This is a genomic window from Atopostipes suicloacalis DSM 15692, from assembly GCF_900129085.1.
Classification (GTDB): domain Bacteria; phylum Bacillota; class Bacilli; order Lactobacillales; family Carnobacteriaceae_A; genus Atopostipes; species Atopostipes suicloacalis.
Genome location: NZ_FQUF01000003.1, coordinates 57,672 through 115,342 on the forward strand (window position 1 = coordinate 57,672; position 57,671 = coordinate 115,342).

The window sequence follows — 57,671 nt, forward strand, 5'->3', positions numbered from 1 at the left end:
ATCCTTATTGATTTATCGAGCACCCGTTCTTATTTTCCCTAAAGAATAAAAATAGAGCGGACAAAATAATCTTTGTCCGCTCTTTTTATTTAGGCTATTTTCTTTTTTCTTCAATAAATTCTTTGATCCGCTGAACCCCTTCGGCAAAGGTGGCTTCATCAACCGCATATGAAAAGCGTAAGCAATCAGAGATTCCAAAGCTTGAACCAACTACCGTAACTACATGCGCTTCTTCAATTAAAGCGAGGTTAAAGTCTTCGACAGAATCATATCCGGTCATTTTTGCGGCTTCTGTAACATCTGGGAATAAATAAAAAGCACCACTTGGTTTATTCGCCAACTTAAAGCCAGGAATAGACACAATTAAATCGTAAGCTTTATTTAATCGCTGTTCAAAAGATTGCCGCATTTTTTCGACTTCATCTGTTTCTTCATTATAAGCAGCAATTACCGCATGTTGACTAATTCCTGTAGGGTTCCCATTAGCTTGTGACGCGTATTTGGACACGGCTGCTATAATTTCTTTGTTTCCTAAAGCATAACCGATTCGCCAGCCAGTCATCGCATAGGTTTTAGAAGCACCATTTACGATGATAGTTTGGTTGCGGACGTCGTCTGTTGTTCGCACAAAAGATACAGGCTCTTGTCCGTTATAAATTAAACGACTATAAATCTCATCCGCTACAATCACCACGTCTTTTTCAACCGCCCATTCTCCAATGGCCTGAATCTCTTCTTGAGAATACACGACTCCTGAAGGGTTTGAAGGTGAATTTAATAATAAAGCGACTGTTTGATCTGTATAAGCTTTCTCTAAATCTTCTACAGTGATCTTGTAGGAATCTTCATAGGGACCTTGGACAAAGACAGGCTTCCCTTCCGCCATCTTGACATGTTCAGAAAAGCTCACCCAATAAGGCACTGGTATAATCACTTCATCGCCTGGATCAACTAAGACTTGGAATAAAGTAAACAATACATTTTTTGCACCCGTTCCTACAAAAACTTGGTCCAAATCATACCGGACATCTGCATCGCGTTTGTAGGAATCGGCAATGGCTTGTCGTAATTCTGGAATACCATTGACTGGGGTGTAGCGATCTCCCGTGTGTTCTTTGACGGTTTTGATGGCGGCTTGGGCGATATATTCGGGGGTATCAAAGTCGGATTCCCCCACCGTGAGTGAAATGACATCGATCCCTTGAGCTTTTAAATCATTTGCTTTCTGAGAGGCTGCTAGAGTTGCGGATGGTGCGACATTTTGAATCCTTTTCGATAATTTCATTAAAATTCACTCCAATTGATTATTCTCTGTTTAATTAGTTATCTGTTATTCTACCATTAAAATTGGATTAGAGTAAATAAAATCTAAAATTATTATTTATTTGGTTGCCCCTTCTGTAACTCCTTCGATAATGTATTTTTGTAAAAACATATACAATAGAATAATCGGAATAATCGCTAGCAACAAGCCCGCTAGAGCAAGTTCCCATTGAATCGTGTATTCGCCGAAGAAATAATACATTTGTAGAGGCAAAGTATACATGCCTTCTTGGTTCACGACTAATGAAGGTAAGAGATAATCATTCCAAATTCGGATCCCCGTTAAAATAATTACGGTAACGGTTGTTGACTTCAAGATTGGGAAAATAACTCGCCAAAAAATTTGAAAAATATTGGCTCCATCCATATAAGCCGCTTCATCCAGAGAAATCGGAATGGATTTCATAGCGCCGTAAAAGAGAAAAATCGACATACAGGACTGAAAGCCCAAATTCATGAAGATCAAGCCGGTTCGATTTAATAAATTCACTCTTCCGAATAATGACACCAATGGGATCATTATAGATTGAAAAGGAACTAGCATTAAGACTGCGCATAAAAAGTAGATCACCGTACTCCATTTTGATTTCATACGGGCTAAGGCGTACGCAGCCATAGCTGAGAAAATAACAATTAAAAAGACACTGACCACCATAACCAACACAGAGTTGATAAAACTTTGGGTGAAGTTCATACTTTCATAGGCTTCTGGAAAGTTTTGTGCAGTTGGTTCAGTTGGAAACGATAAGGGATTGGTAAAGATTTCTGAGCGAGTTTTTAAAGAACCAAATAACACAATCACAAATGGATAAATCCAAACTAGAGAAATCACTATCCCTAATAGAATGATGAAGGTCTTATGTAGTTTTTTAAACTCATGATAGATCCACCTCTCTTTGTCGAGTAAAGTAAACTTGTGCAATCGAAATGAGCACAATAACTACTAAAAATACGACACCTTTTGCTTGGGCATAGCCTTGTTTATATTGAAGGAAGGCGGTGTTATAGATATTCATCGCCACCATCTCTGAAGAACGGAAAGGCCCGCCACTGGTTAGCGCAAGGTTTAAATCATATACTTTAAACGCATTGGCCAAAGTTAAAAATAAACTCACGGTAAAGGCCGGAGCTAACAAGGGCATTTTAATATGGGTAAAGGTTTGTAAGGCACTAGCTCCATCTAGTTGCGCTGCTTCTATTAATTCAGTAGGAATTTTACTTAGAAAAGCAATATATATTAACATAATATACCCACTCATCTGCCATAGAAAAACAATAACCATTCCCCAATAAGCAGTGCTTGGATCGGAAAGCCAGCCATTGAAAAAATCAATATTTGTGATTTCTGCAATGCCGACAAAGGCTCGGTTAAATATAAATTGCCAGATAAACCCTAAAATTAAACCACCAATTAAATTGGGAGTGAACAAAAGCGTCCTAAAAAATGTGGTCACCCTCCCTATTTTTTGAGTGACTAATACGGCAAAACCTAGCCCAATTACATTGACACCAATTACTGCAACAACAGCAAATTTCAGTGTAAACCACATACTTTCAATAAATTGACTATCTGAAAACAATTGGCGATAGTTCTCTAAACCAATAAAATCCATATTAAATCCATCTGAATTAGTAAATGAGGTATAAATTCCATAAAGCAAAGGAATTAAAATAACTGTAATCACTGCAACTAATGATGGAATTAAAAACAGCCAATAAGATATATTTCCTTTTTTGGTATTCAAGAGTATCCCTCCTAGAGATTGTCTGTTATCAAACAATATGTTTGTTTATTGTTCTCGCATTTCTTGAAATCCTTCTGACGTGTTTTTTTCAAATTCTTCCCAAGTACTATAGCCATCTAAATACCGTTGAAATTCTGGAAACAAAACTAACTGGAACCAGCCATCTGGGTATTGGTTATGGGCCATCGCACTCGTATTTTCATCTAGCATCTCTTGGTAAATAATTTGTGAGACAGAATCCGTAATATCTTCCACATCGTACCCTTCTTGGGGTGGAATCATTTGCATTTCATGAACCAACGTTTCTTGTCCTTCATCGGATAGATACATCCAATCCACAAAATCCTTTGCAGCTTCCTTGACGTCATCATCAATATCACTATTTATCCCAATATACCAAGGAGCTCCTGCAACAATTTTTGCGGTCTCATTATTTTCCCCAAATACAGGGAGAATGCCTAACTTTTCTTCAACAAAATCAGAATCTATTCCATTTAATGTAGGAACAATCCAATTTCCTTGATGAACCATTGCTACTTGACTATTAATGAAAAGTTCTTCAACCGATTGGCTATAATTGACCCCTAAAATAGGTTGAATATTATATTCGTTAAATAGATCCATATAAGCTTTCATTTGATCGCCATATTTCCAATTTAATTCGGTCGCCTCATAAGCTTCCAAAATACTATGATCAAACTCTGGGGAAGTAAAGTGAGCGGAAAATTGGTTCGAACTATAGTCCTCTGCCCCACTAAATGCAAATACCTCCTCAATCCCAAGATCTTCTTTTTGCTGGTCTAGTTTTTCAACAGCTTCTACAAAATCATCAAACGTTTCAATACTCTCTGGATCAATGCCTGCTTCTTTGAAAATTTCTTTGTTATACATCCAGCCAAATCCTTCAACGTTCATCGGTATCGCTAAAAGAGAGTCATCAATCAACGCCCCCTCGAGCAAGTCTTCCATGATGGTATTGGTAACTTCTAAATCACTGACTTCTAACAATGTGTCTTGGTAACGGTCAATCTCAGACGTCCCGCCTAACATCATAATCTCCGGTGGATTTCCGGAAGTAAATTTTGCTTGTAAACCAGCTGCCCCTTCCCCACTTCCAATCGTAGTGACGGTAATCTTAACATCATCGTGTGCTTCACTGTATGTATTCGCTAATTCTTTCAACTGACGCGATATTTCAGGTTTCTGATTAAAAAATTCTATCTCTTTTACTCCCTTACCAGAGTCCGTTGATTTTTGGTCTGAACAACCGACGAGCAAAATAAATAATAAAGGAGCAAGTAAAAGATATTTTAATCTATTTCTCCACTTTTTTTTCATATTTATTCTCCTTTTCTGTCTCTATTTTGATTAACTGTTCCTAAAGTGATTTAAAATCTGATTCGTATTACGAGTATACAATAGCAGAATTTATTTTTGTATTTAGACACTTTATAATTAATGGAAGTTTTTGTGAATTTTCTTTTAGAAAATTAAACACATCTCTATACAAAGCGACAGACAAGTGCTTTATTTAGAACTTTATTTCTCGAAAAATTATTGCTAATTTGTTTATTAAATGATATCGTAAATAACCGATATATCTTTTAAATACATTTAAATATCATTAGAAACAGGAGAACTATACATTGAAGGCAGAAAAAATTTTATTTGATGCATATAATCCATATATCGTCAATCTTGCAGAGTTTGAAATTAAAAATATCCAAACAAACAGTCGTCTCATCGAAGCAGGTGATTTATTTGTTGCGATAAAAGGCCATACAGTAGATGGCCATCAATTTATTGAACAAGCTATCCAACAAGGCGCTCATTTGGTTCTTGCGAATAAATCCTTTCAAAAAATAACCGACTCAAAAAGTCTTCTGCAAGGAAAAATCCTTTTTGTAGACAATACATATCACTATTTATCGACTGTGATGAATCGATTTTTGGATTACCCTAGTCAAAAAATGAACATATTTGGAATCACTGGTACAAATGGAAAGACAAGTACCGCCAATATTTTGATACAGATTCTCACAAAAACGAGCCAAAAATCAGCAGTTCTTGGAACTACAGGAATCCGAACACAAAATTATTCAGCTCCCTTGAATAACACCACCCCGGATCCTTTAATTTTACAAAATGTCTTTCACCAAATGGTCGAATTAGAGGTGAAAAATATGATCATGGAAGTGTCATCCATTGGTTTATCAGAAAACCGCACAAAAGAAACAGATTTTTCTGTGGCTATTTTTACCAACTTTTCACAAGATCATTTAGATTTTCATGGTTCCATGGAAAACTATTTAGAAGCTAAAGGAAAATTTTTCAAAGAATTAGAACCCTATAATAGTCGGGGATTAGAGAATTTTGCGATTATAAATCGTGATGATGATGCCGCGGACTATTTTATTGAACAGTCAAAAGCAGCCGTCTTAACTTATGGGTTGGATTCTTCAGCAGATTACTATGCGAGTGACTGTGCATATTCTGAATTTGATACAAAATTTACGCTGCATCATAACCAAAAAACTTATTCTGTCCAGAGCTCATTAATTGGAGAATTTAATGTTTATAATACATTAGCAGCAATAGCGGCTGCTCACTCTCAAGGCATTGCTTTACCAAAGATTATTGCAGAATTAAAGAATTTGTCCTCCGCCGATGGTCGTTTAGAAGTTGTGTCTGATACTACAAAAGATGAAATCACAGCGATTGTCGATTTTGCGCACACACCAGATAGTTTAGAAAAAGCTTTGCAGACTTTAGCCCATATTAACCATCGTCGAATTATCAGCGTGTTTGGTTGTGGTGGCGATCGAGATGCTTCTAAGCGACCAATTATGGCAAAAATTGGGGTGACGAATAGTGATCATGTCATTTTTACTTCAGATAATCCACGAACAGAAAATCCAGAACGTATCTTAGAAGAAATGACCAATGAATTAACAGAAGAGAATTATTGTCAAATCGTTAGTCGAAAAGAAGCCATTCAGCATGCAATAAACCTTGCAGAAAAAGACGATATTGTTTTGATCGCCGGAAAAGGCCATGAAGATTATCAAATAATTGGAACAGAAAAATATCCTTTTGATGACAGTAAATGTGTAAAAGAAGCTCTTGAAATTAAAAACAAACATTCAAAAATAGATTTGAATTCATAAAATAAAAAAAGAGTTTAGAAGGTTATGATATGATCCCTCTAAACTCTTTTGCTTTATTTATATTTCTTCTTCTACCGTTTCAAAGTCGAAATAATCAATACTTATCTCTTCATCCCGTGTTTGAGTAATTTTTTCTAAAACCTCTATTTTTGATGAATCAATGGTTAAATATAATGGCATAGAAGTATAGGGTCTTAATACTCCAAATTCTTCTTGGCTTAGATGAAATTTTTCTTGCTCAAAAATTGACCCACCATCTGTTGATTTGAAAGACACCACCATATCCATATTCGTATATGACTGTTCGGTTTTATTTGTCACCATGAATATGGGCTGGATACTCTTTTCTGTTTGATAATATAAGCCCGTATATTGAATCGTGACATCATCTTCTGTTCCAATTTCAGAATAATCGGTTGTTTCTATAATTCCTGCTAATTCCGCTAATGTTTCGTCACTTTCAATAGATAACCCGGCATCTAAATCGGATTTTTGAGGAACGAAAGTGATGGTTTGGTCTTCGCCGTTTTGATTAGAATCATTGGCTTCCCTTGTGTTTGTTTTATTCACTTGCTCGTTCGCTTCTTCGGAAGGTGACTGCTCTGTTGGGGATTCATTCGCTCCCATATCACTTCCACATGCAGATAATAATAAAAGCACGCTCAAACTCATGACTATTTTTTTCATTCTGTGCACCGACTTTCACTTGTATTCAAAATATTATAGCTGTATTCACTATACTATAAGCTAGAAAGTCAGACAAAGATTAGGGGTTCAGTTGATAAGACGTTTATCATTAATCTATCAGACATAAAAAGCTGTTTTTGTCCGATAGCGGCCGATTTACTGATTTATTTAGGTCTTTTTTTTATTGGAGCACTTAAAAGTCGTGTTTCATCAAAAAAAGATGCTGATGAACCCAAATAGATTCATCAACACCTTGAAATTTCGAAAACTCGGTTTATTAAATTTTTATTTATTGAACTAATCCTAGATATGGCGCTATACCGATAATAATCCCGGATATCGCGAGCAAGGTTACCATAATGGGCACCATAAATTTCAAGTACCGGTCATAAGGAACATTTACCAATTCGATAGATCCCATTAGCGTAGCGGTTGGATAGATGGAGGACACGAAGTTAACTCCGGCCACAAAAGCACTAATTAAAATGATTTGTCCGCCAGCACTTCCTAAACTACTTCCAATGAACAGCGCAGAAGCCACTGCACCTAGAATCGGCATGGTAATTCCTGCAACTCCACTTGTCGATTGTAAAAAGATACCAATCAAAACATACGCACCCATCGCAATGACCCCAAAAATCCAAATCGGCACATTGGATAATGCATTAGAAATCCAATAAATAAAGGTAATGGACATCCCTTCTGAAGCATCCCCCATGATAATCGCAATTCCTCGGGAAATAGCCAGAATTAAAACTACTCCTAGTAAGTCTTTCACACCATCCGTAAAGACATCAATAAATTCTGTTTCTTTCATTTTATTAATAAACAACAAAATGAGTGAACCGGCAAAGAATAAAAATGCAAACTCGTCGAAATACCAAGTACCAAATGGTGAGATATGAGAAGCTCCCAAAATAGTTCCAAGAATAGGAATTTTAGCTAGACCATAAATCGGCGCATTGACAATGTCGGCTCCTCTTTGACCTAATAATTCTTCCCATGGAATAAACCCAACAATCATCAAGAGGATAATCACCATAAAAACAGTCACTGAAGCTTTTCGTCGACCCGTAAATTCAGGCAATGAACTTTCTTCATCTACTAAATTATCAATGCCATCTGAACCGTGCACCACCGATTTTGTTTGATCTTTTTTCACTCTGTTGGCATAGCGAATTAAATAAGCAGTTCCCACCACATATAAAACACCAAAAATCACAAAGCGTAGAATAATTCCGGAACCAATGGATAACTCAGGGTTCCCAATCGCAGAGACCGCAGCCCCGGTCGCAAAGGGGTTGACTAAACTCGACATATTTCCTACACTCGCTCCGATAAACAAGACACCTAAACCAACCATGACATCATAGCCTGCTAAAACAAAAGTCGGAACAATCACCACAACAAAGGCGACGATTTCTTCCCAAAAACCAAAGGAAGTACCCAATACGGCAAAAGCCAAAGTCATTACTGCAATCAAAACTCCGCCTTTGAATTTAGTTAAAAGCGCCCCAATTCCTGCTTCAAGAGCACCTGTGTGGTTCAAGACCGCTAAAAATCCACCGGCCATCAAAATCCCTATCCCTACATCTGCCGCTGTTTGGAAGCCTTGAATCGGTGCTAATACAATATCCCATAAGCCAAAAGGTTGCAACCCTTGTCCTTGAAGAATCTCGCCCTCGCCAGAAAATATTGCATCAAAAACAATCTCACCCGTTTCCGGATTGACCACAGACTGCGGAATAAAATAAGACAAAGCGGCGGTCAAAATCAATGCAATCGTAACAATCGTATACGCAGTCGGCATTTTAAATTTTTTCATCATACCCTATCCTCTACCACTAAATTCATAAACGCTTCAATATAAACTTCCATCGCCACCTTCATATCCTCAATCACGATATTTTCATTTGGCTGATGTTCCGTTTCTTCTTTCCCTGGCAATAAAGCACCAAAAGCCACAATGTTTTCCATCGCTCTCGCATATGTCGCTCCCCCACTTAATCGAGGTTTTGACTCCATATCTCCAGTAATATCTTGATAAGCCTTCATCAAACTTTTCACCAATTCTGAGTCGCGTTCGAGATAAACCGAAGGAAGATAATCATAATCCTCCACCTTCACTTGATGCTTCGATCCAACTTCTTTCAACCCTTCGTCAATGAATTCTTTTGAATAGCTTACAGGGAAACGCATATCAATTCCTACTTTTTGAGAGTCTTCGGTAAATTCAACATTTCCAACCGTTAACATGAGTTTGCCAGAAACGTCATCTTCGACCACACCGTAGATGCCTTCGCCGTTTGGATTGGCCAACACATCAACAATGAAGTCAACCATTGTATTTCTTTTACCAGCTTTATGAAGGGCTTCTGCCGCATAGATAATCGCATTTTCACCTTGGTCCGCTGCCATCGCATGAACGGCTTTTCCATAAACGATTAAATCATCCGCTTCGCGCTTGTAGTTATAACCCAATTCTTTTAGGGCATTTTCTACTTCTTCGTCATAATCGACACGTGCTTGTTCAGGCACCGCGTTTAGTGGACCTCCACCTTCTAGGCGAATAGACGAGTCTTCATTTGTATGCAAGTAATACTCGATTAGACCTTTTTCTGCATAATTTAGTGGGAAAGATGAATCTGGTGTGAATCCCATATTTGGCAGCTCTTCATTTTTTGTATAAGCTTCCATACAACGCCATAAAGATTCTTCATCTGCACCAAAGATAAAACGAACGCGCTGATTCAATTGATAGCCTTCATCTAAAATAGCTTTCAAAGCATACATTGAAGCAAGCAAGGGTCCCTTATCGTCTGTAGTCCCACGACCATATAGCTTCCCATCTTTTTCAGTTAATTCAAATGGATCGCTATCCCAATTATTTAAGTCTCCAACAGGCACCACATCCACATGCCCTAGAACACCAAACAATTCTTCGCCTTCACCAATCTCAGCATAACCATAATAGCCTTCTGGATCGATCATTGTTTCAAAGCCTAAATTTCCCGCAAGCTCTACAACTTTCTCCAAAGCTTTTTGAACTGATTGACCAAATGGTGCTTGACCCTTTTCATCTAGCACACTATCAATAGCAACTAATGCTCTTAAATCTTCTTGATATTCTGGAAATAAATCATTAATTATTCTTTTTGTTTCCATTATTTTTGACACTCCTTCAATAATTTTTGTATCGCTTTTCCTAGTTATTACGAACCGCAGTGAAACACGACTTCTCGTCATGCAAGGATTCCTCTCAGCCTTCGTAACAACAAGCTTGAAGCCTACAATTATCAATCATACTTTAACCCGAATGAGTTTATTTTACAATAATGATGTGAAATAATTAGGACTAAAAATAGAAAAATTCATATAAAATTCATTTTATAAAATAAGCCATAAGTGAAAATCAAAAACAGCAGATTGAATGAAACATAATCTACTGTTTTTATTAATTTTAAAATTTCAACTGCTATTTTTTATATTTGCTTGTTTTCTTTCGTTTCTTTACAAGTAAGCTCCAAAATACTTTCCAAGCTTAATGTTGCTTAATTATGAATTATAAGGCTACAAACATTTGAAAAAGAAGTAAGGGTAAAAAGTATAGTAAATAAACAGTTACTGTTAGAAAAGCCTGCTTCTCTTCAAAAAATTTGTTGCGGTAAAACATGGAAAGAAGTAAGTAACCAATCACGAGATATTTTAGCGACGACTGAATGATAAAAATAGAATTCCAGAAAAAATTAGGCGTCCTAAATATAATATCTGGAATAAACAAGAAAATAAATAAGAAAAGTAAACTGGATAAATTGGGTTTGTATTTCTCTTTAGTCACATACTCTCTACATTCTTGAGTATTATTAGACGTGCTATCTTCTAAACTAATCATAGCACAAGTAATTATTGATTTACTAATTGTCTCTTTTTAGATATTTCTTTTTCCTGGAATCCTAAAAAACTAACCAAATCACTAGGAGAATTACACTAAAGAGTCCGCTAATCCCTAAAAATATTCTCCAAAGATAATTTGGTGCATAACGTTCAACATAGGCAAGTTTAGGCTGCTTAGGATTATAATAAACCATCATCTCGGTACCGAGCGGAAAATTGTCATGCATTAAAGTATTTAAAGAGACCATTGCATTTCCTCTCAAGAGCAGCTTGGTATCTAATAGATTATCTTTAGCCGATACTTTAGGAGATGAAAAAAGCGTAGAAAAATGACTCACATAAGAATAATATAAAGCTTTTTTATAAGCTATACCATCGACTATATATTCAACTACTGGCGATCGGGAGCTTTGCCAAGAATATTGGACAACCTCCCCTTTTGTTTTTTCAGTACTATAATTTTTAATCTTTTGATCTCGACGATAGAGAAAATAAGCAACGATCAAAAAAATAAAAATAACTGAACCAAAAATAAGTGTTAACAACATACGAACATCCATTAAAATCCTCCTTCAATAAAAGAACAAAAACCGTTCCTTTTAAAATAATAAATAAAAATCAATAAATGTAGACTCTTCTGAAATTTCAAGCTCTTGAATAATGATTTGAAGAGGATATCCATCAATTTCTTCTGTAAACGTTAAATCTTCAATAGCTAAACGCCCTTCTTCTAAATCTTCGATAGCCTGTGAGAAATCATAAGTTAGCATCTCTTCTAGAATATCAGAGTCCATATAGATTTCAAAACCATCTTCTAAATCGACTTGATATTGAAAAGTCACCCCGTCTTTTTCAATCTCCCCTTCTTCTTTGGTTAAACCACTAAAAGCCCTCACCTCGATGAGTTGACTAAAACCCTCTAAATCAAGATTTAAGCGATCCGATTCAAGACGAGTCTGTCTCATTTTTTCTTCTTCTATTTCTTCCTCTGGCAGTTCTTCTTCCCAGAAATCTTCAGGATGTATCGGAGAAGCTGCATCAAAATCGAAATATTCCATCGGTCGAACATAATCTCGTTTAGGTAACCAAGAAAGTTGATTCAAAGCTTGAATTCCATCTAAGTAGTCCAGTGAACTTTCCAATTTATCTTCATCTCGACTACTGATCAATTTTTCCCCTTCACTCTTGCCTGTCTCTCGATTGACCTCATAGCGATCTAAAATGTCTTCTATTCGATTAACTTGTGCTTTTACCGAAACAGACATCGCATCAAAAGGTGGAACAAAAGCAATAAAACCAGTGATTAAAGCAAGAATTGGAATAATTTTCAAACTTCTATTCTTCATTAAATAATAAAGACTACCAATAATCGAAGCTAACCCCAGCAATAAAATCAAATAACGCCCATGAGTCATGCCCAACTTTTGAATTTGATTGATAGTCGCTATCATTTGGAGGAAAACAACAAATATCAACGCAAAAGGAAAGACAGATTTAAACAAACCAACAAAATTACTTTCAACAGAATCCGCCAATAACAATAAAACCCAGCCATAAATAATATAATTTAAAAGAAGTCCTTCAATTAAACTATCCGTAAAAAAGCCACTCCCAAAATTTAATAGAATATATAAAATAAGAATTCCACTATATACTTCCATTAAAGGTATAAAGATAAAAGAAACTAATCGACTGAGAAACTTCGATGGTTTTATCAAACCCTCAATCTCCTCTATCGCTTCTTCATCTGTTGAATGAATAAGATAGTACTTCGGCAGCATGCTCAAGAAAATCATTGGTCCTACAAAATTAAAAATAACAATAAAACTGTTCCCCCACCAGGAACTCCCTACTGAAAAAAGTAAAGCTTCTATAAGGAAAATTAATCCACTGATACCTATAAATAAAACAAGTGAGAAAAATTGCGAAGTATATAAAGCTCTAAAACTAACCATAAAACTATCGGAAAATTTCATTCGATCTTGACGAATAGTCGGTATCCAGATTAAAAGGACACTTAAGAAAAAATAAACAATCATTCCCTGAATGCCTGGAATGGAGTAAAAAAACCAAAATTCATCATCGACTAAAGAAAGGCTGGAGTGCATATACCAACCATAGAGAAGGATTAAAACAATCGCTACCCCCTTTAACAGCCAACGTTTCGATGATTGATTCAAATAAAAATGCTCATAGATCATTTGGCTAACTACAGATAAAAGAATACCCACAATAAAAATCGAAGTCATATAACTATCTGAAAGAAAAAATTCATCTAGTTTTATCTGCCTCACCGTCATCATAAGGGCTAATACAACAGCAATTAATCTCTTAAACCAAAAATAAAATCATCAAAATTTAATTTTTTCATTTATTAATCCCTTTCTATTCATTGATTTTCTAACTTTTTCATTGATCACATGTCCATCTTTTATAATAACCGCATTCGACAAGGTTGTTTGATTTTTGATATTATCTTCTATTAGATAATCAATATATCGAACGACCTCTTTACTGATTGATTCACTAGCTGAATGAAAGAAAATTGATGGTGTATGGTCAACCACATAGTGAAGCACGCCATCTAGTTTATAGATAGGATCTTCAAGTCCAGTAGGTCGACTGCTTTCAATCGCTCCAGCTGTATCTGCACTAACATCAATAATCATTGCATTATTTTTCATTCTTTTTAAATCTTTTCGATAAATTAAATGGTCTTCGCGAGACTTATTCCATAAGACACCGTTAACAACCACATCAAATTGATCAATTTCTTCTGATAAGTATTTGACTCTTTCTCGATTATAAATACTCACTTCTGCGCCAAGAGAAATTAATATTTCATACGCTCCCATCGAAACATTTCCTCGACCGATTAAAGCAACTTTTAAACGTTTAGGGAACTTTCCAAATAAAGTAAATGCATGCAAAACAGCAGCTTGCCCTGCAATGTGATTATTCTCCCAAAAAACATGTCGATTCGCTTCATACAGATCTTCCCAAGCAATGACTGTCAATTTATTTTGACACAATCGATCAACAAGTTCTTCATTACCTTCTGCATGAATCCAGCCAAAAACAGCTTGTTGAGGAGTCAATTGCTCGAGATAAGAAGCATTTCCTACCTTTAAATCACAAATAATATCTTGTTTGAGCGCTTCTTCATGCGAACAAATTTGAACACCCATTTCTTCATATTCTATATCATTTATACCAAGAACCTCACCGTATCCGGCTTCAACATAAACTTTTGAATGATGCTTAATATCTTTTATATCTTCCGGTAAAAGTCCACGCCTTTTCTCACTTACTAAGTCACTAATGACGAACCCTACTGTTTTCATTTACATTCTCCTCACATTATATCTAGCTAAAATCTTTTTGAATAATGGATTGAACGGCTGTTTGTGCAGTTTCAGATAGAATATCAATTGAATTATTTCCAAATTGAATACCGGCAATGAGCGGTCCGTGTACTTTGAATTGATGTAAAACTCCATATCGCTGGCTGATAGCACTCAAATTGGGCATAGTCACTTGCACCCCTCCAAAAACTTCAGGTTGCAACACTCGCTCACTGAGTAATTGGGCCAAAAGCGGCATCCGCCCTATCTTCCAATCAACGTTTTTAATACTACCAGTCGCATTGATTAGATACTCAACTTCTTTTTTTACATTTTTTTCTAAAAGAACTTCAAAATGATTTTCCCGTTTAATGACATCATGAACTTTACCATAAACAGAAATAGCTTCTTTTTTCCATTCTTCGACTAATATTTCCCCAGATTCTTTAGGAAAGGAACTTCGTACTTTATCCCATATTTCTCCATAGTCTTCTATAAATCGATTTTTATCTTTCTCCGTCAATGCTCCCCACATCTCTGTCAAAAAAGGATCCAATCCTAGAATTAAAGTCTGTACAACTCCGAGTATATAGGGATCCATAATATCTCTTTGAACTTTTTCTATTGAACCAAAATCTTGAAACCACCAATCATGCTCTAGTTGAATACCTCGATGATTGATTTCTTTAATCATCCAATTTAAATAAGTAGTTAATGAAATCCAACCATCATTTTTTTCCTTAGTCTTTTTTATATTTTCTTCTGTAAAATATTTATAAGTATAGGGAATCGTTTCTCCACGAGCCGTTTTAAATCGACCCGACTGGGAATAAAAAGATAAACTTAAATCAGGTCTTTCTTCTCTGGCATATCGAAGAATATCAATACTAGTGAGCCCAGTTCCTAAAACTCCAAGACTTACACCAAAAGGAATCGATTGAAGCTTTTCTTTTAGTGGAAAAGGATTCGCTATAAAATGAGGATGATGAACTAAATTATAATCATCTTCATAAGGAGCATTCCCCACACAAAGATGAACATAATCAAAGTCTTCTGTTAATGAAGTGGAACAAACTCGAAAACAATGACCATCAAGTGGTCTTATGGTCTCTACCTTTTCTTTAATGACTCGCGCTTTAGATTGCTCTAACCAGCTTTTCATTCGATCGTTTAAATAATTTCCAAAAACGGCTCGTGGATAATAACCCTTCCTTGGATCTTTTTCACCTTTTTCTTTTAACCAATGAACAAAATCATCTTTTTCTTCTGGAATAATAGTCGCTAAGTCTGCTGGCTGATTCATTATGATCAGATCATCCTCTTTTTGATAAGGAAAACCTCTCCCGAAAGTTTTTTCATCGCCAAAAACGGTGATGTCTACTGCTCGGCCTTTTTCTTTTTCTCTTGTCCATTCTCTAAGAACGCTCACTCCAGTAACACCCATACCAACAATAGCTACTTTTTTTCTCTTCTTTTCATTTGATATCATCGTCAAACTCATCCTCTAACTTAGCGATCACGGCCAAAAGAACGACTGAAAGACATTCCAGATTGAACCATCCGCTGAACTTTTCCTAATCGTTGATCTTCATAGTCACTTAAAGCTTCAATCGCTTTATTTCCTTCTATTCCCGATCTTACGCATTCTACTAAAACCACTGCATCAATTAATGAATCATTAAAGCCACTAGCCGTAATCGGAGCAGGGACATGAGCAGCATCGCCAATTAAAGCTATACGCCCTTTGATTAATCGTTCGGGGTAATATTCTTTAATCGGTGTTCCCAGAAAATTACGAGACTCAAGCGCATATTGTGTCGCCGTTTTCCAAGGTTCTGGCCAATTCCTTTTCGCTTTACGGATAATATTTCCTAAATCTTCATTCGTTAAATCTTCTCCTTGAATCGTATACTGCACCACACCATCTTTTACTGCGCCTAATCTATGCAATAACTCCGTTTGACTATTATCATACCAAATACAGCCTACTCGAGTAACCCCCTCTTTATCCTTCATCACCACCCCCAAATAAAAAAACATCGGCAGAATTCATCATTTTAACATCGCCATTGGTTACTTCAGGCCGCTTATCTAAGGGTAAATCTTCGGCAGGAGTAGATGCCATCCAGACTAAATAACCTGCAAAATCAGCATCTATTTTTTCAGGGGCAACTTCTTCGCGGACGAGACTTCGATGCCCATCTGCTCCGATTAAAAGATCGCTGTGGAATCTCTCTCCTTCACTCGTTTCCGCCCAGGCGCTTTCAGTCGATTGTCCCACTTCTACAACTCGCTGGTTAAAGAGGAGATGGATATTAGGTTCCTTATGCGCCGCATTTCGTAATCGTGCTTCAATGGATGACCATAACTCCACAGTAGCCTTCCCGCCAGAAGCAAGTTGACGTAATCTTTTTTCAGTTTTAGATTGATAAAAGCGAGAGCCATCCACTTGGAGACCTACGCCCTCTCGTGAACCCTCTGCCGTTTTCTCAAGTAAAATGACTTCAATATCTTCTTCAGCCAAAGCAATTGCAGTCATCAAACCTGAAAGAGAACCTCCAACTACCAGAGCCTTTCTCTTATTTTTACTATTAAAATATTGCAAATCAAGTCCTCCTTTTACCTTTACTCTTCATTCTAAACCATTTAAAAACAAAGAATAAATAAAATGCTTTCTTTGAATGTCATGTACGACTATAATACCAAGAGAGAAAATCCTTATACAACAAGGTTTATTTATTAAAAATAAAAGCTCCATACTCGGAATATTTTCCAAAAAAATAGCTTCTCTACTAAAAAAATATTTGTCTCACAGAAAATTGAAAATCAATATTGAGACCGATGTATGACTAAGCATTTTCTCTTATAATATAAATAACTATCGTATAGAAAGGACTGATCTTTTTGAAATTATTAGGAAATATTATATGGTTTGTTTTAGGAGGATTTATTAGTTGGGTTTCATGGATTGTGATAGGGATTCTTTGGTCGATTACTATCATAGGGATTCCAATTGGTAGACAATGTTTTAAATTTGCAAAAATGTCTGCTGCTCCCTTTGGTAAAAATATACAATTTAGTGATCGTGGTTCTTCGCTTATTTTGAATATTTTATGGCTATTTTTTGGTGGGTTCGTGATGGTTACTGAAGAAATAACTCTAGGTGTCATTTTCTGTTTAACTATTGTAGGAATTCCATTCGGGCTCCAACACTTTAAACATGCTAAACTAGCCCTCCTTCCATTTGGAGCAACTATTTATAGAATCTAATCATGTGAATCGGATAAGCACGTTAAAAGTTTGCTGTATATATTTTATCCATCTTTATAACCGAAAATAACGCAAAAAAGACTAACAGAAAAATCAAAAATTCTGTTAGTCTTTTATTTTAAAGTATTTTTTCTATTCAGCTCTCTCACTTAATGACCCTTCATTTCTTGCTCTGCAAGGAGTGGTACTAAGTTATCGAAAATATGAGTATTCCCATCTGTAATGGAGTATCCGCCATAATAGTCGCTATTTTTATCTGTGATTTGAAATTCCTTCATTCGGTCATAAAGGGTTTGCGCTAAAACTTCTTCATCCACTTCTAAAGCATATAAAATAAGGAATCCATAAATCGCAGGAGATTCATAGTCGACAGTCGGTTCTTTTGTTTTGCGGTCATACATGCCATGGACGAGGTCGCGCTTAGTCATTTCATCTTTTATAAATTTTAGGAACTCTTCGGAGCGGTTCCCAACTTGCGCATAATGATAAGCAAGAATCGCTTGATCCACAAGGTTCACGTTATCGCTAAAAGTATATTCGTCTTCTTCAACATTGTAAGAAAAGGGGTAAAATCCATTATCTAGAGGGGCTTTTGTTAACACTTGGGACGTCTCAGCCACTATTCCATCGTCTAACAGCCCTCGATCGACTAACGCATCCATGCCTTGAATATCTATATAAGATAAACTGATATCCGAACTGGCCTTGACATATTTTTTATCATAAAAATTCGTGTAAATGTCGTCTGTCACATTATGATTATTTAAATAGTCACTGATTAAAACAGCTGTCTGCATATATTGATTCGCATCCCATTTTTCATCTGCTAACGCAAGTGCATATAAAATACGAATATCATCAATGAGTGCATTCGCTGAAACATCACTTGTGCCATCTTCCTTCAACTTCCAGTTTATAAAACCATCCGCTTCTAAAAAATAACCGGTTAATTGATTGTAAACCCCGTCAAATAAATTCTGGTCGTTTTTATCTAAAGCATAATACATTAAAAGCCCCAGTGTTTCAGCTAATGCTTCTCTTCCCTTGACAAGGTCTTCATCTTCTTCACCATTATTTTTAATATACGTGGCAACTGTTCCGTTATCATTTACTAACCAACGATAGATAAAGTCTTCAGTTATTTCCGACTCCATTTCCTCTCGCCTTTCATTTAGGGGTTTAGATTCTTCTCTGCTCATCCAGCCATAAGCCACTCCTAACCCAATTGAAAGGAGAATAACTACAAAGACGATTATTTTCATGGGCCTTCCTCTTCTACCCTTCACACCAATGCAGCCTTTTCTTCTAAGAAGATTTTCTTAATATAGTTTACAATTTGCTCAGCAGAGTTCCCTTGCCCAAACGGATTCCTGATGGCGGCCATTTCATCATAAGCGAGGGAATTAGTAATGAGGTGTTGTGCTTCTTTAAAAATCAATTCTTCCGAATTCCCGACAAGTTTCAGCGTTCCAGCGGCTACTCCTTCTGGTCGTTCTGTTGTATCTCGGGTCACAAGTACAGGCTTCCCAAGGCCTGGCGCTTCCTCTTGAATACCTCCAGAATCTGTAATGACTAGATAAGCTTTATCCATAGCCTGAATAAATTGAGCATATTCTAAAGGTTCGATTAAATGAATATTTTTATTTTTACCAATTTCATCCAGTGAAATTTTTCGAACTTTTGGATTTTTATGAATCGGGAAAATAACTTGAACATTACTATGAGCAGTAGTCAGTCGATGAATCGCTCGGAAGACAGATTCCATCGTTCCTAAATTTTCTCTTCGATGCGAAGTCAGCAGAATCGTCTTTTTCCCATTATTAAAAATCGTTTCAAGTTCGGGTGGGAAAAAGGACTCCCGTTGACTAATCTGTAGTAATACATCAATTACTGTATTCCCCACAACAGCAATGGTCTCTTCTTTTATATTCTCTCGTAACAAATTATCTCTATTTGTATCCGTCGGCGCAAAATGATAAGACGCAATTCGCCCAACCATTTGTCGATTGATTTCTTCTGGAAACGGCGAGTGAATATTATGGGTTCTTAGACCTGCTTCAACATGGGCTACTGGAACTTGGTTTAGATAAGCACTATACGCGCCTACAAAAGTTGTTGTTGTATCTCCATGAACTAACACTAAATCCGGTTGTTCTTGTTGAATAATTTGGCTAATTTTTTGGATTAATCTCCCCGTTAACTCTTCCAGGGTTTGATTAGCTTGCATAATGTCTAAGTCATAATCAGGAACAATCGCAAAAAGTTCTAGTACTTGATCCAGCATTTCTCGATGTTGCGCTGTATTTACTACAATATTGGATATAGCCGGTTCTTTATTCAATGCTTGAACGACCGGTACCATTTTTATTCCTTCGGGCCTTGTTCCAAAAATTGTCATTGTTTTCAACATATAACTCACCTCTCTGAAGTGCTTTTGGTTTTACCTTTAACAATGGTTTGTTTCATTGGTTGGGAATCAAATCGCTCGGTTTTATACCATTTCACTTCTTGATTAAATAAAACTCGCTTCGCTTCTCGGAAAGATGCACTCAATACCAAGACAACCCACATCTGCGAATACACAAAATACATCAGGACAACGACTAAAGCATTTATTAAGTTCAATTGTCCTTTTTCGAGACTCAATGCGAGCCAGACTTCCACTAAGAATAGTAAGAAACCGGTCACGAGAAGAACAATCGAAACATTTCCAATTAAGAGTTCCAAATCAAAGATTAAATTTAAGATAAAGATTAAATGAGAGATTAATATCCCTCCAAAAAAGAATAAATAGGTAAATAGAAAGTAAAACAAATCCAATCGAACTTTATTGTTCAGCTTTCTAAATTGAAAAAGAAACTTAAAAATTACATATTGGTTACCTTGTGCCCATCTCATGCGTTGCTTCCACCAAACGCTTAAGGTTTCTGGTTCCTGTTCCCATGTAATAGCTGCGGGGAAAAAACGAATGTGATACCCTGCATTATAGACACGGAAGCTAAGCTCGGTGTCCTCAGAGATAGCTTGCTCATCCCATCCGCCTAACTCTTCAATCACTGAACGACGGATTGCAAAATTCGTTCCTGGGATTGTCGTCATTTTGAACCAGTGCCAGCGCCCTGCTTGAGCGAGCCATTGGAAGGTCAAGGTTTCAATATTAATAAAACGGGTCAATAAATTTTCTTTTGCATTCAATACTCTAAATTTACCCACAACCGCTGCTGCTTTTTTATCATTGTTCAGTCCAATAACTAAATTGAAAATCGCTTCTGGTTCTGGTGTATTATCTGCATCGTAAACGACAATAACTTCTCCAGTTGAATGTTTTAAGCCTTGATTTAAAGCTCCAGACTTTCCTTTTCCACCCGTTGGCGGTTTGGTGTGAATCGGTTTGATAAATGGATAACGTTTTGCATATTCATCGACGATAAATCCGGTCTGATCACTTGAGTTATCATTAATTGGAATAATTTCCAATTTATCTTTTGGATAGTTTAAATTGATCATTGCTTGAAGCGTGTTCTCAATTACCAATTGTTCATTGTGGGAAGGAATCAATATACTAACAGTCGGTAATTCTCCTTCACTCTCTGAAAAATTTTTAACATCTTCATCGTGTTTTAAAAATTCTAAATAACCACCTAGCATTAAGAAGATGTGATAAAACAACATGAACCAGAGGAGAAACAGCGCCAAATATAGGAAAAAATTAGCCATAATCTGCACAATCCTTTCTTGATAATCCTTTGTCTACTATTTGAGAGGTTTAGCTACATTTTTTTCTAAGCGTCTTCTTCTCACCACTAAATAAAATGTAAAACTAAGAAACATTAGAACAGCAGTTATTCCGAGTACAGCGATGACCCAAGTGATGATGATAACGATTTCAATCATATGGTAGTACACATAATTCTTTGAGGTTCTCATCAATCCTAAATTATTCACTTGAGCATTAATCTCACCATTTCCACTTTGGATGTTTACATGATCAACCACTACGGTATTTTTCATTTCTTTTAGATCGATCCACTCAATATTTTTAATTTTTTCCATTTCATCCAACACTTCTCGTAGCCCTTCAACTCCTAGATAAGGATGGTAAAAAGCTCCAATCATTCCACCTTTGAGCAACTGGTAATACTCAGCCGATTCCATCATATCTTTTACTGGTTCTTCGGCTTCGGGCTGAACGTAACCAATAGTCTCAGGTAGTAAAAGCATCCCATTTAACATGGTTGGTTGTGTTGCATAAGGTGTGGTATCCATAATCTCCCAATCTTCATCACTTAATTGGACTTGCCCAACATAAGTAGAGAAATAATCCGAAACGACTTGGTATCCATTTTGCGACATGGTGTAGTGAGGAGCTTCGAAAGCAAGAGGATAGAGCCCATAATTGGCTAATTCTTGCACCCCTTTTGTTAAGCGTTCTTCGATATATTTCCGCTCATATTCTTTGTTCTTTGTTTGATGAGCTTCATATTTTTCTGGGCTTTCAAAGTCGTCTTCTACAAGTTGTGTCACTTCATCTTCTGGACCATGATAAATGGGCATCTGATTCTCCACATCCCAAAATTCAAAGCCTTCTCCTGTTTCCGAATCTCGGAATTGATGGGTGTAACCGTGGAGGACAACACTTCCACCATTATTTTGCATATATTTAAGCACTTTGAGCACTTCTCTTTGGTCTTCAAAGTGATATCTTCTTCCGCTATCAGGATCTGTATATACGGGTATCACAGCAATCATATAAGGAGTATCCCGTTTCGCTAACTCCTCGGCTGCAGCCATTAAACGTTTTGGATCGCTTAGCGGATGAACATCTTCTAAACGAATATAAGCTGGCGTATTATCATTCGACTCAACATCAAAAAAGGTATTTAAGACTTGCGAGAAATAAATGGAATACGGCCGGTCAAAGGAATCTGCCGATAAATAATAATTTTTATCTTTTCGCATTATTAATGGAACTTTCCCTTCATCGCCATCCCCTTCTACGAGAACTTCTGTCCCTTCATCTAAAACTGTTTCAAAAACAATGCTTGGATTAATTTCTATTGATTTTTCTTGATCTCCAAGATAATCAATCGTTGTAATTGTAGTTTCTTCGCCCACTTGAAGGAAAGAATATTTGTCTCCTAATTGTTCAGTATTATAACTAATCGCCATTGTTGGACCCTCAAACGAAGAAACAAGCTCCGCAACCGATGGAGATAATTTTTCTTTTATATGCCCGTAATAAAAAAGATGCGTTTTGTCTTCTAAGTCCTCTTGTTCTAAATGATGGACATTGATATATTCAATATTATTTGAAAAATGTCCTACAGATAAATCAAGCATGCGTATATTTTCGTCTACTTCCCAATGTTCCGTTGAATAAACAACCAGTACATTTGTATCCAGATTGATTTTTACAATCTCTTCTTCCAGTGCATTGACTGTTCTTCCACCAAGCCCCAATAAAATTACCATCAAAAGAATTAAAACTGCTATAATCTTTTTCCTCATAGTAAGTCCCCTTTGCTTTTTTCCTTTTCCATCTTTTTCCATAACGACTGTGATGAGGGATACCTTCAGATAAGAAAAACATGCATGTACATAAAATTAATAGATTGATGTTCTTTCGTGGTTATTTTCTAATCATTTAAGCATATACGAGAGTGATTTTAAATCTCTTACGTGAATAAATATAAAGTTATGCATTTTTAATATCATACGTGCTTATAAAGCACATGTAAAGTAAAATATACTTTTTGTATAAAGTATTTATATTTTTTTGAAATATGTGCTATATTTAATGAGTAGAAATTGAAGGAAATGTGGGGATATTATGGGGTTTTCGAACCGTTTAGAGACATTAAGAAAAAGTATTAACTTATCGCAAGAAGAATTAGCTAAAATTTTAAATATTGATCGAACTTCAATCGTTCATTATGAAAATAGTAAGAGTGGAAGAATACCAAGACCTGATACTCTGGAAGAAATTGCGAATTTCTTTGGCGTGAGCATTGATTACCTATTGGATCGAACAGATAATAAAGAAGTTACTATTGAAGAAGAAGGTTTTATTTCAGATACAGATGATTTATCTCTAGCAGAATTGCAAAAAAAATACCAGATCACTGTGGATGGTGAGCCGGCATCGGATGAAGAATTAGAAGGAGCTATTGATTTTATTCGATCTCTACGTGAGAAGAATTCGTTTCCTCAGTGACGATTTCATTTATCAAGTCTAGTAATTCGTTCTGTTCTTTTTCTATCACTAATTTACACAACAGTTCTAATAAATCAATTGATTCCTTTTCCATTGCAGTCAGCTCCCTAGTAAAAAATATGTATGAGAGTCAGTAGATATGAATTAATTTCAATTATTAGATGTTAAAATCATTATATCGTATATTGATTTTAAATACAAAGAATAATTTTCATGTAGTGATATATATCGTGTACTATAGATACAAAAGGATAAAAAAGATGAAGAGTAAAAGATTAAAATAGACGATTTCCTGTGTTATGTAAGGAATATCGTCTTTTTGTTTTACAAGTCATAGGATATTGACTAACTTAATAGGTTACCCTAACAAGTGGAGATGTTTTTTATGCTTACTTGTGAGGATAGAGCGGTTATCCTTACAAGTGGGACTGTTTTTTATGCTTACTTGTGAGGATAGAGTAGTTATCCTTACAAGTGGAGCTCAGTTTTATGCTTACTTGTGAGGATAGAGTAGTTATCCTTACAAGTAGGACTGTTTTTTATGCTTACTTGTGAGGATAGAGAGGTTACCTTAACAAGTAGGGCTCAATTTTATACTCACTTGTTAGGTATTCCCGAGATATGTAAAGTTATTTTTAATACAATTAATAAAATTATTATTTTCATATCAAAAAAGCCCCACTCTAGAAGTTACACATTTCTAGAGTGAGGCTTTTCTACTTTAATCTTTTTCTTGCATGGTCTTACAATAGTAATAAAGCGCACCGGTCACTAAACAATCTTCAATCGCATTATGAGAACCTACATCAATACCTAGGTAATATTTTAAAGTCGGTAATTTATAATTCGGCAAACCCGCAATACTCGCGCGAGCTAATTTTACCGTATCAATCACTTTGAAACTTTCATGGTCAATTTCATGTCGCTTCAAATTTTCCAGTAAAAATTTCATATCAAAAGATGCATTATGTGCGACAATTGTTTCATCTTTTAAAAATTCGTTTAATTCGTGTAAGGACTGTTGAATGGGAGGCGCGCCCATGACCATTTCAGTAGATATACCGGTTAACTCTGTAATTTTCCATGGAATCGAATAAAAGGGTTCTACAAAACGTTCAAAACGGTCCACTTCATTTCCATTTCTAAATTTTACGGCACCTATTTGAATGATTTCATGATTTTCTGCACTAAAACCCGTCGTTTCAAAATCTAAAGTTGTAATGTCATTATCTAATGTTAAGGATTTTATAGGAATTCCTCCTCCTGTTGATTTTAAATACCACTCTATTTTATCATAAAATTCACTTATTGAATATCTTCCGTTGATATTCTTTACAGGCTTCAAAAGGTTTAAATTGTTATTCTACGCTTAGTCTGCTAGGCTTAGTTTGTATAATAACCAATAAGCACTCAATATGAGCTGTTTTGGTAAAAAAGAATGGAGGAACGAATTTGCGTTTAAAGAATCATAAAGTTATTTCGTTAGTTGATCATGATTTTGATGATTTAGAACTATGGTATCCTGTTATCCGCTTGCGCGAAGAAGGTGCTCAAGTTGATTTGGTAGGTCCAGAAACGAACGAAACGTATATTGGAAAAGATGGCGTCCCGGTTGAATCCGATTATGCTTACGGTGATGTTAACCCTGAGGAATATGATGCGGTGATTATTCCTGGTGGATGGGCGCCAGATAAAATTCGCCGTTATGATGAAGTGAAGAACATTGTCAAACATATGAATGACAACAACAAAACGATTGGACAAATCTGTCATGCCGGCTGGGTAACCATTTCTGCAGATATTTTAGAAGGAAAAACAGTAACCAGTACTCCAGGGATTAAAGATGATATGACCAACGCTGGAGCGACATGGGTAAACGAGCCCGTGGTAACAGATGGTCAGCTAGTTTCCAGCCGAAGACCACCTGATTTACCTGAATATTTACCAGAACTCATTAAAGTAATGGAAGAATATCATCGTTAAAATTTGAATGAGTCGGAAGATTAATACCCTACTATCAGAATACTAAATGATATGACCTCCAAAATGTTAGCTTTTAACTCTAACTTTCGGGGGTCATATTAATCTAATTTGAAATTGCTTAATCACTAAATAAATTAATCTTTCATTAACTGAAAAATATAATTTTTAAAAAACGAACTAATTAAATGACTAACTAGATAAATAAATTAATACAATCTTTAAACAAAAAAGACTAACTAAAAGTTTTAGTTAATCTTAAAGTAAATATCTTATATATTTTTACTGAGCATGATTTAAATTTAAAAAATATTTTAAATACCTTCGTTATTTCTCTCAAGAATTATACCCAAACATAACAACAAAAATGGCTGAGAAGAAGGATATTATAAGTAAAACAATGCCTAGTATGAGAGTTAGTATTTTTGCTAATTTATTTTCAGCGAGGATTTTCATTCCACTTACGATTAAAGCAATGCCTGCAAGAAATAAGAAAAAGAATAGGATAAGAAGGATATTCTTTATTGGAAAGTTTTCTATAGGAAACTGATTAATGAATTTCATGTTTTCACTCCATTTTTCAATTGATTGTAAAACTTTTTTGTAGTATTGGTTCCTGAAAGGACAACCATCGGCATGCCGCCTCCAGGGTTTACGCTTCCACCAGCAAAATATAAATTATCAAAAGCGGCACTTTTCTTAAATATTTTTAAACTTAAGCTTTATTATAACCTAATATAGCTCAAGACATAAATCTTTTATTCGAATAATACATTTCTTGAATTTCAAAGAGGGATAAGATTTTCTCAAGTCTATTTTTTAAAATTTCATAGAAATTTATAGCACTCTATCTATGATATACTTTAACAAATTATAATTTAAAGGATGCTATTATGAAAACTAAAAACCTATCATTTACTCGATTTTGTACATCAGGTGGAATCTTGATGCTGACAGTATTTTTTCTGTTTTTAAGTCGAACAACGGATTTATTGGTCTACTTCAAATCGACTCAAAAAATTCCAAATCTATTGTTTATTCTATTTGGAATTCTCTTTATGGGAATCGGCAGTTTCCTTGGATATAAAACAAAAAAGCAATTCAAAACAGATCAAGAAGTTGTAAGAGGAAGTCATTCATCTCGTGGTGTTTATAGCAATGTAAGAAATCCCATTTATTCATCTGTTTTTCTATTCTCAACAGGCGTTTTATTAACCACTCGCAATTTTTTGTCTTTATTTATTATTGGATTAAACTGGTTCATTTTTACGGCAGTGATCATTTTTATTGAAGAGCCGAGACTTATTGATAAATTAGATAGAGATTATATTGAATATACCATCCAAGTCAATCGCTTAATCCCCTGGTTTAGTCAACACTTTAAAACACGAGAATTCACTTCTAAAGATAAAATACTTTTAGAAAACGCTGAAAAGTTTTTTGATAAAGAAATTATTACACCAGTTATGGGAATTTATTTTCTTACGCTTCCTAAAATATTTTGGTTTCGAAAAGGAATTTGTTTTATAACCGATAAAGAGATTGGTTTTTACTCTTATGATGTTTTTCGGGGTCACTATGGTCAACTCATTCCTTTTGAAAAAATCTCATCTTTTGTTTATGGAAAAAGTAATGCTGGATATTCTCTCCGCTTTCACGCGAGTAATACGTCTATAAATTTATACTTTATCCAAAAAGGAGATTTCAAAAAATTTATAGAACATACAAAAGAACGAATTAATCTTTAAAAATGTTATGCAAAGACAGTTTAAAAAGAATTAGATGATGTTAATGCGTTCATTTAGAAAATACAATTCAATCTCTGTATTCTTTTTTATGTAAATTGCTCTTACTCATAAAGGGTTAATATACTCAGAATTCAAATTTTTTATAGACTAATAACTAAAGAAATAATTGAACCTTTAATATTCATTTGTTGGTAAAAAGCACAACACATTTAAATAAATATACAAATCAATCAAAAACAGTGAAAAGTTAAATATATATTATTTAAGCTTTATTATAATTATTAAAAATTGACAATATAGCAAATACGCTATATAATAATTTCAGAAGGAGTAGCAAGATGAGAAATCCAGAATTTGATTGGGATGACGAATTTGATATTTTTTTAGGTTCTTTAAACGATATTGAAGCTGCAAAACTTTTAGCGGTTATTGAAAAGATTGAACAATTTGGATTACAAATTGCTCAAAGACAAAAATGGATAAAAAAACTTGAAGATAATCTATATGAGATAAGAGTAAATGCTAGTGGGAATGCATTGAGAGGCTTATATTTTCAGATTAAGAATAATAATTATTTTATAACGCATGGATTTAAAAAGAAAACTAATAAAACACCTAAACGAGAAATTACTAAAGGGAAATCTATAAGAAATAGAATATTGAAAAATATATGAGGTGATTATGATGAGTAAAGTTCAAGAATATATTAAAAATCGATCAGAAAATAGCACAGAATTTACTCAACAAATAGAAATTGAGCGTAAAAGATTAGAACTTGCAATGAAATTAACTGAGCTTAGAAAAAGTACTGGATTAACACAAAAAGAGTTATCTGAAAAAATTGGAAAACCCCAATCAACAATCTCTCGTATTGAGACAGGTGAAATGAATCCAACTATTGAATTAGTTATCGAAATCGCAAACGGTATGGGGAAAAATTTCGTTCCCATTTTCGAATAAATATTACTAAAGTATAAAAAGAACTATTTAATGTAGGAAAACAGCCATTTAATATTGTCTGTTTTCCTACTTTTTTATTACTCTTCTTCTCACTTTTATTCATAATATCTATTATTCTACAAATAGCTATTATCATTGAATAGCTATTTGCATATTGATATAATGAATAAAATAAATGGGAGGAAAAACAAATGACACTCCATAAAGAATATACACGAAAAGCAAAAAAAACAGGGAATAGTATTCAAGCCACAATTCCCGCTGATATTGCTAAGCATCTAGACATTCAAGAAGGTGACCTTGTCCTTTATACGATTAATTCAGACGGAGAGGTTATGATTAAAAAGCAGAAAACGATCTCTGAACAAATGGGTGTAGATGAGGAATTTTTGAGTATTCTAGAAGAAGGTATGGCAGAATATAAAGAGGCACTAGAAGACTTGGTGGAACGATGATTCATTATCTTACTGAAAAAGAACTTGTTGCAATAAACTACACGCTTATTAAGCAAATTAGCCCCACTGAAGATTTTGGAGTGAAAGATCCTTCTGCATTGAAAGCAGTCGTTGCTCAGCCACGTCAAAACACCTTTGGAGCAGAGTTGTATCCAACGATTTATGACAAAGCAGCGATCTTATTCGAAATGATTATAAACAAACATTGTTTTTATAACGGCAACAAACGTACCGCTGTAATGGGCCTGTATGTCTTTTTACGAAAAAATAAGATTCAGTTGGTAGTTTCAAACAAAGAAATCGCAGATTATTCCGTCCATGTGGCTGTTCAAAAAGGTAAACATCGCCTCACAAATGAAGAAATTGCAAAGTGGATTGAAATAAATAGTCAAAAGATTAAATAAAACACAAGCTATTTTATATCAGCTTGTGTTTTTAAAATTTTTATTTTAAAAAAATGATAATTAATTATAAATCATCAATTTTCATTTTTTCGATTTCTTTTCTCATTTTCATTTTATTTTTCTCACTTAAGTAAATTCCACTCAATATTATTGTTGGGATATTGCTAATTAAAGTAAGATAGCCAATCTCTAAAAAATCATCCGTTGTCATTTTCTCTTTTGGTTGATGCACTACTTCCTCCGTTTCTTCAATAATTTCTCCTGTCTCTTCATTTACTGTAGTAACTTGCTCAGTTATCATACCTGTATCTGTAAAACTAGACCATCCAATAATCATCGACAATGAGAACAGAAAAGAAATGATCGGTAAAATTAATCCTAAGAATTTATTTTCGCTTCTTGATAATTTTAATTGAATAAATATAACAAGTGAAAGGATTAATAACATGAATAATGATGAAAATATTAAATTTATTGGTAAATTGCTCACTCAGCATCCGCTCCTTCTATATTTTTTCGATATTCACTAATCAAAACTTTTGCTGTATCAAAATCTATTTTTTCGTCTACTGCATATCGCTTAATTAATGAAATATATGAATCTTCTTCTATCCTATCTTCAATCTCAATTTTTTGAATCAATTTATCCAAACGAAGCCTCACTGTAGGATAAGTAACATCATACTCTTTAGCCATTTTCTTAAGAGAACCAGAATTTAGAATGAATTTTTTTATAAAGGCAATATCTTCATCTTCTAAATTTACCATCCAGTCTGGAACGATTTTAATACTCATATTATCCCCTCGTTTCTTTCATTAATTATTATATATTTTAACAATGTTAAAGTCAATATTTAATATTATTATATACTTTATAAATAAAAAATTAACAAAATAAAAAAACAAGAGATCACGGAAATTCGTAATCCCTTGTTTATTCTCTTTAGTTAATCATCCTTTTAGTGCACCCTAATGTAATCCATTTTATTATCAATCTCATTAATTGGAATTTCAAAAATTTGTTCGTTATAATCATCTCCACTAACAATGATAGTTAAAACAGAACTATTTTTTAGTTTATTTTCTGAAAAATAAATTGTAAAATATCCTTCTTCATCTACATCTGGTGTATTGATTTCTTCATTATTTGATGGATCATCCGCTGTTTTCAGTGATACTTTTCCAATCGTGTCATCAGGATTTATACGGCCTTCGTACTCTTTCGTATTTTCATGTAGACCTGGCAAGAGTAACTTGTCCAGCACTCTTTCATCTAGCTTATCTGGGTTTTGAGCTATTTCGCGGTAATGTTCGTCTTTTTCTTCCTGGCTCATCGATACAATTTCACTCACATGCGCATCTTGCTTTTCTGATCCAATATTTGTTTCTTCTACTTTCCCTGAAATACGATCTACTTTATATTGATATAGAATTGGATTTCCTTTTTTCTCATCTGCCTTAATTCCTGCATGAACTATTGCAATAAAAGCATCATCTTCTTCACGCATACTAATCACGTAATCATCTGCGTTATAATCTTCATTTTCGTTGATATATTCCCGTGCTTTTTCTTCTGCTTCATCTTCACTTAATTCAGTATCTTTTGATTCTTCATCTTCGGATTTCTCATCTTCTTTATTGTTTTCCTGCTCATCTTGCTTATCTGTAGATTCAGTGGTTTCTGTTTCTTCATCAGCTTCTTCGTGAGTGGTCTCTGTGTCATCACCACAAGCCGCTAACAAAGCAAGAGAAGCTGTACCTATTAAAAATAATTTTTTCATTAATAATCTAGCCTTTCTTTATTAGAAATATCATGGAAATTAATACAAAGAAAAAGTGTTGACAGACCATTTACTATTTAATAAATCGTAGAATTAAAGAAGGCAAAGGAACTATAAAGAATGAAAAATATTTTTTCTTTGTGGGTTTGTACGATTTTTTGAAAGCTTTTTTTGCAGAGTTTTTAATCACTACTTTATAATGTTTCTTGAATAGATTTCCAATCTTCTAAACTAATCAATACTGCATTATTTTCATTTCATTTGCTAGTGATTTGAATTTCCATATGATTCATATTCACATCTTTTAGAAACTGATAAAAATTTCTCTTAGCATAGCTTGAATTTAAAGTCGTTTTAGATATTATAGTCCCCTTATTAAAACCATTTACATTATAACGTACTTAACTTAATACATCGATATTTAGCTTTACAACTAAAGTACTTTTATAAATCTAAAATCAAGTATTTTTTTATACTCTATTTATACAAAAAATAAAACACAAGCTATTTTAAAACAGCTTGTGTTTTTAGTTCTTCTATTAAAAAAAGTGTATCTACATCGTATTTTCGAAGAGTTGGATCTTTGATTTACATAAAAACGAGGTGTGCGGCGAGTACGATGATTGGGAGCGTGATGAGTGTTCTTTCGATAAAGATAATAAATAAATCGAGTAAGCTGATATCCATTTTTGTTCCTAACATCACGGCGCCTGATTCCGATAAATATATTAATTGAGTGACGGATAAAGCAGCCATAATAAAGCGGGTCATCTCACTTGGGATATTTGCGGCAATGACTGACGGCAAGAACATATCGGCAAAGCCGACCATAATTGTCTGAGAAGCTTCGACCGCATAAGGAACGCCTAATAATTTTAATAATGGAATAAACGGGAGACCTAACCATTCAAAGAATGGGGTAAATTCTACAATAATTAAGGCTAAACTACCAAAGGCCATAATGACTGGCAATACACCAATCCATAAATCTAAGACTGAAGTGATCCCTTTTAAAATGAGGTCTTTGAGACTTAAGCTTTGTTTTGCCTTCGCTACGGCTAATTCTAATCCCCAACTGACATTTGTATATCCTTCTGGGACTCTTTCGCCTATATCCATTTTATTTCCTTGGTAGTAAGATTTTTCTTTATTGGATAACGGTGGAATTTTAGGCAAAATCACTGCTGCAGCAATTCCTGCGATCGCTACTGTTAGATAATAAGGTCCGAATAAATGAGCTAAGCCCACTTGACCAATGACCACTAAACTGAATGTGATCGATACGGCTGAAAAAGTTGTTGCAATAACTGTGGCTTCTTTTTTATTATAATAGCCTTCTTCATATTGCTGATTCGTTAAAGTTACACCAATCGTTCCATCCCCTACCCAAGAAGCAATACAGTCAATCGAGGCTCGTCCGGGCAAGTCAAAGATTGGTCGCATCACGGGGGTAAAAATCGCTCCTATGAATTCTAGTAAACCAAAATCGGTTAAAAATGGGAGCAAAAAGCCTGCAAATAAAAAGATGGCAAACAAATCTTTAATTAAATCATAGAGGATTAAACCACCTGTATCCATTGACCAAATAAATGCGGGTCCCCATTGAAAATAAGTCATTAGGGCTAAAATAAAACCGATCAAGCGAATTCCTGTCCAAATGGGTGATACATCAAACAATTCTTTTAAAAATTTATTTTTATGTATAAATTTTGGTTGAAATAATCGATAAACAAGCGTCAAGACCGATGACAGAGCAATAAAAACTAAAATAATGGTTGGTAAAAATGCATCTAATTTTGCGGTCAGTATATTCGCAAGCAAAGCCACCATAATGGTTGTTTCTCCTTCGTATTGAAAGGGAAACATCAACAAAAGAACTCCCAGCAAAGACGGGAGTATAAATTTTAAATAGTCCGAAATTTTATGTCTAAGTTCTAAATTAGAATCCAAAGTATTCCCTCCATAAATAAACAAACTCCCTACTTAGATAAAAACTAAGAATGAGAGTTTTCATAACTTTCATCTAAAACGTGAATCTTATTTTTAAGCATCTAAACAATTATATAAAACGAATGCGCTCTTGTAAAGCTTTCTTTTTAAATGACAGATTATTAGGTACATATCATTAAAAACAATAAATTTTATCTGTGGGTAGTACTTAACTAATATGGAGATAACATTATGACTAACTCAAAAGAAAATATGAAAAAAGGCTCGTCAAAAAAAACGAACCTTGAAGTGATAGATTTTCTTTTGATTTATGTAGATTATCATAATTGCCATTAAGACAAACTCATTTTTTATGCTCTATAAATAATGTGTCGTAGTGACTGTTGTTAAATAAATAGTTAATCATTTATTAAATCTATAATTATCTTTTTACAGTTTTTACAAAAATATGATTCTTTAGTAGCACCATTAAAACCACTAGCAATAGGTATATCATCTGATTTCCCAGGTGCAAAAACCAGTTTCTTTTCTTCAGTAGACCAAAATATATTCCTAGCACTTTGAACGAATCCTTTATCCATTTCTTCTTCACAATATGGGCACTTCATTTTATTACTCTCCTTATTTATATTTTAATTTCGCTTAATTCTGCTAATATTTATCAATCTATCTATTTTTACTAAATACAACAATTATACTACAACAGTACAAATAAGCAGGGCAATTTTTCAATATAGGAAAATTGGAATAAAATTAACAAATTATATATTCAACTTAAAAATAGAATTAACCATGTACATTACCATATATATCTCTAGTATAACTTGTAGATCTAATTAAACCTGTATAATTTGAATATTTATAGTAACTAACTTTATATTTGTGTATGTTAGTTTTATCTGATCGATAGTATTCTTTTCTCTGAGTGTATAAAGTTTTTAAGTTATTGTCTATAATATATTGTGCTACAGCTGTTGCAACACCCACAGATGGACTAACTGGTGTTATTGCTAATATTATAGAAACAATTAAGCTGAGCTTTCTATAGGCCACATTTGTATTACTATTTTGGGTTCTTATATATTTCCATGAATATCCAACTCTTGATAAAGAAAAGTCCGCGGGTTCAGATGTAATAATTGAACTTTCTATTTCTGAAATATCTTGACTGTCTAATGTCACTTCACCTGTTTTGATCTCATTTTCGATTACATGTTGTTCTCCAGTGCTTTCATTTAAAGTAACTTGATTTATTCCGTTTTTATTTTCCGAAAAAGTTAAGATATCTTCAGTTCCAGTTACCAGATTTTTCAATATAAATTCGTTATTTTCATTTTCAGTTAAACTATATTCTATGTTGTTAAAAGTGATTATAGGATCACTTATTTCTTTTGAAGCAGCTTTTACACTGCCAATAGGTAAGACTATATTTAAAAATAAAGTAAAGAGTAAACTTATACTGATATTTTTGATTTTATTCATTTTCCTATCTCTTTTTAATTTTAGTTATACTGCCAATCTCTGTATTTATATAATTTTTTATGGAAGTTCATCATCTTCTGTAAACCATGCTCCTGTTGGGGAAATATCTTTCTTATAATGACTTGTTTTAACTTCGTCAGTAAATAATTGTGCTGCTACCGAATAATTTATGGCGGAAAAGCTATTTATAAATAATAGTGTACTAAAAAACATTAAAAAGATTTTTTTCACTTTGCAACCCCCCTTTCTTATAATTAATTTAACAGACATTTATAAAGATGAGTTATAATAGTTATATCTGAATAAAAGGGGGATTTTATGAAGGATTATGGACTGACACTAAAAAAAATAAGAGAAAGTTTGAATATCAGTCAAAATAAAATTTCGAGTGGGATTATGTCACAATCAAATTATTCAAAAGTTGAAAATAGAGAAATTGATATTCCTTTTGTCAAAATGGTGGATTTATTAGACCAGTTAGGTATGACGATTGATGAGTTTCTATATATTCACCGTGATTATAAACAAAATCCAGGAAAGCAATTAAGTCGTCTAAATCGATTGGAACCGGGAAATAAAACAAAAATGATGAAAACTATTGATGAATTAAAAGCTATCACAAAACCAACTCAACGAGATGATGAACTCTTAGCGATCTTTGAAGCCTTATATTCGATTTCGAACAACGACTATGAAACAGCGAATAAACAAGTCGCTCTAATCTGGAAACGACTTAAAGAGCATGATACTTGGTATTTATACGATATTCGCTTAATTAATAGCATACTCTACCTTTTCCCAATTGAAACAGCAGGTTCTATCGTAAACTTAGTGTTAAAGCGTTTAGAGAAATATAAAAAATTAGGAAAAGTAAGTAAATTATCTGCTAACCTTCAGATCAACTATGTTCTTCTATTAATCGAAAACAGAAAACATAGCACTGCATTAAGCACGACTGAAAATCTTATTAACTTTTGCATTGATCATCATCTATATATCCATCTAGCAGCATCTTATGTACGAAAAGGAATTCTTTTAGACAATTTAGATTTTGCTAACTCTTCTGTTTATTATGAAAAAGGATTCGAATTATTGGAAGTAACGAACAACCAGAAATTGATTCAAGAATTAAAAAAAGAAATAAAAATTTATACCAACCAATAAGAAAACTTTCCAATACTTCCAAACACTAACTGTTTTCAATGGATAAGAACTTGAATCTAAATTAAGAATAAAAAAGCGATAATCTCCGTCTACATAGGGATTATCGCTTTTTTATTAAATATCCTGGAATGAAGTTGAGTTTTACTCAATTCTTATTGTAACAAGCCATATAAGGTTAGCAAATTACACATTACAACAATAAAATCTTTTAAAAACATTAACTTTTCAGTATCTTTTTAGAGGGTCTATTATGTTGCTTTTTATTTATAAATTTCTCTTCGATGACCAATTTCTAAAAAGAGAATAGTAACTGTTTTGTCATTGCTATCAGCAATTAAGAATAGATTACGAATGAATTTCTTCCGTGTTATAACTACTCCGTCTCATTCGATAAGCAATAGCTGATTTTTCTTTTAATTCAATTTTATCTGCAATATATTGACCACAATTTGGGCAATTTAATTGACTGGGAAGTGGTTTTAAATCAACTGCACATTCAATAATTCGTGAAACATACATTCTCAAAACATTCCCACGTCCCACTTTCTGATAAACAGCAAAATCTTTCTTACAATGTCCACAGCGAATATTTAAAAGAAAACTCTTTTTAATTTTTTTGCGATAAGGATTTTTAATCATTCAGTTTCTCCTTGTACAAAATCATAAATATTGTTCGTCCTGTACACTATCCATTCAACTCAAATAAATAGTCTTCCGTTTCTTCAAGCCAATCATAATACTCGTCTTTTACTTGCTTAAATATAATCTTTCTTATCTCAAGATACTTGTCATTATTAGAATTTTCTCCGCCGACAGTTTTTTCTTGATCTTTTCCATAAACAGTAATTTTCGAACCCCCACCATCCATGACTCCATAATCCGTTACATCCGTTGGTAGAGAGAAAAACCTATTTTTTTCGATGACTTCTTTAATTTTTTCCACTTCTTCTGCTGAAATTTTCTTTTCAACTTTAGGAACATCTTCATCGACTTTCATATCAACTCGACCCGATCGGCTTACCATCTCTTCCGTGAATAAATTTACCTCGCCATTACTAGAAACAGTAATAATTTCTGGGAAATGATCAAGATATGTCCCTTCTGAAGCAGAATAAAGCTGTAATTCAACAAAAGGACCTTCTTCAACAAAATCAATTTTATTGCTACATCCAGTTAGGAATATTAAGAGTAAAAATAAAGAACTTACTATTTTTTTCATCAACATCTCTCCTCCTCTTCATTAGGCTCATCATCTCAAAAATCTTCTGACTTTGAAAGCTCAGAAGATTTTATGTTTATATTCGTCTGTGTTAATTTCATATTATTAATATTAATTATTCTTTTTTCTCCATATTCAATGAACTCAATAGTAATATCTAAAATACTTCCCCTTTAAGGAAGCTTAACATTTACTCATTTAAGCCTTTTTTATTTTAAAAAAACTACTTATCATCAGACAACCTATTCCAGTATTCATTTATTAGCTGCAACTAGATCACTTTATGTTTTCTATATAGTACACAATTCATCTTCTTATGATACAGCTCACTGCGACCTGCCTAAATTTAACTGTAAAATTAAATTAAAGGATAACTAATTTGGGTCAAAAGTCTGTTTAAAGTTTCCAAAATAGTATTGTTGAAGACCGCTATATAACATTGATTAACCTATTTTTTAAGAGTATTATAGAATAAAATCGCTTGGAAAGGTAGTTATGAATGAAAAGATTGACAAAGGCTGGAAAAATTATAGTTAGTTTGGGTAGCTTAGTTTTTATTCTATTTTTATTTTTTGTTTTTTGGAAGATATGGTTTCCTCATGAAACTTCTAGCGGTAAAGACCTCAACAAAGAAGAAAAAATTGAAGTAAACGACAGTCACTTCCCAGGAATACATTTAGAAACTGTCACAAAAGAAACTGATAAGTACGTTTATGCTATTAACACACCAACAATTGAGAATGAAATAATTGATGACATTATTCAATCGTGGTTAACGAATGAAAAAGAAAAATTTTTAGAGGAAGTTGAAGCTTCTCCATCAAATAATTTCCAATCGTTGTTAAATATTCACTTGACGACGATACCTATTACGGATTCCATTTATAACTTTATTTTTGAAGGTTACCAAATTACAGGTGGAGCGAATGGTTTTACAAAATATCAAACATATACTTTTGATATTTCTCAAGATAATTTCTTGTCTTTAGAGGATTTTATCGATTTAAGCGATGAAAATATTACTGAATTTAAAGAAATTATTTTAGCAGTAATTGCCAATGACCCTGAACTTTCTGAAGGAATTATAGAGGAGTTATTAGATGACTCTTTGAAGCAAATAAAAGAATTGAAATGGTCGATAAATGAAGAAAACTTCTCTGTTTATTGGGATGAATATGAAATAGCAATTGGAGCGGTTGGCGCCGTTCATTTAGTGATTCCAATAGATCAAATTGAGCCTTTATTGACTACTGAAGCCAAAAATTTTCTAGACAGATCTGGCCTCAATGAAGAAGATGATGATACACAAATTGTTGATCAGAGACCTGCAGATGATTTAGATCCTGATGGAAAATATGTTGCTTTAACATTCGATGATGGTCCTCACTCTTCTGTCACCCCTCGAATTTTAAATATTTTAAGTGAGCACAATGCCAAGGCAACCTTTTTTATGTTAGGAAACCAAGTTGAATATTACCCAAAACTTGTTCAGCGTGTGGCTCAAGAAGGTCATGAGATAGGAAACCATTCTCAAACACATATTGATCTAACAGTATCAGATAATGATCGATTGAATGAAGAACTCAATTATACAAATGAACTCATAAAAGACATTACGGGTTATAATCCAGTTTATATTCGCCCCCCTTATGGCGCTTATAATGATCAGGTAATCAAACAAGCAACAGATTTAAATCAACCCATTATTATGTGGTCTGTTGATTCTCTTGATTGGCAATCACGTGATCCAGAGGCCATTAACCAAGAAATAACAAGTCAAGTCTCAAATGGTGCCATTATTTTAATGCATGATATCCATGAAACAACTGCCGATGCACTCCCCACAGTATTAGAAAATTTAGAAGCGAATGGCTATAAATTTGTGACAGTATCTGAGCTTTTAAAATGGCAAAAGGCAATGGGTGTGGGACCGCATTTCGGAAATTATTAATTAAAAGCTACATAAAAAGACTCACCCTATATTGAGGTGAGTCTTTTTAATTCGATTTAATTTTAATTCTTTAGAATATTCATTGACTTTAAGAGTAAAGAATTATATTTTTTAATAACTATTAATGTTCATTTGGATCATTTTTTGCATCTTCATGCGTAGGGTGTACAGTTCCTTCTACGTGATCTGGTCCTGCATAAATGGTATATAACTTAAGTGGTGTATCTCCTGTGTTTTCAATATTATGCCACAAATCTGCTGGAACAAAAACAGCATCATCATCCGCTACTTCCACTTCAAAATCTAAGTTGTCTTCAGATGGTCCCATTTTACATAACCCTTGACCTTCTTCAATTCGAATAAATTGGTCAATTCCATTATGAACTTCTAAACCAATATCATCGCCAGGTTCGATACTCATAACGGTTACTTGTAAATTTTCACCTGTCCAAACTGTTGTTCGATAATTTACGTTTTCTTTTGTTAGATCTTCAATATTTACAACATGTGGTTTCTTACCATAATCTTTTTCATCAATACCCATTTTCCATTCTCCTTTGATTTATTTTATGTTATAAATAGTATACCTTATAAATTTAAACCAGTAAATTAAAACGATTCTAATTAACAACTTTAAATAAAAATTTAATTTACTCTAAAATTATATCCTCTTTATTTTCCTGAAGCGATATTATTTATTAAACAGTGATTTTAACCAGTTTATAAATCCTTTATTTTGGTTAGTGTCTTCTTCAGTTTCTGTTTCTTCAACCTCTTCATCTTCTGTTACATTCTCAGATTTCATAATATATTTAAGATCGCCATCCATTTCCTCTGATTTTCCAGAGAAGCTATCATTTTCTTTTGACAACTGAATCAATTCATCTTTTACTTCCAACATCCCAGCAAGATCTAAATCAGAATTATCCACTTTAGAATGAATTTTTTCAATGCCTTCTTCATAGAATTCATTCATTCCATCATTTAATTTATTGGTTCCTTCAACTAATTGACTACTTCCGTCTTTCAGTTGATGACTACCTCCAGCAAGTTCGTTGACTCCGCTAGATAGTTCTCCAAGTCCTTGGTTTAATTGATGACTACCTGATTTTAATTCTGATATACCATTAGATAATTGGTTACTTCCTTGGGCTAATTCAGCACTACCATTGGTAAATTGTCCAGCAGCTTTTTTAGCTTCAAGGGATTTTTCTTTTATTTGGCCAGATGCTTGGCTCAACTGTTGACTGGCTTGTTCAAATTGCTTGGTAGCTGCAGGAATCTCTTCAGTTCCTTTTTGTAATTCTGTAAGACCTTCTGAAATTTTTGCTTGTCCTTGATTAATTTCTTTAGATCCTTCTGCTAACTGTTCGGATGAAGCTGCCGCATTGTTCATACCACTTTCAACTTCTTTAAGAGCACCTACAAGTTGTTGACTAGAGGCTGATATTCCTTCTAGACCTTGTTTTTGCGCTACAATTGCTGTACGTAATTGCTCTTTGGTTTCGCCTTCTTCTAGTTGAGAAACTAAGGATTCTAAGGTTTTAGTATTTTCTCTTAATGATTCAATCGCTTGAGCTTCTTCTGCTTTTCCATTTTTAATTTGAGTGATCCCATTTTTTGTTTCATTTAGACCACTTGTTAATGCCGCTTGGCCTTGATAGATGGATTCCATATTCGTCACAACTTCAGACATCCCTTGATTTAATTGCTTTGTAGCGTCAGGAATAGTCGCTACTTTTTCACCCAATTGATTGATTCCTTTAGATAACTCTAAGGATTTTTGGCTAAATTGAATCGTTCCATCCGCTAATTGTACATAGGCATCACTTAATTTTTCAGAATTATCAGCTAAAAGTTGTGCCCCCTTACTTATTTCTTTACTAGCTGAATAAGCACTATTCATTCCTTCATCCAATTTTAACGTCCCTTGAGATAGAGGGTTTGTTCCTTCTTTAATTTGTTGTATTCCTTGATCTAGTTGATTGATTCCATGATCTAATTCCACTTGACCAGTCGCTAAATCTCCTGTCCCATTGGTTAACTCCTGACCGGCATCCATCATTTGCTCAATTCCGTCCATTAAACTTTCAAGATCTTCTGATAGTTCGAGGTCTTCCATTTCAGGTAATTCTGATTTTGCAACAATTGCAAGTGAAGGGACCTCAAAATCTTCAACATCCGCTGTTAGTTCTAAATGATCGGGTAAGTCTATTAATTCATCATCAAGGTTTAAACTTTCTTTTAATCCTGGTAGAGAAACAAAGCCAGCCACTTGATGGCTCGCATCTGAAACTAATCGTCCCGTGTTCAGTTCAATATTTTCAAATTTATCAGTTGCTAGATTAACCGTTGTTCCTACTAGATAAGGAGTATATACATTCCGTTTTTCTCCATCTTGCAAACTAATGGTTCGTACATCTGTATTTTCTATTGTGATTTTCATTTTAAATTTTCCGGATTTCCCAACAATGTCTTCTGGAACAACTTCTTGATCATTCAAAAAGTATTGGATGTTTACTTTTAGTGGTAAATCTTCCGTTGGATTTCCTTGATAATAGAGTTCTTTTTCCTCAGTTGACCAATTTAGCTCATCGTTTTTAATTGTTGGTTCCTCGTCCCCTTTGACATTTACCACATCTTTTAGAGTGCTTTTATCTTTTAATTCGTGTAAAGGAGCTTCTGAATGTAGCCAAATGCTTGATATTTTGTCTACTGTATTACCAACACTATCTAATTCAACATAGACTGTTTCCTCTTTTGAAACTTTTTCTGCCGCAAGAACTGATGTTGGCATCATTAAATGAATAACCATCGCTGTTGATAACCATTTGTAAGTATTTTTCTTTGTGTTCATTTTATTTACTCTCCTCGATTAATTCCTTATTCCAATTCATTGTCGTTATTGCAATCAATTTTTCGCCCGCAATTAAAACACCAGGTAATACAAGTAAAATAAGCAATGTACTAATTAAAGCACCTCTTGCTATCATTAAACTTAAACTTTTTACAATCTCCATCTTAGAAATCACAGCAACTCCTATTGTCGAACCAAAAAATGCAAGTCCACTCGTTACAATAGACTTAGCTGACTCTTGAACCGCAATTTTCATAGCGGGAACTACATCAAAACCATTCTCTATTTCTTCTTTAAACCTTGTCGTTAATAAAATCGCATAATCAACCGTTGCCCCTAATTGAATAGATCCTATTACAATTCCAGCAATAAAAGGAATGGATTCTCCCAAATAGAAAGGAAGACTCATATTGACAAAAATAGCCAACATGATAATTAAAATTAAAAAGAAAGGAATAGAAATGGATTTAAATACACCCAGAATAATGACAAATACTGCCGCAAAAGAAATAATATTCACTCGATCAAAGTCTCGATCCGCAATTTCAGTTAAATCCTTTGTCAATGCACCTTCTCCAGTAATCATGCCATTTGAATCATAGCTTTTAACAATCTTATCTATTTCTTCAATTTGTTCATTTTCTTCTTCCGTAGCTGCTTTATATTCAGAATTGACGAGAATTTGTTTGTAGCCATTTTTTTCGAATTTTTCTTTAAAGCTAGCAGGAATAAAGCTTTCAGGTATTCTTGGGCCAATTATTTTCTGATACGTTAAAACATTCTCAATTCCTTCTACCTCTTCAATTTCATCAATCATCTCAAGAACTTCATAATTTTGTACGTCATCAGAAAAAACAATCATATGTGTTGTTCTCATATCAAATTCATCTTTTAATTTATTTAAAGCAACAATCGATTCCATGTCTTTTGGTAAGGATTCATCTAAGTTATAGTAAACATCATTATTATTTTGTCCATAATAAGCTGGAAAGAATAAAAGAATACCAAAAGCAATTAATCCTCGATAATGATTGGTCACAAAATTAGCTAAATGATCAAATTCTGGTAATAAAGTTCCATGACGATACTTATTAATATATTTATCAAAAACCAAAATCATTGCTGGTAAAACGGTTAAAACAGAAATAAAGCCGAATATAACTCCTTTAGCCATAACAAGCCCAATATCTTTACCAATGGTTAATTCCATGAAAGCAATCGCTAAAAATCCAGCAACTGTAGTCAAAGAACTCCCAAAGATTGAGGAAGCCGTTTTAGCAATAGCCGTTCCCATGGCAAGATCTTTCTCTTCTTGTTTTTTCGACTCTTCTTCATAGCGATGTATCAAGAAAATCGAGTAATCTAAAGTAACCCCTAACTGCAATACAGCTGCTAATGACTGGGTAATATAAGAAATTTCTCCAAGAAAAATGTTGGTTCCCATATTATATAAAACCGAATAACCAATACTCATCAAGATAACAAAAGGAACAAATGTCGACTCCAAAGTAAGCATGAGAATAACCGTCGCCAAAACAACAGCAACTCCTACATAGATAGGTGTTTGTTTATCCGACATATCTCTTGTATCTTTTAATAAAATAGCCATCCCACTTAAAAAGCTTCTTTTATCTAACTGTTTTCTTACATCTTCAATCGCTTTTTGAGTGCTGGGTGAAGAAGTTTCCCCATCAAAGTTAATTAATAGTAATGTTGAGTTCTCACGATAGATAATATCTTTCACATTTTCAGGTAATATACTATTTGGTATAGAAATATCTACAAAATCATCTATCCATAAAACATCTCGAACGCCTTCAACTTCTTTTATCTTTTCTTTCGTTTTAACAACTTCTTTATCTTCCATGTTTTCAATGACTAACATTCCACTAGCCGAATCATTAAACACTTCGCTTAATACCTCTTGACCTTTAACTGATTCTAATTCTTCTGGTAAATAGGTTAAAATTTCATAGTTTATTTTAGTCATTGCATTGCCATAAATTGCTGGAAGTAAAAGTACCGTTGCAATCAATAAAACAATCTTTCTATGCTTGGCTATAAAATTTCCAAACTTTTCCATTCATGCATCTCCTAAATAATATTTTCTACTGTTTTAAACAAAATAGGTTTCATTTGATCGATAGATGCAGGCTCTTCAAAAATAATCGAGTGATAACAAACCGAACCTACTAAATCGACAATCATAAATAACAGACTTTCAATTTCTAATTCTGTCATGTTTTTATCTTCATATTCTTTTTTAAACATCAAATAAATAGCATCCATCTCTTGATAGTGCGGGCGAGTTTTTCGTAAAAGCCCCCAAGACAAATTTTTATGAATGAGTTTAAGCATCAGAGGATCTTTTTTAAAATATTCGATAATGTAATCAATAAAAAGGAATAACTTTTCATTGAAGTCAGCAACTTCTTGTTCTTTTGTGATCGTCATTGCTTCATCTAATACTTTCATACTTTTATTTAAAATAAGTCTTTCTAAAATATCTTCCTTATTTTTAAAATAGGTGTAAAAAGTTCCTTTGGCTACTCCAGCTTTTTTTACAATATCGCTAATGGCTGTTTCAGTAATACCCTTTTCCGTAAATAATTCATAAGCTGCTAAATATAGAGCTTTTTCTCTAACTGTAAACCCAATACCTTCAATCATAATTTTCTCCTCTCCCAAATTGACCAATAGTCATTTTTGATATTTTGTATTATAACAAGCGATTGACCAATAGTCAATTTCTATTTATTTTTTATTATCCATATCCAAGAAAGCTTGTATTCATCCAATTTCTAAATAAAAAACCACCAGTTACATGTTTAGTGTAATTGATGGAGAGTTATTTATCTTATAAAAGTAAAGATGGACAATTGTTGAAATCATAGTAAAACTCACAAATAATATCCACATAAATATCTTCATATTCAGCCCACATGGACTTGTAATTAACGTCTATTCATCATTTAATTAGCTTTTTTGTTTTTAAGTAGTTTTGTGCTACTTTTTGTGGATCTTGGTTGTTAACGTTGACTTCGTAATTCATTTTACGCATTTCATCATCGGTTACTTGCCCACTAAGTTTATTTAACACTTCTTCTAACTCGGGGTACTCTTCTAATGTCGTATTTAACAATAAAGGAGCCCCTTGGTAAGGTGGAAATAATTCGTTATCATCTTCAAGAGGCACCAGTCCGTATTCTTCTAATTCACTGTCCGTTGAATATGCATCTAAAAGATTGATGTCACCTGTTTCAATTGCTGAATAGCGTAACTTAGGTTCCATGGTTACTAAATTTTCAAAAGTAATATTATAAAGATTTTGAATGCCTAAATAGCCATCTTCGCGATCCGTAAATTCAAGTGTAAAGCCTACTTTAACCTTATCTTCTACATCTTTTAAATCTGATATTTTGTTTAATTTATATTCTTTTGCTAAATCAGACGTTGCAGCTAAGGTATAGGTATTATTAAAAGACATCGGTTCAAGTAAAGCCATATCATACTCTTCTTCTAAGCCTTTTCGAGCTTGTTCATAGACTTCTTTTTCGCTGGTTGACTGAGCTTCCTCATTCAAGAAAGTGGCTAATATGGTTCCAGTAAATTCGGGATAAAGATCAATCTCTCCAGATTTTAGAGCATTAAAAACAAAAGTCGTCTTCCCCATATTAGGCTTTAAATTAACAGAAAGATCCGTGTCGCTTTCAATAAGTTCCTTATACATATTCATAATTATTTCAGGTTCTGAACCCAATTTTCCAGCGATTGTAATCTCTTTATCTTCCCCTGAAATTAAAGGAATAATGAGGAATGCGAGGATAATAACCGTAGCTGTTCCAAGCATTGTGAGTGTTTTTTTGAAAGAAGTTCTTTCAAAAAAGCTGAGTAAATAATCAAATCCAACGGCTAATATGGCTGCTGGGATAGCCCCTAATAGAATTAAATAATTGTTCCCTCTATCAATTCCTAATAGAATTAAACTTCCAAGTCCACCTGCACCAATTAAAGAGGCAATCGTTGCTGTCCCTATAATTAAGACCATTGCATTTCTAATTCCAGCCATTATAACCGGCATTGCGATAGGTATTTCTACTTTTATTAATTTTCGTAAACGACTCATCCCCATTGCATCTGCTGCTTCTACTATAGAAGGATCGATATCAGTAAGACCTGTATATGTATTTCTTAATATCGGTAGCAAAGCATAAATAAATAAGGCGATAACTGCTGGTACTTTTCCAATTCCTACCAACGGAATCATGAGCCCTAACAAAGCCAGTGAAGGAATGGTTTGAAAAATAGCCGTTATTTGAATAATTGGGCTAGCTAGCTTTTTATGATTGGTCAAAAAGATCGCTAAAGGAACAGCGATTAGAACGGAAATAAATAAAGAGATAAAAGAAAGTTGAATGTGTTCAACAACAGCCGACCATAATAATTCTTTACGATTTTCAAAAATAGTTATAAATTCATTCATCTAGCATCACCTCTACTTTCAATATTTGCTGCTAGATAAGCCATGACTTCTTTGTTTGTTATTTTCCAAAATGATTGTGTCTGTCTATTTTCAATGAAAACTGAAGTTTCTTTTGAAAGAGCAACAATGAGTTCATTGACTGAATCTTCAGGACTTAAAACGATATTCATTTGTTCGGTAGATTCTGGAGATTCTATGGATGAGAAATATTTTTCATCAATCAGTTGTTGGATAGTTTGATCTTCAGCCGTCTCAATATTTCCTGACTCTAAAAATTGTCTGACGAAGTCATTTTTAGGGTGATTGATTATTTCATACGGTGTTCCAACCTGTACAATTTTCCCTTTTTCCATTAATGCAATACGTTCACCTAAAGACATAGCTTCTTGCATATCATGTGTAACAAACACAATAGTTTTGTTCCATTTCTTATGCATTTTAGCAACATCCTCTTGTAAATTCTGACGACTAATAGGATCTAATGCACTAAAAGGCTCATCCATCAATATAATATCAGGATCTGCTGCAAATGCTCTTAAAACTCCAACTCTCTGTTGTTCGCCTCCGGAAAGTTCAGATATTTTTCTATGACGATAATTTTTTGCATCTAAGTCTACACTTTCAAGCAACTCGGTTACACGATCTTTCATTTTATCTTTTGACCACTTTTTCATTTCCGGTACGGTTCGAATATTTTCTTCTACAGTCATATTAGGAAACAAGGCAATTTGTTGTAAAACATACCCCATATTCCAGCGTAACTGTTGGATGTTATACTCGGTTATAGGTTTATCTTTCACATAAATATACCCGGTAGTCAATGGAATCAAGCGATTAATCATCTTTAACGTTGTTGTCTTTCCACATCCACTAGGACCAATTAAAACAAAGAACTCGCCATCTTTAATATTCAAGTTTAAGCCAGTAACAGCATGTTTTCCTGTGTCATATACTTTGGATACATCACAGAATTTAATCATCTTTATCATCCTTACTTTTGATTTCTACGGTTAATAATTCTAGTAGTTTTTCATAAAATAAACTTTTCTTCAAACTACATACAGAATTTTCTGTTCGTTATTTTTTATTATACATGTATTTTTTATAAATCTTAATAATATGCTTTGTCTGGATGATCTCTTCTCAGCTGTACAAAGTTTATACGAAATATAACTTGACGTTAAAAAAACTCTCCAAACTTGACGCCCATCAAGTATAAACATTCAAAAATGTCGTATACTTTAAACACTATAAAAGATTACTATAGGAGGTAACTATGTTAAGTGAAAAGTTTTTTGAGGTCATTAACGAGGAAGGCGTTGTTTCTGTAACTTCATGGGGAAGTGGAGATACGCCCAATGTCCGTTGTACTTGGAATTCATATCTTCGTATTACTGACGATGAAAGGATATTAATTCCGATTGCAGGATTTACAAGTGTTCAAGCGGATGTATTAGTCAATAAAGAAGTCATCTTGACTTTGGGAAGCCGTGAAGTAGAAGGTTTTAATAACTATCAAGGAACAGGTTTTCTGCTTGAAGGTCAAGCAGAATTCTTGGATTCTGGGGATGAATTTGAACAAATGCGAGCTGAGTTTCCTTTTATGAATAAACTACTTAAAATAAAAGTTGAATCAGCTAAGCAACTCCTTTAAGTTAGCAAAAAGGACTCTTTCTAAAAATAAGCTTCTTAATTTTAATACCCTCCAAGTGAATAATATGTTTATTTCATTTATTCATGTTAGAATAAACCTAAGAAATTATTGGAGGATGATATTGTGAACCAAGAACTAGTTGAAATTTGTCTACGTGTTAGAGATATTGATGCGACTTTAGATTTCTATACGAATCTATTCGATTTTGAAGTGGCTAGCCGCAGAGAATTCCCAGAAGATAAGTTTGACTTAATCTATCTAAATTCTCCGGGTTCTTCTGTACAAATTGAACTCACTTATAATTATGATGCTGATCCATATACTATAGGTGATGGCTTTAGTCATTTAGGAGTAACAGTTAGTGACCTAGAAGAAATGCATGAAATTTGTAAAAATTCTGCTTACGAAACGGGTGAATTAAAAGGTCTTTCAGGAGGGACTCCTTCTTACTTCTTTGTAACCGACCCTGATGGTTATCGAATCGAAGTTAAACGCGAAAAATAAATATGATTGGTTTTAAATATAAGCCTATTGGTTATTCCGATAGGCTTATTTTTTTGAAACATCACTTTTCGCCTGTCAGAAGCCTTATGCTATACTTATATAAAACAGTTAGGTGGGAGAAAATGGTAAACGAAAAAACATATATCATGTTAAAACCTGATGCAGTAAAACGTCGTCTCATAGGTGAAATTGTATCGCGCATTGAGAAAAAAGGTTATCAGATCACTCAAGCCAAACTCATGACCTTAGACAAAAAAGTTATTGCTGAACATTACGCTCATTTATTACATAAACCTTTTTATCCTAACCTCGAAGCCTATATGACTTCTGGCCCAGTATTTGGCATGGTTGTGGAAGGAGAAAATGTTATTGCGGGGATGCGTCAATTAATGGGGCCCACAAATGTTTATGAGGCATTACCTGGAACAATTCGAGGCGACTATGCAAACAATACGACTGAAAATATTATCCATGGCTCGGATTGCAAAGAAGCAGCAACCATCGAAATCAAACGTTTTTTTGGTTAATCTGTTTTGTAGTATTTTTGAAGGAGCATCTATTATATAGATGTTTCTTTTTATTTAAGAAAAGGATTAATTTTGTAACTTTAAATGTTCGGTAATTTAGTTTGTCAAAATTTCATTTAAAACAAATTGATTTTTCAATGTCATTTTGAAAATAATTTATTCCTTATTTTCATTTGAATCCATAATAATACCGATCATTATTCCAGCTAGCATACCCAAGCCAGGTCCAAAAGCCCAAACGAATGGCGTATCAAGAAACAGACCTAAAAAAAATAGCAAGAAAAGTCCCCCCAATTAATCCAAAACCAACGCCGTAACTAAGATAATAATTTTTCTTTTTATCTTTTGGCATCTCACATCAATCCCTTTCTTGGGTACTTATTTAAAACAAATAATCCTACAATACTTAACGTTTAAATTATAACTCGCGTTCTCTATTTGTTGTCATATTATCTTGAGCTTTAAGATTATTCAATTCTATTAAAAGATTTATCGCTTCTTTTGGTCAATTTATTCCTTCGTTTGATCTCCAAGAATTCTATCGATGCTTTCTATTTTTTTATTCATAGTATCGGAAAATCCAGGTCTTATATCTGCTTTTAAAATGACCTCTGTCCGAATACCTTTATTTGCCAGTACAAACGTTGCTTCTTTTACAACTTCCATCACTTCGTCCCATGGTCCTTCAATTTCTGTAAACATAGAGGTTGTCTGATTAGGAAGACCAGAGTCTCTTATTACTTTAATCACTTCGGCGACTTCTTTTGACAACTCGTCCCCTTCTCCAAATGGGGCGATGGCGACTGCAATTAGTGTGTTCAAATTATTTCCTCCTTTATTTCTTAAATATAAGTATAATTTGATTCATAGGATAAATCAAAGAATGACAAGTTTTATAACTGTCTAATATAATTATTCCAAAATGACAAAAAATCACTGATTAGATAATAGAAACTAATCAATGATTTTTGATAGAAATATGTTTGTTTAATTAAATCACAAAAGAATTAAACATTAAAATTTATGGTTGTCTACTTCTTTTTCTGCTTCTTCTTTTGTCATCCCATATTTTTCTTGAAGTTTTCCAACTAACTTTTTAGAGTCACCTTTTATAACATCTAAATCATCGTTAGTTAGCTTTCCCCATTTCTTCTGGACATCACCTTTAACTTGCTCCCATTTACCTTCAAATGTATCTTTATTCATACTATGACTTCCCTTCTTTTTTATAAAATATTTTGTTTAAATTCTAAGCTTTTCTAAATAGCACAGCTATATTGACTAACAAGATTATTTCGCCAGCAAATGACGACTAGAACCATATCTTTTTTTCCTTGATCATTCATCAAGGTTATAATCCCATCTTATATTCAAATAAATCATAAAACAAACGATATGCCTTTAAAGTTCGAAATCTTTTTTTAAAATTTGGAAGAAGACAATTTTATCGTAGTGTACAAAAATTCTATATCATTTTTCTTTCCATTATAAGAATCGTCTTCTGATTTCTTGATGTTGAAATAAATAAATTAAATCAGTCCGTCCATATCGACATTATTTGTATAATAATGTCGAGTACTATCTATATGGTTATGTTATTCTTTATTCATGGATGGAGGGAAAAGATGTTAAAAGAACTAAACCAAGCCATTGATTACATTGAAAACCATTTATCAGAAGACCTTTCACTTGAGGATATTTCTAACTTTATTGGAATATCGGATTATCATTTCCGAAAAGTATTTTATTATTTATCCGGTCTTTCCCTCAGTGAATACATCAAAAATCGTAAATTATCAGAAGCTAATAAAGATTTGCTTGATGGTGAGAGTGTAACCGATGTGGCCTTTAAATATGGTTATCAATCCATTGATGGTTTCACCCGTGCTTTTAAATCTTGGAGTGGATCTTTACCCTCAGAAGTTACAAAGACTGGTGTTAGTAAATCATTTCCTAAGCTTTCATTCTATATAGATGTTAAAGGAGGAAAAAATATGGATTACAACATTATCAACATGCCTGCTTTTAAATTTGCTGGGGTAAGTAAACGAGTCCCTATGCGATTTGAAGGAGAAAATAATGCAATCATTGAGCTCGCACAAAGCATCACAGAAGAGCAAAGAAATGAAATGCACAACTTAATGAATATGGACCCTAAAGAAATTGTCAACGTCTCTTATGAACATGATCATAACTTTATGAAAGATGAAGGGGAATTAACGCATTTAATTGGTGTATTAACCTCTGAAAAAAATGTGAGTAATCGTTTAGATGTTATTGAAGTACCATCATATACTTGGGCTGTCTTTCCAAATGAAGGACCTTTCCCTGAAACCCTTCAAAACACATATGCACGAATCTATTCTGAGTGGCTATCTGTTTCTGATTATGAAGTCATTCAAGCACCTGTCTTTTCATTTACAAAGATGTCTGAAGAGAAAGAAAATTATGCTTACAGTGAAGTTTGGATGCCCGTTTTGAAAAAATAAATAGCATTATTTTATGATTAAAAGGAGTATAAATTCCACTCATGGGAATTATACTCCTTCTTTATTTAAATATTTCAGATGGGGTGTAGAAATTGATTATAATTAGAATACTATAAACCAGCCTCATCCATGGCTTTATTTAAAGCATCCATAAAGGCATCGGACGATACAGTTGCACCAGAAATCACATCCAAATCGGCAGATTGTTCTTCTAGAGCTTGTTTAGCTAATTCTTCTATTGCTTCAACGCCGATTCCTACTGTTTCGGATTGCTCTGTAATTTGAATATCTGTCATTTGATTATCTTCTACAGTGAGTTCAACAATGATACGTCCTCCAAAACCATCATTCGATTGTCCTATAAAAACATTATCTCCTGTTTCATTTTCCGATTCTGATGTTTCGTCTTCATCCTGCTGTCCTTTTGAATCTTGCTCCCACTCTTCAATTTCCGCTTCTTTCTCAGAGTGTGTCATTGTCTCCTGACTGAGTCCACGATCAGAGAAATATTCCGCCTTATTTGTTTTTGTTAAATCATTTGTTTCTGAGCCTTCATATTCAGGATTGAGAGATGTGTCAGCAGTAGCAAATCCATTTTCATCAACAGAAGCGGCAGCACGTCCAGCAATGTATCCACTTGTCATGACTCGACCAAGTCCATGAACACGCATTCCACCACTTGCTTCACCTACAGCAAATAATCTAGGGATTTTTTGCCCGTAAATATCAATCACCTGCATGTTACCATCCACACGAATACCTGCTAACGTATCATGCATACTTGGAGTTGCCCATAAAGCATAGTATGGTCCTTCTTCAATAGTATGAACAAGCGTTTCTTCACGTCCCCAATCTTCATCATGGCCATTTTCAACAAATTCATTATAGCGTGCAATCGTATCTGCTAGAATTTCTGGATCCATTTCAATATCCTCATGATATTTATTAATCACCATTTCAGCCAGTTCTTCTAAAGTATCTGCTTTAAACGCATAGCCCTCTTCGTAATCTAAGACTCCTTCAGCATCCATATCCCATCCATTACGTTCGACAGCCGCTTGGTCCATAATCGCCCATAAAGGACCACCATAAGTTTCTGCATTACCATCGCCTTCAGGATCAATAACCGTTCCTGTTAATGCTTGATCAAAGAATGATTCACGAGCTGTATCCATTTGTGGTAGAGCGTACTGATCCTCGTTACCAATTCGTTCACCCACCATATTAACTATGACTAAACTATCATAATCCGGTACAATACCATTGGCACGAACCAGTGGCCAAATGACACTATCTTCTGTCCAACCCCGACCGTATCCATACTGTGTACCAAAACGTTGGGGGGCTGTAATATTTGCTCCTACCACAGAAGTATAATTACCCAAACTTCCTAACGCAGCTCCAATCTCCATTGCAGCATACTCACCTGAAGCATCTTGATCAGAGAATGGCATTCCGGCAAGCCCATCCATATATTCCTCAAGACGTGGGTCTAACATTGTACGGAATTCAACATTCCCAGTTGAGCCACCTGTCGCAATAATAACAGCGTTATTTGCTTTGATATTGACATTTTCTTTTGTTTCTTCAATATTTCCCTCACTCATCAAACTATCTAACGGTTCTGTTTCTCCTGGAAGAATAGTTGGACTGTAACTTGCTTGAATACCGATGACTTCACCATCAAAGATATCTTCACGGTAAATTTTATCCATATGATAGTTCAACAAGAACTCAGCCCCCTCTTCATGAAGCGTTTGCTCAAGTGGGCGACTAACCCCAATACCTGCGGCTTCTGTTCCTGTATATGTATTTTCCCAGTCTGAAGCATCAACATATGTCATGCGTCCAACGCTATCGCCATCATTCCCACCATCTCGATAGTAAGCACGGACCATTGGCTCGACATCTAAAGTTTTAACTCCATTATCTAACATCCAATCGTATGTTTCTGCCATTGCATTGGCAATTGACCGAACGTACTCTCTATCATTGTAACGAGAATTAATAGAAGTTCCTCGGGTATGATCATAGTAGTATAAATCTGCTGAATCCTCGATATCCCATTTTTCTTGATCGACTGTCCCACCACCTGAATGAAATTGTCCTTCACTCACTGCGACGTGACCTCCTGTGTCAAAATTTGCTTCAACTAGAAGTACAGAAGAACCTTCATCTAAAGCTTTTAGAGCAGCCGGTAGTCCAGACGCTCCCGCACCCACAACGACAACATCTGCTTCATAGTCCCATTCAATATCTTCATTAGCTGGTTGATTTACCTCTGAATCGGTAGCTTCAGACCCACACGCTGTATTGGTAAATAAAATTAACACTAAAGTCAAAAATAATGAAAATACTTTTACTGAATGTTTACGTTTTTTATCTGTCATTATTTTCCCTCACTTCCAATATAGTATATTTATTCACAATAAAAAGAAACAATTATATCTTATCCTTATCACTATTATAAAAAATTGTTTATTGTCCTCCTTTCTTATTTGTTACTTTTTTCACAATAATTATATCAAAGAGCTCATTTTTGTCAAAGCTTTTTGTTTAAGTATTGTGCTAAGTGATTGATAAATGAAAATGTCCTATGTGACTCTTATCTTTTAAGGTTCGAAGTGTAGAAATGAGAATAATATAAAATATAGTTGAATAAGTAAAATAAAAACAATGAAAAGAAAATGAAATTGTCTAGATTACTTACCCAAAAAAATTATTTAGACTTTTAAACAAGAGAAGTATTTTTGGAAAGAAAAGTTATCTTACTCCACTCTAAAATAAATTGAGGGTTACATAGATTAATAAATAACAAAAAAATTAAAGCAAAATTGAGAGGCTTGCTTCCGATAACATTCCGAAAACAAGACACTCAATTCGCTGCTTAATAAAGAATTATATAAACTCTAACTTTTGGATTCACTACATTATTATTTACGACAAAACTAGAAATTTTATATTAACGATTTCTAAAGTTTATTGTTCTTTAAGCTTCATAAGCTTGTTGAAACAATTCAATTATCTCTTCTTTGGTCCCTTTTCGAGGATTAGAAAAGGCATTTCCATCTTTTAGTGCATTTTCAGCCATTTTCTCAAAGTCTTCTGGTTTTGCTCCTAAATCTTTAATATTTGTTGGAATTCCAACATCTTCTGATATACGAATCATCGCATCAATCGCTCGATCCGCTGCTTCCATTTCAGTTAATCCTTCAATGTTTTCCCCGAGTAACTCAGCAATCTCAGCAAAACGTTTAGGATTACTAATGATGTTCCACTTTTCTACAGTAGGCATAAGGACTGCACAACAAACACCATGTGCTGCATCATATTCACCACCTAATTGATGGGCCATCGCATGAACATACCCTAAATCAGCATTATTAAACGCCATACCTGCTAAAACAGAGGCATAAGCCATATTCGTTCTTGCTTCAATATCATGTCCATTGGCTACTGCTCGTCTTAAATATTTAGAAATTAACTTTATTCCTTGAGCCGCTTGTGCATCCGTAATTGGATTTCTATTGGTTGAAACATAAGATTCAACACAGTGTGTTAAGGCATCCATCCCTGTTGCTGCCGTTAGTGCTGGAGGAATTTCTAACATTATCATTGGATCATTGAAAGAAACTAGTGGAACATTACGCCAAGAAACTACTACAAATTTTAATTTTGTTTTCTCATTTGTTAAAACCGCGTGGCGAGTGATTTCTGATGCAGTTCCAGCTGTCGTATTAACAGCCATTAACGGTGGTAATGGATTTTTTAGGGTTTCAATTCCTGCAAGTTTTGTTACATCGTCTCCATTTGTTAAGACAATTCCAATCCCTTTTGCACAATCATGTGGTGAACCACCACCCACTGAAATAATCGAGTCACATGCATTGTCTAGATAAATTTTCTTACCTTCTTCAACATTCGCTATCTTAGGGTTCGGTTCAACACCATCATAGATTACATAATCAACACCCGCTTGTTGAAGGGAGTCTTCAACTTGTTTTACAGGCCCACCTTCTAATTCATTTAAAAATTGATCGGTAACGATTAATATCTTTTTCATATCTAGCATTTTCGCTCTTTGACCGACCTTTTTCACTACTCCTGGTCCAAAAAAGTTCACACTAGGCATCATAAAATCATAATTTTCTTTCAACATGATAGAAATCCCCTTTTTTTATTTTACAATTTGTATTTCTCTTAATTGTTCCTCAATATTTTCAAGATCAACACCAGTTTGTAATAAAGCGGCGGCAGTATAGGCTCCTTCAACAACTGGAACGTCATATATTTTAACCGTTTTATCGCTCATTTCTATAGCCATTTCCAGATTCATTTTAGCACTACCTAAATCATAGAAAGCTAATATATTATCGGCTGAGCTATTATTAATTGTTGCTAAAGCAGTATCAAAACTTGTCCCTACTTCATGAGTATTAACTCCACCAACCACTTGAACATCCACATCCGCTGCTACTTCTTGAATTAAGCGCTGAATTCCTTCAGCAATTTCACGGACATGAGAAACAACAACAATTCCTGTTTTTTCCATTATTCTGCCTCCGCTTCTAACATCGCATGAAATAATAAGCCTGAGGAATAAGCCCCTGGATCAATATGACCTATTGATCGTTCACCAACATAAGACGCACGACCTTTTTTCGCTTTCAATGGCTTAGTGGCTTCAACGGCTTCATCAATCAAATCATGAGTTAACTCATCCTTACTAACAGCTTCTACCACAGCTGTCCATAAATCAACCATCGTTTTATCGCCTTTTTCTGCTTTTCCACGCATTTGAATGTTTTCTAAGCCCGCTTTTAAAATCGTCGCCCATTCTTCACCAGCAGCTTCAGCTTTCATCATGCCCATAAACGCTGAGGCGTAAAGAGGGCCTGATGCTCCCCCTACTTTGCTTAATAAATTTGTGGTAACTAATTTTAGTAATTCATTTAAATTTTCAGGTTTCTGTTCTTCAATGGCTTCCACTACGTGAGCCATCCCACGAGACATATTATTTCCATGATCACTATCCCCAATTGGTGTATCTAATTGGGTTAGATAGTCTTTTTCATTTTGAACTTTTTCATTGAATAATTCCATCCAACGAATTCCTACCTCTAGATTCATTAAAAAATATCTCCTTTCATTTTAAAAAAATACTTTTACCAATTAATGGTGTCCACAGACGCTTCCAAAGCTTCCATATAGAAGTCATTCTCTAGACGAAGTAGAGTTAAAGATAAACCTTGCATCTCCAATGAGGTCATTAAGTTTCCTACTTTTGAGAATTCGATTTGTAACTTATTATCTTTCATTATTTTATGAACATCATTCGCAAATACATATTGCTCCATTAGAGGTGTTCCCCCTAAACCATTCACAATTATCGCAAAACGATCGTTTGCTTTTGCTTCAAATTCTTCGAGTAATTTTGTAAGCAACTCATCAGCTAAATCCTGTGAAGATTGTAACTGTTCTCGACGGTATCCAGGTTCACCGTGAATGCCTACTCCATACTCAATTTCATCATCTGCCAATGTAAAACTTGGTTCATTGCTTCCTGGGGTGGTTACACCTGTTAATGCTAATCCAACGGTTTTCATATTAGGAATGAGTTCTTCAGCTAATTCTTTAATCTCTTCAATTGATTGGCCTTGTTCAGCTGCATAACCTAATATTTTATGAACAAATACCGTACCGGCTACCCCACGTTTTCCCTGTGTGTAGAGGCTATCTTCGACAGCGATATCATCATCGACTACAATACTGTCTACTTTGATACCTTCCATCTCTGCTAATTCTTGAGCCATCTCAAAGTTCATGACATCTCCTGAATAATTCTTGATGACTAAAAATACACCTTCCCCCTCATCGGCTGCTTTAATAGCTTCTAAGATTTGATCAGGTGTTGGAGAAGTAAAAACAGCGCCACAGACAGCTGCTGACAACATGCCCGCTCCGACAAATCCAGCATGTGCAGGTTCGTGTCCGCTTCCTCCCCCTGAAACAATGGCTACTTTTCCTTTTTTATCTAGAGTTCGTTGGACGACTCCTGTATTTGGAATTCTTTTAATGAGATCTGGATGGCTTAGCACCATCCCATCGACCATTTCATCAACAATATTTTCTGGGTTATTTAAAATTTTCTTTATCAATGTCAATATATGCTCCCATCTTAACTTTTCAGTTTATTTGTTTTGCTTTTTTTCTTTATAGTCTCGCCCTATTGCATCTGCTGCGATAATGGCCTGTGCAACAGCTTCAACGGTTATTTCAAAAGGCATTGAGTGAATAGATTCTTCTGAAATACATGCTTTTTTCGCAACTTCTAAAATTTCTTCATATTTTACTTCTTTAACATCTAAATCAGCCAGAGAAATAGGTAAACCAACAGACATACTAAAGTCTAATAGTTC

At 34.1% G+C, this 57,671-nt stretch carries 58 protein-coding genes and 1 pseudogene (2 of these 59 cut by a window edge); 16 read left to right on the forward strand and 43 right to left on the reverse strand.

Annotation, left to right across the window (positions count from 1 at the left end; genetic code table 11):
* Positions 1 to 49, forward strand: partial view of an energy-coupled thiamine transporter ThiT gene (gene thiT / locus BUB96_RS00985; protein WP_073294851.1) — the 3' portion only. The gene continues 515 nt to the left of window position 1, outside the view; only the last 49 of its 564 coding nucleotides appear in the window; its start codon lies off the left edge, out of view; its stop codon occupies positions 47 to 49.
* 45 nt (positions 50 to 94) lie between these two features.
* On the opposite strand, the gene BUB96_RS00990 is transcribed toward thiT, so the two are convergent.
* The 4 genes from BUB96_RS00990 to BUB96_RS01005 form a co-directional block, all read right to left on the reverse strand.
* On the reverse strand, positions 95 to 1,285 hold the full coding sequence (locus BUB96_RS00990) for a pyridoxal phosphate-dependent aminotransferase (RefSeq protein ID WP_073294855.1): 1,191 nt from the start codon (positions 1,283 to 1,285) through the stop codon (positions 95 to 97).
* 96 nt (positions 1,286 to 1,381) lie between these two features.
* Positions 1,382 to 2,209 (reverse strand): carbohydrate ABC transporter permease, encoded by an 828-nt coding sequence (locus tag BUB96_RS00995; RefSeq protein WP_073295051.1) that lies wholly within the window; start codon positions 2,207 to 2,209, stop codon positions 1,382 to 1,384.
* The gene (locus BUB96_RS01000) at positions 2,199 to 3,074 is read right to left on the reverse strand and encodes a carbohydrate ABC transporter permease (RefSeq protein WP_407639281.1); all 876 of its coding nucleotides are present in this window, start codon (positions 3,072 to 3,074) and stop codon (positions 2,199 to 2,201) included. The genes BUB96_RS00995 and BUB96_RS01000 overlap by 11 nt, the downstream gene beginning before the upstream one ends.
* A 39-nt stretch (positions 3,075 to 3,113) precedes the next feature.
* Positions 3,114 to 4,406 (reverse strand): ABC transporter substrate-binding protein, encoded by a 1,293-nt coding sequence (locus BUB96_RS01005; protein ID WP_073294861.1) that lies wholly within the window; start codon positions 4,404 to 4,406, stop codon positions 3,114 to 3,116.
* 308 nt (positions 4,407 to 4,714) lie between these two features.
* Here BUB96_RS01005 and BUB96_RS01010 point away from each other — a divergent pair, with 308 nt between their 5' ends.
* Positions 4,715 to 6,235: a UDP-N-acetylmuramoyl-L-alanyl-D-glutamate--2,6-diaminopimelate ligase gene (locus tag BUB96_RS01010; protein WP_073294863.1), complete on the forward strand. Its 1,521-nt coding sequence runs from the start codon at positions 4,715 to 4,717 to the stop codon at positions 6,233 to 6,235.
* 57 nt (positions 6,236 to 6,292) lie between these two features.
* Here BUB96_RS01010 and BUB96_RS01015 read toward each other — a convergent pair whose 3' ends face one another.
* The 9 genes from BUB96_RS01015 to BUB96_RS01055 all read right to left on the reverse strand — a co-directional run bounded on the left by BUB96_RS01015 (position 6,293) and on the right by BUB96_RS01055 (position 16,765).
* Positions 6,293 to 6,922: a hypothetical protein gene (locus tag BUB96_RS01015; RefSeq protein ID WP_143274244.1), complete on the reverse strand. Its 630-nt coding sequence runs from the start codon at positions 6,920 to 6,922 to the stop codon at positions 6,293 to 6,295.
* A 289-nt stretch (positions 6,923 to 7,211) separates the two neighbouring features.
* The gene (locus BUB96_RS01020) at positions 7,212 to 8,750 is read right to left on the reverse strand and encodes a YfcC family protein (protein WP_073294868.1); all 1,539 of its coding nucleotides are present in this window, start codon (positions 8,748 to 8,750) and stop codon (positions 7,212 to 7,214) included.
* Positions 8,747 to 10,087 (reverse strand): Sapep family Mn(2+)-dependent dipeptidase, encoded by a 1,341-nt coding sequence (locus BUB96_RS01025; protein WP_073294871.1) that lies wholly within the window; start codon positions 10,085 to 10,087, stop codon positions 8,747 to 8,749. Before BUB96_RS01025 ends, BUB96_RS01020 begins: the two co-directional genes overlap by 4 nt.
* Positions 10,088 to 10,875: 788 nt before the next feature.
* Entirely contained in the window at positions 10,876 to 11,376 is a 501-nt protein-coding gene (locus BUB96_RS01030; RefSeq protein WP_073294876.1) for a DUF3592 domain-containing protein, read from the reverse strand.
* A 39-nt stretch (positions 11,377 to 11,415) separates the two neighbouring features.
* Complete coding sequence (locus tag BUB96_RS01035) at positions 11,416 to 13,119, reverse strand: DUF4153 domain-containing protein (RefSeq protein WP_073294880.1); 1,704 nt, start codon at positions 13,117 to 13,119, stop codon at positions 11,416 to 11,418.
* Positions 13,120 to 13,167: 48 nt separating this feature from the next.
* Complete coding sequence (locus BUB96_RS01040; protein WP_073294883.1) at positions 13,168 to 14,160, reverse strand: Rossmann-fold NAD(P)-binding domain-containing protein; 993 nt, start codon at positions 14,158 to 14,160, stop codon at positions 13,168 to 13,170.
* Between the two features lie 22 nt (positions 14,161 to 14,182).
* Positions 14,183 to 15,649, reverse strand: a complete 1,467-nt coding sequence (locus tag BUB96_RS01045; RefSeq protein WP_073294885.1) for an FAD/NAD(P)-binding protein — start codon at positions 15,647 to 15,649, stop codon at positions 14,183 to 14,185.
* 20 nt (positions 15,650 to 15,669) lie between these two features.
* Entirely contained in the window at positions 15,670 to 16,176 is a 507-nt protein-coding gene (locus tag BUB96_RS01050) for an FAD-dependent oxidoreductase (RefSeq protein WP_073294889.1), read from the reverse strand.
* Complete coding sequence (locus BUB96_RS01055; protein WP_073294894.1) at positions 16,166 to 16,765, reverse strand: FAD-dependent oxidoreductase; 600 nt, start codon at positions 16,763 to 16,765, stop codon at positions 16,166 to 16,168. Before BUB96_RS01055 ends, BUB96_RS01050 begins: the two co-directional genes overlap by 11 nt.
* Before the next feature lie 299 nt (positions 16,766 to 17,064).
* Between BUB96_RS01055 and BUB96_RS01060 the strand changes: the two genes are divergently transcribed.
* Positions 17,065 to 17,430 (forward strand): YccF domain-containing protein, encoded by a 366-nt coding sequence (locus tag BUB96_RS01060; RefSeq protein ID WP_073294896.1) that lies wholly within the window; start codon positions 17,065 to 17,067, stop codon positions 17,428 to 17,430.
* A 149-nt stretch (positions 17,431 to 17,579) separates the two neighbouring features.
* Here BUB96_RS01060 and BUB96_RS01065 read toward each other — a convergent pair whose 3' ends face one another.
* Genes BUB96_RS01065 through BUB96_RS01080 form a run of 4 tightly spaced genes read right to left on the reverse strand, consistent with a single transcriptional unit; the run spans position 17,580 to position 22,938 of the window.
* The gene (locus tag BUB96_RS01065; protein WP_073294899.1) at positions 17,580 to 18,692 is read right to left on the reverse strand and encodes a glycosyl hydrolase family 8; all 1,113 of its coding nucleotides are present in this window, start codon (positions 18,690 to 18,692) and stop codon (positions 17,580 to 17,582) included.
* Positions 18,693 to 18,712: 20 nt separating this feature from the next.
* Complete coding sequence (gene wecB / locus BUB96_RS01070; RefSeq protein WP_073294902.1) at positions 18,713 to 19,840, reverse strand: non-hydrolyzing UDP-N-acetylglucosamine 2-epimerase; 1,128 nt, start codon at positions 19,838 to 19,840, stop codon at positions 18,713 to 18,715.
* A gap of 5 nt (positions 19,841 to 19,845) precedes the next feature.
* The gene (locus BUB96_RS01075) at positions 19,846 to 21,147 is read right to left on the reverse strand and encodes a glycosyltransferase family 2 protein (protein ID WP_073294905.1); all 1,302 of its coding nucleotides are present in this window, start codon (positions 21,145 to 21,147) and stop codon (positions 19,846 to 19,848) included.
* Between the two features lie 36 nt (positions 21,148 to 21,183).
* A complete protein-coding gene (locus tag BUB96_RS01080) occupies positions 21,184 to 22,938 on the reverse strand; it encodes a polysaccharide deacetylase family protein (protein WP_073294908.1) in 1,755 nt (584 codons plus the stop codon).
* A 322-nt stretch (positions 22,939 to 23,260) separates the two neighbouring features.
* Here BUB96_RS01080 and BUB96_RS01085 point away from each other — a divergent pair, with 322 nt between their 5' ends.
* Complete coding sequence (locus BUB96_RS01085) at positions 23,261 to 23,644, forward strand: helix-turn-helix domain-containing protein (protein ID WP_073294911.1); 384 nt, start codon at positions 23,261 to 23,263, stop codon at positions 23,642 to 23,644.
* Between the two features lie 721 nt (positions 23,645 to 24,365).
* Here the strand turns inward: BUB96_RS01085 and BUB96_RS01090 are convergent.
* Positions 24,366 to 24,989, reverse strand: coding sequence for a 3'-5' exonuclease (locus BUB96_RS01090; protein WP_073294915.1), 624 nt, complete (start codon positions 24,987 to 24,989; stop codon positions 24,366 to 24,368).
* A gap of 107 nt (positions 24,990 to 25,096) precedes the next feature.
* Between BUB96_RS01090 and BUB96_RS01095 the strand changes: the two genes are divergently transcribed.
* Positions 25,097 to 25,627: a type 1 glutamine amidotransferase domain-containing protein gene (locus tag BUB96_RS01095; RefSeq protein ID WP_073294919.1), complete on the forward strand. Its 531-nt coding sequence runs from the start codon at positions 25,097 to 25,099 to the stop codon at positions 25,625 to 25,627.
* A 333-nt stretch (positions 25,628 to 25,960) separates the two neighbouring features.
* Here BUB96_RS01095 and BUB96_RS10360 read toward each other — a convergent pair whose 3' ends face one another.
* On the reverse strand, positions 25,961 to 26,188 hold the full coding sequence (locus tag BUB96_RS10360) for a hypothetical protein (RefSeq protein WP_073294922.1): 228 nt from the start codon (positions 26,186 to 26,188) through the stop codon (positions 25,961 to 25,963).
* A gap of 383 nt (positions 26,189 to 26,571) precedes the next feature.
* Here BUB96_RS10360 and BUB96_RS01105 point away from each other — a divergent pair, with 383 nt between their 5' ends.
* From BUB96_RS01105 to BUB96_RS01125, 5 genes are all read left to right on the forward strand, one after another.
* The gene (locus BUB96_RS01105) at positions 26,572 to 27,372 is read left to right on the forward strand and encodes a methyltransferase (protein ID WP_073294926.1); all 801 of its coding nucleotides are present in this window, start codon (positions 26,572 to 26,574) and stop codon (positions 27,370 to 27,372) included.
* Between the two features lie 338 nt (positions 27,373 to 27,710).
* Positions 27,711 to 28,046, forward strand: coding sequence for a type II toxin-antitoxin system RelE/ParE family toxin (locus BUB96_RS01110; protein WP_073294929.1), 336 nt, complete (start codon positions 27,711 to 27,713; stop codon positions 28,044 to 28,046).
* Between the two features lie 10 nt (positions 28,047 to 28,056).
* On the forward strand, positions 28,057 to 28,332 hold the full coding sequence (locus tag BUB96_RS01115) for a helix-turn-helix domain-containing protein (protein ID WP_073294932.1): 276 nt from the start codon (positions 28,057 to 28,059) through the stop codon (positions 28,330 to 28,332).
* Positions 28,333 to 28,523: 191 nt separating this feature from the next.
* The gene (locus BUB96_RS01120) at positions 28,524 to 28,787 is read left to right on the forward strand and encodes a type II toxin-antitoxin system PrlF family antitoxin (RefSeq protein WP_073294936.1); all 264 of its coding nucleotides are present in this window, start codon (positions 28,524 to 28,526) and stop codon (positions 28,785 to 28,787) included.
* Positions 28,784 to 29,191, forward strand: coding sequence for a type II toxin-antitoxin system death-on-curing family toxin (locus BUB96_RS01125; protein ID WP_073294938.1), 408 nt, complete (start codon positions 28,784 to 28,786; stop codon positions 29,189 to 29,191). The genes BUB96_RS01120 and BUB96_RS01125 overlap by 4 nt, the downstream gene beginning before the upstream one ends.
* Positions 29,192 to 29,255: 64 nt before the next feature.
* Here the strand turns inward: BUB96_RS01125 and BUB96_RS01130 are convergent, their stop codons facing one another.
* The 8 genes and pseudogenes from BUB96_RS01130 to BUB96_RS10365 all read right to left on the reverse strand — a co-directional run bounded on the left by BUB96_RS01130 (position 29,256) and on the right by BUB96_RS10365 (position 34,635).
* Complete coding sequence (locus BUB96_RS01130; RefSeq protein ID WP_073294939.1) at positions 29,256 to 29,681, reverse strand: hypothetical protein; 426 nt, start codon at positions 29,679 to 29,681, stop codon at positions 29,256 to 29,258.
* Complete coding sequence (locus tag BUB96_RS01135; RefSeq protein ID WP_073294940.1) at positions 29,678 to 29,986, reverse strand: DUF2089 family protein; 309 nt, start codon at positions 29,984 to 29,986, stop codon at positions 29,678 to 29,680. Before BUB96_RS01135 ends, BUB96_RS01130 begins: the two co-directional genes overlap by 4 nt.
* Before the next feature lie 164 nt (positions 29,987 to 30,150).
* Positions 30,151 to 30,972, reverse strand: a complete 822-nt coding sequence (locus BUB96_RS01140; RefSeq protein WP_073294942.1) for a hypothetical protein — start codon at positions 30,970 to 30,972, stop codon at positions 30,151 to 30,153.
* 197 nt (positions 30,973 to 31,169) lie between these two features.
* Positions 31,170 to 31,334: pseudogene (locus BUB96_RS10500) on the reverse strand (type II toxin-antitoxin system Phd/YefM family antitoxin); the annotation flags it as partial.
* A gap of 226 nt (positions 31,335 to 31,560) precedes the next feature.
* The gene (locus BUB96_RS01145; protein WP_073294946.1) at positions 31,561 to 32,922 is read right to left on the reverse strand and encodes a YjiH family protein; all 1,362 of its coding nucleotides are present in this window, start codon (positions 32,920 to 32,922) and stop codon (positions 31,561 to 31,563) included.
* 398 nt (positions 32,923 to 33,320) lie between these two features.
* On the reverse strand, positions 33,321 to 33,530 hold the full coding sequence (locus BUB96_RS01150) for a PF20097 family protein (RefSeq protein ID WP_073294951.1): 210 nt from the start codon (positions 33,528 to 33,530) through the stop codon (positions 33,321 to 33,323).
* A 178-nt stretch (positions 33,531 to 33,708) separates the two neighbouring features.
* Positions 33,709 to 34,404 carry a hypothetical protein gene (locus BUB96_RS01155; RefSeq protein WP_073294956.1) on the reverse strand — a complete coding sequence of 232 codons (696 nt, stop codon included), beginning with the start codon at positions 34,402 to 34,404 and terminating at the stop codon, positions 33,709 to 33,711.
* Positions 34,405 to 34,461: 57 nt separating this feature from the next.
* The gene (locus tag BUB96_RS10365; RefSeq protein WP_159431714.1) at positions 34,462 to 34,635 is read right to left on the reverse strand and encodes a hypothetical protein; all 174 of its coding nucleotides are present in this window, start codon (positions 34,633 to 34,635) and stop codon (positions 34,462 to 34,464) included.
* A gap of 87 nt (positions 34,636 to 34,722) precedes the next feature.
* Between BUB96_RS10365 and BUB96_RS01160 the strand changes: the two genes are divergently transcribed.
* Positions 34,723 to 35,568 (forward strand): helix-turn-helix domain-containing protein, encoded by an 846-nt coding sequence (locus BUB96_RS01160; RefSeq protein ID WP_073294959.1) that lies wholly within the window; start codon positions 34,723 to 34,725, stop codon positions 35,566 to 35,568.
* A gap of 345 nt (positions 35,569 to 35,913) precedes the next feature.
* Here the strand turns inward: BUB96_RS01160 and BUB96_RS01165 are convergent, their stop codons facing one another.
* Positions 35,914 to 36,207 (reverse strand): hypothetical protein, encoded by a 294-nt coding sequence (locus BUB96_RS01165; RefSeq protein ID WP_073294962.1) that lies wholly within the window; start codon positions 36,205 to 36,207, stop codon positions 35,914 to 35,916.
* Positions 36,208 to 36,253: 46 nt separating this feature from the next.
* On the reverse strand, positions 36,254 to 36,787 hold the full coding sequence (locus BUB96_RS01170; protein ID WP_073294965.1) for a hypothetical protein: 534 nt from the start codon (positions 36,785 to 36,787) through the stop codon (positions 36,254 to 36,256).
* Between the two features lie 499 nt (positions 36,788 to 37,286).
* On the opposite strand from BUB96_RS01170, the gene BUB96_RS01175 reads away from it, so the two are divergent.
* Entirely contained in the window at positions 37,287 to 38,738 is a 1,452-nt protein-coding gene (locus BUB96_RS01175; protein WP_073294968.1) for a polysaccharide deacetylase family protein, read from the forward strand.
* 121 nt (positions 38,739 to 38,859) lie between these two features.
* Here the strand turns inward: BUB96_RS01175 and BUB96_RS01180 are convergent, their stop codons facing one another.
* The 6 genes from BUB96_RS01180 to BUB96_RS01205 all read right to left on the reverse strand — a co-directional run bounded on the left by BUB96_RS01180 (position 38,860) and on the right by BUB96_RS01205 (position 47,058).
* Complete coding sequence (locus tag BUB96_RS01180) at positions 38,860 to 39,282, reverse strand: cupin domain-containing protein (protein WP_073294971.1); 423 nt, start codon at positions 39,280 to 39,282, stop codon at positions 38,860 to 38,862.
* Positions 39,283 to 39,429: 147 nt separating this feature from the next.
* The gene (locus BUB96_RS01185) at positions 39,430 to 41,595 is read right to left on the reverse strand and encodes a YhgE/Pip domain-containing protein (protein ID WP_073294974.1); all 2,166 of its coding nucleotides are present in this window, start codon (positions 41,593 to 41,595) and stop codon (positions 39,430 to 39,432) included.
* A 1-nt stretch (position 41,596) separates the two neighbouring features.
* Positions 41,597 to 43,678, reverse strand: a complete 2,082-nt coding sequence (locus tag BUB96_RS01190; RefSeq protein ID WP_073294977.1) for an efflux RND transporter permease subunit — start codon at positions 43,676 to 43,678, stop codon at positions 41,597 to 41,599.
* Positions 43,679 to 43,689: 11 nt separating this feature from the next.
* A complete protein-coding gene (locus BUB96_RS01195; protein WP_073294980.1) occupies positions 43,690 to 44,265 on the reverse strand; it encodes a TetR/AcrR family transcriptional regulator in 576 nt (191 codons plus the stop codon).
* 298 nt (positions 44,266 to 44,563) lie between these two features.
* Positions 44,564 to 46,078: an ABC transporter permease/substrate-binding protein gene (locus BUB96_RS01200; RefSeq protein WP_073294983.1), complete on the reverse strand. Its 1,515-nt coding sequence runs from the start codon at positions 46,076 to 46,078 to the stop codon at positions 44,564 to 44,566.
* A complete protein-coding gene (locus BUB96_RS01205; protein ID WP_073294986.1) occupies positions 46,075 to 47,058 on the reverse strand; it encodes an ABC transporter ATP-binding protein in 984 nt (327 codons plus the stop codon). The genes BUB96_RS01200 and BUB96_RS01205 overlap by 4 nt, the downstream gene beginning before the upstream one ends.
* Before the next feature lie 296 nt (positions 47,059 to 47,354).
* Here BUB96_RS01205 and BUB96_RS01210 point away from each other — a divergent pair, with 296 nt between their 5' ends.
* The 3 genes from BUB96_RS01210 (at position 47,355) to ndk (ending at position 48,763) form a co-directional block, all read left to right on the forward strand.
* The gene (locus BUB96_RS01210) at positions 47,355 to 47,732 is read left to right on the forward strand and encodes a pyridoxamine 5'-phosphate oxidase family protein (RefSeq protein WP_073294990.1); all 378 of its coding nucleotides are present in this window, start codon (positions 47,355 to 47,357) and stop codon (positions 47,730 to 47,732) included.
* Positions 47,733 to 47,855: 123 nt separating this feature from the next.
* The gene (gloA, locus tag BUB96_RS01215) at positions 47,856 to 48,236 is read left to right on the forward strand and encodes a lactoylglutathione lyase (protein WP_073294994.1); all 381 of its coding nucleotides are present in this window, start codon (positions 47,856 to 47,858) and stop codon (positions 48,234 to 48,236) included.
* Between the two features lie 122 nt (positions 48,237 to 48,358).
* Complete coding sequence (gene ndk / locus BUB96_RS01220) at positions 48,359 to 48,763, forward strand: nucleoside-diphosphate kinase (RefSeq protein WP_073294998.1); 405 nt, start codon at positions 48,359 to 48,361, stop codon at positions 48,761 to 48,763.
* Between the two features lie 510 nt (positions 48,764 to 49,273).
* On the opposite strand, the gene BUB96_RS01225 is transcribed toward ndk, so the two are convergent.
* Both BUB96_RS01225 and BUB96_RS01230 read right to left on the reverse strand, forming a co-directional pair.
* Entirely contained in the window at positions 49,274 to 49,585 is a 312-nt protein-coding gene (locus BUB96_RS01225) for an MTH1187 family thiamine-binding protein (protein ID WP_073295002.1), read from the reverse strand.
* Positions 49,586 to 49,777: 192 nt separating this feature from the next.
* A complete protein-coding gene (locus BUB96_RS01230) occupies positions 49,778 to 49,969 on the reverse strand; it encodes a CsbD family protein (protein WP_073295005.1) in 192 nt (63 codons plus the stop codon).
* A 419-nt stretch (positions 49,970 to 50,388) separates the two neighbouring features.
* Between BUB96_RS01230 and BUB96_RS01235 the strand changes: the two genes are divergently transcribed.
* Positions 50,389 to 51,252 carry an AraC family transcriptional regulator gene (locus BUB96_RS01235; RefSeq protein ID WP_073295008.1) on the forward strand — a complete coding sequence of 288 codons (864 nt, stop codon included), beginning with the start codon at positions 50,389 to 50,391 and terminating at the stop codon, positions 51,250 to 51,252.
* A 110-nt stretch (positions 51,253 to 51,362) separates the two neighbouring features.
* On the opposite strand, the gene BUB96_RS01240 is transcribed toward BUB96_RS01235, so the two are convergent.
* The 6 genes from BUB96_RS01240 to BUB96_RS01265 form a co-directional block, all read right to left on the reverse strand.
* Positions 51,363 to 53,642: an FAD-dependent oxidoreductase gene (locus tag BUB96_RS01240; RefSeq protein WP_073295011.1), complete on the reverse strand. Its 2,280-nt coding sequence runs from the start codon at positions 53,640 to 53,642 to the stop codon at positions 51,363 to 51,365.
* Between the two features lie 599 nt (positions 53,643 to 54,241).
* Positions 54,242 to 55,408 carry an iron-containing alcohol dehydrogenase gene (locus BUB96_RS01245; RefSeq protein ID WP_073295054.1) on the reverse strand — a complete coding sequence of 389 codons (1,167 nt, stop codon included), beginning with the start codon at positions 55,406 to 55,408 and terminating at the stop codon, positions 54,242 to 54,244.
* A gap of 21 nt (positions 55,409 to 55,429) precedes the next feature.
* Positions 55,430 to 55,804, reverse strand: coding sequence for a dihydroxyacetone kinase phosphoryl donor subunit DhaM (gene dhaM, locus BUB96_RS01250; protein WP_073295016.1), 375 nt, complete (start codon positions 55,802 to 55,804; stop codon positions 55,430 to 55,432).
* Positions 55,804 to 56,382, reverse strand: coding sequence for a dihydroxyacetone kinase subunit DhaL (dhaL, locus tag BUB96_RS01255; protein ID WP_073295019.1), 579 nt, complete (start codon positions 56,380 to 56,382; stop codon positions 55,804 to 55,806). Before dhaL ends, dhaM begins: the two co-directional genes overlap by 1 nt.
* A gap of 35 nt (positions 56,383 to 56,417) precedes the next feature.
* Entirely contained in the window at positions 56,418 to 57,407 is a 990-nt protein-coding gene (gene dhaK / locus BUB96_RS01260; RefSeq protein WP_073295057.1) for a dihydroxyacetone kinase subunit DhaK, read from the reverse strand.
* Positions 57,408 to 57,443: 36 nt separating this feature from the next.
* Positions 57,444 to 57,671: the end of a glycerol dehydrogenase gene (locus tag BUB96_RS01265; protein WP_073295023.1), read on the reverse strand. The gene runs 912 nt beyond the window's last position; only the last 228 of its 1,140 coding nucleotides appear in the window; its start codon lies beyond the right edge, outside the window; it ends in the stop codon at positions 57,444 to 57,446.

What these genes read in the sequence shown, in the direction of transcription:
- BUB96_RS01185 (WP_073294974.1), bottom strand. Translation starts at nt 41,595, where the DNA reads ATGAACACAAAGAAAAATACTTACAAATGGTTATCAACAGCGATGGTT.
- BUB96_RS01240 (WP_073295011.1), bottom strand. Translation starts at nt 53,642, where the DNA reads ATGACAGATAAAAAACGTAAACATTCAGTAAAAGTATTTTCATTATTT.
- dhaL (WP_073295019.1), bottom strand. Translation starts at nt 56,382, where the DNA reads ATGAATCTAGAGGTAGGAATTCGTTGGATGGAATTATTCAATGAAAAA.
- BUB96_RS01205 (WP_073294986.1), bottom strand. Translation starts at nt 47,058, where the DNA reads ATGATTAAATTCTGTGATGTATCCAAAGTATATGACACAGGAAAACAT.
- wecB (WP_073294902.1), bottom strand. Translation starts at nt 19,840, where the DNA reads ATGTTGAAAACAATGACAATTTTTGGAACAAGGCCCGAAGGAATAAAA.
- BUB96_RS00990 (WP_073294855.1), bottom strand. Translation starts at nt 1,285, where the DNA reads ATGAAATTATCGAAAAGGATTCAAAATGTCGCACCATCCGCAACTCTA.
- BUB96_RS01015 (WP_143274244.1), bottom strand. Translation starts at nt 6,922, where the DNA reads ATGAAAAAAATAGTCATGAGTTTGAGCGTGCTTTTATTATTATCTGCA.
- BUB96_RS01080 (WP_073294908.1), bottom strand. Translation starts at nt 22,938, where the DNA reads ATGAGGAAAAAGATTATAGCAGTTTTAATTCTTTTGATGGTAATTTTA.
- BUB96_RS01160 (WP_073294959.1), top strand. Translation starts at nt 34,723, where the DNA reads ATGAAGGATTATGGACTGACACTAAAAAAAATAAGAGAAAGTTTGAAT.
- BUB96_RS01175 (WP_073294968.1), top strand. Translation starts at nt 37,287, where the DNA reads ATGAAAAGATTGACAAAGGCTGGAAAAATTATAGTTAGTTTGGGTAGC.
- BUB96_RS01035 (WP_073294880.1), bottom strand. Translation starts at nt 13,119, where the DNA reads ATGATGACGGTGAGGCAGATAAAACTAGATGAATTTTTTCTTTCAGAT.
- BUB96_RS01210 (WP_073294990.1), top strand. Translation starts at nt 47,355, where the DNA reads ATGTTAAGTGAAAAGTTTTTTGAGGTCATTAACGAGGAAGGCGTTGTT.
- BUB96_RS01020 (WP_073294868.1), bottom strand. Translation starts at nt 8,750, where the DNA reads ATGATGAAAAAATTTAAAATGCCGACTGCGTATACGATTGTTACGATT.
- BUB96_RS01150 (WP_073294951.1), bottom strand. Translation starts at nt 33,530, where the DNA reads ATGAAGTGCCCATATTGTGAAGAAGAAATGGATAAAGGATTCGTTCAA.
- BUB96_RS01005 (WP_073294861.1), bottom strand. Translation starts at nt 4,406, where the DNA reads ATGAAAAAAAAGTGGAGAAATAGATTAAAATATCTTTTACTTGCTCCT.
- BUB96_RS01040 (WP_073294883.1), bottom strand. Translation starts at nt 14,160, where the DNA reads ATGAAAACAGTAGGGTTCGTCATTAGTGACTTAGTAAGTGAGAAAAGG.
- BUB96_RS01120 (WP_073294936.1), top strand. Translation starts at nt 28,524, where the DNA reads ATGACACTCCATAAAGAATATACACGAAAAGCAAAAAAAACAGGGAAT.
- BUB96_RS01195 (WP_073294980.1), bottom strand. Translation starts at nt 44,265, where the DNA reads ATGATTGAAGGTATTGGGTTTACAGTTAGAGAAAAAGCTCTATATTTA.
- BUB96_RS10360 (WP_073294922.1), bottom strand. Translation starts at nt 26,188, where the DNA reads ATGAAATTCATTAATCAGTTTCCTATAGAAAACTTTCCAATAAAGAAT.
- BUB96_RS01135 (WP_073294940.1), bottom strand. Translation starts at nt 29,986, where the DNA reads ATGAGTATTAAAATCGTTCCAGACTGGATGGTAAATTTAGAAGATGAA.
- BUB96_RS01110 (WP_073294929.1), top strand. Translation starts at nt 27,711, where the DNA reads ATGAGAAATCCAGAATTTGATTGGGATGACGAATTTGATATTTTTTTA.
- dhaM (WP_073295016.1), bottom strand. Translation starts at nt 55,804, where the DNA reads ATGGAAAAAACAGGAATTGTTGTTGTTTCTCATGTCCGTGAAATTGCT.
- BUB96_RS01170 (WP_073294965.1), bottom strand. Translation starts at nt 36,787, where the DNA reads ATGAAAAAAATAGTAAGTTCTTTATTTTTACTCTTAATATTCCTAACT.
- BUB96_RS01025 (WP_073294871.1), bottom strand. Translation starts at nt 10,087, where the DNA reads ATGGAAACAAAAAGAATAATTAATGATTTATTTCCAGAATATCAAGAA.
- BUB96_RS01030 (WP_073294876.1), bottom strand. Translation starts at nt 11,376, where the DNA reads ATGGATGTTCGTATGTTGTTAACACTTATTTTTGGTTCAGTTATTTTT.
- BUB96_RS01200 (WP_073294983.1), bottom strand. Translation starts at nt 46,078, where the DNA reads ATGAATGAATTTATAACTATTTTTGAAAATCGTAAAGAATTATTATGG.
- BUB96_RS01075 (WP_073294905.1), bottom strand. Translation starts at nt 21,147, where the DNA reads ATGGCTAATTTTTTCCTATATTTGGCGCTGTTTCTCCTCTGGTTCATG.
- BUB96_RS01045 (WP_073294885.1), bottom strand. Translation starts at nt 15,649, where the DNA reads ATGATATCAAATGAAAAGAAGAGAAAAAAAGTAGCTATTGTTGGTATG.
- BUB96_RS01065 (WP_073294899.1), bottom strand. Translation starts at nt 18,692, where the DNA reads ATGAAAATAATCGTCTTTGTAGTTATTCTCCTTTCAATTGGGTTAGGA.
- BUB96_RS01085 (WP_073294911.1), top strand. Translation starts at nt 23,261, where the DNA reads ATGGGGTTTTCGAACCGTTTAGAGACATTAAGAAAAAGTATTAACTTA.
- BUB96_RS01105 (WP_073294926.1), top strand. Translation starts at nt 26,572, where the DNA reads ATGCTGACAGTATTTTTTCTGTTTTTAAGTCGAACAACGGATTTATTG.
- BUB96_RS01125 (WP_073294938.1), top strand. Translation starts at nt 28,784, where the DNA reads ATGATTCATTATCTTACTGAAAAAGAACTTGTTGCAATAAACTACACG.
- BUB96_RS01190 (WP_073294977.1), bottom strand. Translation starts at nt 43,678, where the DNA reads ATGGAAAAGTTTGGAAATTTTATAGCCAAGCATAGAAAGATTGTTTTA.
- BUB96_RS01050 (WP_073294889.1), bottom strand. Translation starts at nt 16,176, where the DNA reads ATGAAGGATAAAGAGGGGGTTACTCGAGTAGGCTGTATTTGGTATGAT.
- BUB96_RS01140 (WP_073294942.1), bottom strand. Translation starts at nt 30,972, where the DNA reads ATGAAAAAATTATTTTTAATAGGTACAGCTTCTCTTGCTTTGTTAGCG.
- BUB96_RS01180 (WP_073294971.1), bottom strand. Translation starts at nt 39,282, where the DNA reads ATGGGTATTGATGAAAAAGATTATGGTAAGAAACCACATGTTGTAAAT.
- BUB96_RS01235 (WP_073295008.1), top strand. Translation starts at nt 50,389, where the DNA reads ATGTTAAAAGAACTAAACCAAGCCATTGATTACATTGAAAACCATTTA.
- BUB96_RS01165 (WP_073294962.1), bottom strand. Translation starts at nt 36,207, where the DNA reads ATGATTAAAAATCCTTATCGCAAAAAAATTAAAAAGAGTTTTCTTTTA.
- BUB96_RS01230 (WP_073295005.1), bottom strand. Translation starts at nt 49,969, where the DNA reads ATGAATAAAGATACATTTGAAGGTAAATGGGAGCAAGTTAAAGGTGAT.
- BUB96_RS01115 (WP_073294932.1), top strand. Translation starts at nt 28,057, where the DNA reads ATGAGTAAAGTTCAAGAATATATTAAAAATCGATCAGAAAATAGCACA.
- ndk (WP_073294998.1), top strand. Translation starts at nt 48,359, where the DNA reads ATGGTAAACGAAAAAACATATATCATGTTAAAACCTGATGCAGTAAAA.
- BUB96_RS01155 (WP_073294956.1), bottom strand. Translation starts at nt 34,404, where the DNA reads ATGAATAAAATCAAAAATATCAGTATAAGTTTACTCTTTACTTTATTT.